The sequence below is a fragment of the Rubripirellula reticaptiva genome (genome assembly GCF_007860175.1).
Lineage (GTDB): Bacteria > Planctomycetota > Planctomycetia > Pirellulales > Pirellulaceae > Rubripirellula > Rubripirellula reticaptiva.
In genome coordinates this window covers 980,418-1,038,088 of record NZ_SJPX01000002.1, presented here as the reverse complement: position 1 = coordinate 1,038,088, position 57,671 = coordinate 980,418, and the positions used below count along the sequence as shown (strand labels likewise).

45 protein-coding genes and 1 riboswitch (2 of these 46 cut by a window edge) are annotated in these 57,671 nt (G+C 55.3%); of the genes, 26 read left to right on the top strand and 19 right to left on the bottom strand.

All coding sequences use genetic code 11. The annotated features are described in order from the left end of the window. The 4 genes from Poly59_RS10075 to Poly59_RS10060 all read right to left on the bottom strand — a co-directional run. Positions 1 to 280, bottom strand: partial view of a hypothetical protein gene (locus Poly59_RS10075; RefSeq protein WP_146533927.1) — the 5' portion only. Its footprint begins 224 nt before the window's first position; the window shows 280 of its 504 coding nt (coding positions 1-280); the start codon lies at positions 278 to 280; the stop codon falls past the left edge of the window. Further along, a complete protein-coding gene (locus tag Poly59_RS10070; protein ID WP_146533926.1) occupies positions 280 to 729 on the bottom strand; it encodes a hypothetical protein in 450 nt (149 codons plus the stop codon). Before Poly59_RS10070 ends, Poly59_RS10075 begins: the two co-directional genes overlap by 1 nt. A gap of 10 nt (positions 730 to 739) precedes the next feature. After that, a complete protein-coding gene (locus Poly59_RS10065; RefSeq protein ID WP_146533925.1) occupies positions 740 to 1,222 on the bottom strand; it encodes a hypothetical protein in 483 nt (160 codons plus the stop codon). A gap of 114 nt (positions 1,223 to 1,336) precedes the next feature. Next, positions 1,337 to 1,663, bottom strand: coding sequence for a prepilin-type N-terminal cleavage/methylation domain-containing protein (locus Poly59_RS10060; protein WP_146533924.1), 327 nt, complete (start codon positions 1,661 to 1,663; stop codon positions 1,337 to 1,339). A 115-nt stretch (positions 1,664 to 1,778) separates the two neighbouring features. On the opposite strand from Poly59_RS10060, the gene Poly59_RS10055 reads away from it, so the two are divergent. Both Poly59_RS10055 and Poly59_RS10050 read left to right on the top strand, forming a co-directional pair. After that, positions 1,779 to 3,215 carry an aldehyde dehydrogenase family protein gene (locus Poly59_RS10055; RefSeq protein ID WP_146533923.1) on the top strand — a complete coding sequence of 479 codons (1,437 nt, stop codon included), beginning with the start codon at positions 1,779 to 1,781 and terminating at the stop codon, positions 3,213 to 3,215. Continuing rightward, a complete protein-coding gene (locus tag Poly59_RS10050) occupies positions 3,212 to 4,558 on the top strand; it encodes an N-succinylarginine dihydrolase (protein WP_146533922.1) in 1,347 nt (448 codons plus the stop codon). Before Poly59_RS10055 ends, Poly59_RS10050 begins: the two co-directional genes overlap by 4 nt. On the opposite strand, the gene Poly59_RS10045 is transcribed toward Poly59_RS10050, so the two are convergent. After that, positions 4,531 to 5,388, bottom strand: coding sequence for a carbon-nitrogen hydrolase family protein (locus Poly59_RS10045; protein ID WP_146533921.1), 858 nt, complete (start codon positions 5,386 to 5,388; stop codon positions 4,531 to 4,533). The two genes, Poly59_RS10050 and Poly59_RS10045, sit on opposite strands and share 28 nt — an antisense overlap. 48 nt (positions 5,389 to 5,436) lie before the next feature. On the opposite strand from Poly59_RS10045, the gene sthA reads away from it, so the two are divergent. Beyond that, complete coding sequence (gene sthA, locus Poly59_RS10040; RefSeq protein ID WP_146533920.1) at positions 5,437 to 6,828, top strand: Si-specific NAD(P)(+) transhydrogenase; 1,392 nt, start codon at positions 5,437 to 5,439, stop codon at positions 6,826 to 6,828. A gap of 63 nt (positions 6,829 to 6,891) precedes the next feature. Here the strand turns inward: sthA and Poly59_RS10035 are convergent, their stop codons facing one another. After that, entirely contained in the window at positions 6,892 to 7,938 is a 1,047-nt protein-coding gene (locus Poly59_RS10035) for a beta-ketoacyl-ACP synthase III (protein WP_246151528.1), read from the bottom strand. A gap of 152 nt (positions 7,939 to 8,090) precedes the next feature. Between Poly59_RS10035 and Poly59_RS10030 the strand changes: the two genes are divergently transcribed. From Poly59_RS10030 to preA, 3 genes are all read left to right on the top strand, one after another. Further along, on the top strand, positions 8,091 to 9,149 hold the full coding sequence (locus tag Poly59_RS10030; RefSeq protein ID WP_222436075.1) for a S26 family signal peptidase: 1,059 nt from the start codon (positions 8,091 to 8,093) through the stop codon (positions 9,147 to 9,149). Positions 9,150 to 9,307: 158 nt separating this feature from the next. Further along, on the top strand, positions 9,308 to 10,156 hold the full coding sequence (locus tag Poly59_RS10025; RefSeq protein WP_222436074.1) for a nitrilase-related carbon-nitrogen hydrolase: 849 nt from the start codon (positions 9,308 to 9,310) through the stop codon (positions 10,154 to 10,156). A gap of 107 nt (positions 10,157 to 10,263) precedes the next feature. Beyond that, positions 10,264 to 11,385 (top strand): NAD-dependent dihydropyrimidine dehydrogenase subunit PreA, encoded by a 1,122-nt coding sequence (gene preA, locus Poly59_RS10020; RefSeq protein ID WP_146533918.1) that lies wholly within the window; start codon positions 10,264 to 10,266, stop codon positions 11,383 to 11,385. 81 nt (positions 11,386 to 11,466) lie between these two features. On the opposite strand, the gene Poly59_RS10015 is transcribed toward preA, so the two are convergent. From Poly59_RS10015 to Poly59_RS10005, 3 genes are all read right to left on the bottom strand, one after another. Beyond that, positions 11,467 to 12,918 carry a sulfatase gene (locus tag Poly59_RS10015; RefSeq protein WP_146533917.1) on the bottom strand — a complete coding sequence of 484 codons (1,452 nt, stop codon included), beginning with the start codon at positions 12,916 to 12,918 and terminating at the stop codon, positions 11,467 to 11,469. Between the two features lie 242 nt (positions 12,919 to 13,160). Then, positions 13,161 to 14,108 (bottom strand): hypothetical protein, encoded by a 948-nt coding sequence (locus Poly59_RS10010; RefSeq protein WP_146533916.1) that lies wholly within the window; start codon positions 14,106 to 14,108, stop codon positions 13,161 to 13,163. 31 nt (positions 14,109 to 14,139) lie between these two features. Continuing rightward, on the bottom strand, positions 14,140 to 15,672 hold the full coding sequence (locus Poly59_RS10005) for a sulfatase family protein (RefSeq protein WP_146533915.1): 1,533 nt from the start codon (positions 15,670 to 15,672) through the stop codon (positions 14,140 to 14,142). 329 nt (positions 15,673 to 16,001) lie between these two features. Between Poly59_RS10005 and hydA the strand changes: the two genes are divergently transcribed. The 11 genes from hydA to Poly59_RS09945 all read left to right on the top strand — a co-directional run bounded on the left by hydA (position 16,002) and on the right by Poly59_RS09945 (position 30,509). Next, positions 16,002 to 17,405 carry a dihydropyrimidinase gene (gene hydA, locus Poly59_RS10000; RefSeq protein WP_146533914.1) on the top strand — a complete coding sequence of 468 codons (1,404 nt, stop codon included), beginning with the start codon at positions 16,002 to 16,004 and terminating at the stop codon, positions 17,403 to 17,405. A gap of 87 nt (positions 17,406 to 17,492) precedes the next feature. Beyond that, entirely contained in the window at positions 17,493 to 18,608 is a 1,116-nt protein-coding gene (locus Poly59_RS09995) for a DUF3592 domain-containing protein (RefSeq protein WP_146533913.1), read from the top strand. A 141-nt stretch (positions 18,609 to 18,749) separates the two neighbouring features. After that, positions 18,750 to 19,361 carry a phosphoesterase gene (locus Poly59_RS09990; protein ID WP_146534448.1) on the top strand — a complete coding sequence of 204 codons (612 nt, stop codon included), beginning with the start codon at positions 18,750 to 18,752 and terminating at the stop codon, positions 19,359 to 19,361. Then, positions 19,309 to 20,538 (top strand): cysteine desulfurase family protein, encoded by a 1,230-nt coding sequence (locus Poly59_RS09985; protein ID WP_246151527.1) that lies wholly within the window; start codon positions 19,309 to 19,311, stop codon positions 20,536 to 20,538. The genes Poly59_RS09990 and Poly59_RS09985 overlap by 53 nt, the downstream gene beginning before the upstream one ends. 257 nt (positions 20,539 to 20,795) lie before the next feature. Continuing rightward, a complete protein-coding gene (locus tag Poly59_RS09980; RefSeq protein WP_186776137.1) occupies positions 20,796 to 22,685 on the top strand; it encodes a hypothetical protein in 1,890 nt (629 codons plus the stop codon). A 696-nt stretch (positions 22,686 to 23,381) separates the two neighbouring features. Beyond that, complete coding sequence (locus tag Poly59_RS09975; protein WP_146533911.1) at positions 23,382 to 24,014, top strand: response regulator; 633 nt, start codon at positions 23,382 to 23,384, stop codon at positions 24,012 to 24,014. A 699-nt stretch (positions 24,015 to 24,713) separates the two neighbouring features. Continuing rightward, positions 24,714 to 25,265 carry a reverse transcriptase domain-containing protein gene (locus tag Poly59_RS09970; RefSeq protein ID WP_222436062.1) on the top strand — a complete coding sequence of 184 codons (552 nt, stop codon included), beginning with the start codon at positions 24,714 to 24,716 and terminating at the stop codon, positions 25,263 to 25,265. A gap of 523 nt (positions 25,266 to 25,788) precedes the next feature. Further along, positions 25,789 to 27,384: an autotransporter outer membrane beta-barrel domain-containing protein gene (locus tag Poly59_RS09960; protein WP_146533910.1), complete on the top strand. Its 1,596-nt coding sequence runs from the start codon at positions 25,789 to 25,791 to the stop codon at positions 27,382 to 27,384. A 700-nt stretch (positions 27,385 to 28,084) separates the two neighbouring features. Then, a riboswitch (cyclic di-GMP riboswitch) is annotated at positions 28,085 to 28,167 on the top strand. Positions 28,168 to 28,222: 55 nt separating this feature from the next. Next, positions 28,223 to 28,840 carry a hypothetical protein gene (locus Poly59_RS09955; protein WP_146533909.1) on the top strand — a complete coding sequence of 206 codons (618 nt, stop codon included), beginning with the start codon at positions 28,223 to 28,225 and terminating at the stop codon, positions 28,838 to 28,840. Positions 28,841 to 28,957: 117 nt separating this feature from the next. Beyond that, positions 28,958 to 30,064 carry a TadG family pilus assembly protein gene (locus Poly59_RS09950; RefSeq protein ID WP_261343491.1) on the top strand — a complete coding sequence of 369 codons (1,107 nt, stop codon included), beginning with the start codon at positions 28,958 to 28,960 and terminating at the stop codon, positions 30,062 to 30,064. Positions 30,065 to 30,068: 4 nt separating this feature from the next. Beyond that, positions 30,069 to 30,509 carry a TadE family protein gene (locus Poly59_RS09945; protein WP_146533907.1) on the top strand — a complete coding sequence of 147 codons (441 nt, stop codon included), beginning with the start codon at positions 30,069 to 30,071 and terminating at the stop codon, positions 30,507 to 30,509. A gap of 140 nt (positions 30,510 to 30,649) precedes the next feature. On the opposite strand, the gene Poly59_RS09940 is transcribed toward Poly59_RS09945, so the two are convergent. Further along, positions 30,650 to 32,440: a 30S ribosomal protein S1 gene (locus Poly59_RS09940; RefSeq protein WP_146533906.1), complete on the bottom strand. Its 1,791-nt coding sequence runs from the start codon at positions 32,438 to 32,440 to the stop codon at positions 30,650 to 30,652. Between the two features lie 423 nt (positions 32,441 to 32,863). Here Poly59_RS09940 and rpiB point away from each other — a divergent pair, with 423 nt between their 5' ends. After that, positions 32,864 to 33,340 carry a ribose 5-phosphate isomerase B gene (gene rpiB / locus Poly59_RS09935; protein ID WP_146533905.1) on the top strand — a complete coding sequence of 159 codons (477 nt, stop codon included), beginning with the start codon at positions 32,864 to 32,866 and terminating at the stop codon, positions 33,338 to 33,340. Between the two features lie 35 nt (positions 33,341 to 33,375). Here the strand turns inward: rpiB and aroC are convergent, their stop codons facing one another. Further along, positions 33,376 to 34,614 (bottom strand): chorismate synthase, encoded by a 1,239-nt coding sequence (gene aroC / locus Poly59_RS09930; RefSeq protein ID WP_146533904.1) that lies wholly within the window; start codon positions 34,612 to 34,614, stop codon positions 33,376 to 33,378. Between the two features lie 153 nt (positions 34,615 to 34,767). Continuing rightward, positions 34,768 to 36,600, bottom strand: coding sequence for a sulfatase-like hydrolase/transferase (locus Poly59_RS09925; protein ID WP_146533903.1), 1,833 nt, complete (start codon positions 36,598 to 36,600; stop codon positions 34,768 to 34,770). Between the two features lie 153 nt (positions 36,601 to 36,753). On the opposite strand from Poly59_RS09925, the gene Poly59_RS09920 reads away from it, so the two are divergent. Then, positions 36,754 to 38,220, top strand: coding sequence for a Gfo/Idh/MocA family protein (locus tag Poly59_RS09920; RefSeq protein ID WP_146533902.1), 1,467 nt, complete (start codon positions 36,754 to 36,756; stop codon positions 38,218 to 38,220). 92 nt (positions 38,221 to 38,312) lie between these two features. Here the strand turns inward: Poly59_RS09920 and ruvB are convergent, their stop codons facing one another. Then, on the bottom strand, positions 38,313 to 39,383 hold the full coding sequence (ruvB, locus tag Poly59_RS09915) for a Holliday junction branch migration DNA helicase RuvB (protein ID WP_146533901.1): 1,071 nt from the start codon (positions 39,381 to 39,383) through the stop codon (positions 38,313 to 38,315). A 145-nt stretch (positions 39,384 to 39,528) separates the two neighbouring features. On the opposite strand from ruvB, the gene bioA reads away from it, so the two are divergent. The 5 genes from bioA to Poly59_RS09890 all read left to right on the top strand — a co-directional run bounded on the left by bioA (position 39,529) and on the right by Poly59_RS09890 (position 46,429). Further along, positions 39,529 to 40,869, top strand: a complete 1,341-nt coding sequence (bioA, locus tag Poly59_RS09910; protein WP_146533900.1) for an adenosylmethionine--8-amino-7-oxononanoate transaminase — start codon at positions 39,529 to 39,531, stop codon at positions 40,867 to 40,869. Positions 40,870 to 40,910: 41 nt separating this feature from the next. Continuing rightward, on the top strand, positions 40,911 to 41,501 hold the full coding sequence (locus Poly59_RS09905) for a sigma-70 family RNA polymerase sigma factor (RefSeq protein WP_146533899.1): 591 nt from the start codon (positions 40,911 to 40,913) through the stop codon (positions 41,499 to 41,501). 108 nt (positions 41,502 to 41,609) lie between these two features. After that, on the top strand, positions 41,610 to 43,187 hold the full coding sequence (gene gltX / locus Poly59_RS09900; protein ID WP_146533898.1) for a glutamate--tRNA ligase: 1,578 nt from the start codon (positions 41,610 to 41,612) through the stop codon (positions 43,185 to 43,187). A gap of 47 nt (positions 43,188 to 43,234) precedes the next feature. Then, the gene (locus Poly59_RS09895) at positions 43,235 to 44,599 is read left to right on the top strand and encodes a cytochrome c (protein WP_146533897.1); all 1,365 of its coding nucleotides are present in this window, start codon (positions 43,235 to 43,237) and stop codon (positions 44,597 to 44,599) included. 141 nt (positions 44,600 to 44,740) lie between these two features. Next, positions 44,741 to 46,429 (top strand): glutamine--tRNA ligase/YqeY domain fusion protein, encoded by a 1,689-nt coding sequence (locus Poly59_RS09890; protein WP_146533896.1) that lies wholly within the window; start codon positions 44,741 to 44,743, stop codon positions 46,427 to 46,429. Between the two features lie 127 nt (positions 46,430 to 46,556). Here Poly59_RS09890 and recA read toward each other — a convergent pair whose 3' ends face one another. Then, positions 46,557 to 47,678 (bottom strand): recombinase RecA, encoded by a 1,122-nt coding sequence (gene recA, locus Poly59_RS09885; protein WP_146533895.1) that lies wholly within the window; start codon positions 47,676 to 47,678, stop codon positions 46,557 to 46,559. Between the two features lie 177 nt (positions 47,679 to 47,855). Further along, positions 47,856 to 48,446 carry a hypothetical protein gene (locus tag Poly59_RS09880; protein ID WP_146533894.1) on the bottom strand — a complete coding sequence of 197 codons (591 nt, stop codon included), beginning with the start codon at positions 48,444 to 48,446 and terminating at the stop codon, positions 47,856 to 47,858. 211 nt (positions 48,447 to 48,657) lie between these two features. Here Poly59_RS09880 and Poly59_RS09875 point away from each other — a divergent pair, with 211 nt between their 5' ends. Further along, on the top strand, positions 48,658 to 49,080 hold the full coding sequence (locus tag Poly59_RS09875; RefSeq protein ID WP_246151525.1) for a hypothetical protein: 423 nt from the start codon (positions 48,658 to 48,660) through the stop codon (positions 49,078 to 49,080). A gap of 19 nt (positions 49,081 to 49,099) precedes the next feature. Here Poly59_RS09875 and Poly59_RS09870 read toward each other — a convergent pair whose 3' ends face one another. Both Poly59_RS09870 and Poly59_RS09865 read right to left on the bottom strand, forming a co-directional pair. Then, on the bottom strand, positions 49,100 to 49,915 hold the full coding sequence (locus Poly59_RS09870) for a sugar phosphate isomerase/epimerase family protein (RefSeq protein ID WP_146533893.1): 816 nt from the start codon (positions 49,913 to 49,915) through the stop codon (positions 49,100 to 49,102). 95 nt (positions 49,916 to 50,010) lie between these two features. After that, complete coding sequence (locus Poly59_RS09865) at positions 50,011 to 54,060, bottom strand: hypothetical protein (RefSeq protein ID WP_146533892.1); 4,050 nt, start codon at positions 54,058 to 54,060, stop codon at positions 50,011 to 50,013. Positions 54,061 to 54,157: 97 nt separating this feature from the next. On the opposite strand from Poly59_RS09865, the gene Poly59_RS29325 reads away from it, so the two are divergent. After that, entirely contained in the window at positions 54,158 to 54,463 is a 306-nt protein-coding gene (locus tag Poly59_RS29325) for a hypothetical protein (protein WP_186776135.1), read from the top strand. Positions 54,464 to 54,512: 49 nt separating this feature from the next. Here the strand turns inward: Poly59_RS29325 and ettA are convergent, their stop codons facing one another. Both ettA and guaA read right to left on the bottom strand, forming a co-directional pair. After that, positions 54,513 to 56,198 (bottom strand): energy-dependent translational throttle protein EttA, encoded by a 1,686-nt coding sequence (gene ettA, locus Poly59_RS09855; RefSeq protein ID WP_146533890.1) that lies wholly within the window; start codon positions 56,196 to 56,198, stop codon positions 54,513 to 54,515. A gap of 120 nt (positions 56,199 to 56,318) precedes the next feature. Further along, on the bottom strand, positions 56,319 to 57,671 hold the 3' portion of the coding sequence (guaA, locus tag Poly59_RS09850) for a glutamine-hydrolyzing GMP synthase (protein ID WP_146533889.1). 243 nt of this gene lie beyond the right edge of the window; 1,353 of the gene's 1,596 nt are visible here — the last part of the coding sequence; its start codon lies beyond the right edge, outside the window; it ends in the stop codon at positions 56,319 to 56,321.

Here is a 57,671-nt window from a genome sequence, read left to right as displayed (position 1 = left end):
TTTGACCGCTAGCCATCAACAGCGTTAGATTTCGCGAGCCGACGTTAACCACAGCTCCATTGCCAATGGTGTCTTTGACCCAACGGATCCCAGATCGCAACTTTGCTTCGTTGCTCATTTCCGCCGAACTTGCGATGGCTCGTCCGGACGCTCGGATCACGCTGGCGATCGGAACGATCATGACTGCAACGATCGCAGTACACGCGATCACTTCGATCAAGCTGATTCCATGGCGTTGATTTGAACGGGGTTTGAAACGAAGTGGTTTGGGATTGCTCATTACGGCGCCGCCACTTGAGTTTGCAGAGTTTCAGTGACTTCGTTGGTGTCTAGGTTGCCGTCCGAATCGGTATCCCGCCAAACTGTCACGGTCAGCGTCAATAGTTTTGACGACGGCAAAGTTTTATCGGGGCCAACTTGGTAGCGAGCAAGGTAGATCTTTCCGCCTGGTGTTTGGACCTTCGTCACGCTGTCCATCGGACGGTTGAAGGCGTCATCGAAAGCGCTCGGTTCGGACATTTTGACCGTTAGGGTCTCGATTAACTGTTCGGCTTCGAACAGCATTGCATCCCGATCTTCAACCCGTTGGTTGATGGTTTGCGATTGACCGATCCAGCGAACCGATGGAATCAACAGCAATGACAGCAGCATCGATCCAATCGCAACGTCGATCAACGAAGCGCCACGGCGATGTCTGGGAAGCGTTTTTTTAAATTGCAAATGATTCATGTTGAAGCTTTCAGGGCAGTTTGCGAGTCACATTGCCGTCGACAGGGGTCACCAAGACGAGTCCGGCAGTAACACCGTCGCTGATTTTCCATTCCAAACCTCGGTCCGCGGATCCAGTCGCTTTGAACCAAATCTCAGTCGGCGAGCCATCAATCTTGAGGTGTTCGCCGAGATCAACTTGCCATTTCTTTCCCGCTGAAAATGGGCCAGCTTCTTCGACGATCGTCAGCACTTCGTGCCCGCCAACATTGTCGTGCCGAATAAGCACGTTTGTTTGATGGCTGATCGCAGTGTTGCGAGACATCGTGATGGTTTCGTACACATGGTTGGTCAAATCGGTTGCGCCGCGTCGACTTAGCCACTGGCCATTCAACATAAAGGACCCCGCGACCGTTGCCGACGCCAGCAACATGACCACCAAGATTGTCTCGATCAACGAGACTCCCTGGCGACGATGCGGCGAAATCGGTTCATCGCAAATTCGGGAATTCATTTTGAAAAACCATCAATGTGATTAAATGCCAAAGGTCCGTCGAGGAATGCGAGCGGCAGGCCGTCGCAAGCCCTCGAGCGGACCATCGGAGTCAAAGTATTTGAGCGACGAAGATTACTTCTTCGTGAAAACACCGGTCGTGCGAACGTAGGTGTACTTGTTACGCATCTGCGACACACGAGTGCGTTCAGCGGCCGTTGTGTATGGGAGATAACCTGCCGAACCAAGCGTGCTAACGCTGGCTGGGAAACTACCATTTTCTAGGAAGTAGGTTTGCGCCATTGCGTTGAGGGTGGCGACTTCTTGGTCTTGCAGCTTGTCTTCGCTCTTGGCTCGCATCGGAGCAACCGTTGCGACAGTGGCAGCGGCAACAACCGCTAGAATGACAACAGCAGCAATGACTTCGAGCAGCGAGAAACCGCTTTTCTTATTACGTTTCATGTTTGGTAGACTCCGAGAGCGAATTTGTGTCAGCAGTTCGGTGCTCGTGCGAGCAACCCATCTACTAAGAATCTAGGTCAGGTTTTCACCTTGTGTCGGAACGGCGAGTAAAAAAATGTCCACAATTTTTTCAAGTTGTGCCGCGATCAATGGCGAACCCTTGTTCACAGCCGAATTGCCAGATTCCTCGACAATTGCCGAGGTTTTCGGGCGTGCTCGGCAGGCTGCTTTTCGATTTCGCCGAGTTTCGATCGATCAGAGAATCGCGTGGGTAAGGCGATACGCCGAATATCTGACTGATCACCGTGACGAAATTCGCGACCTGATTTCCTTGGAAGTTGGGAAGTTGCCTTGGGATGCCGACGCAGAAGTCAGTGCGTCAATTTCCAAAATTGAACTGTCGATTGCGGCTTTCCAGCAGCGACGCAGCGATCACGTGATCCAGCCGCAACCAGGTTCCATCCAGCGTCACATTCGCTATCGCCCCATCGGCATCGCGCTGGTGCTTGGCCCATTCAATTTTCCGCTGCACTTGCCCGGCGGTCAAATCGTGCCGCTTTTGATCGCTGGCAACGCAGTCGTGTTGAAGCCCAGCGAGCAGGCGACCGCGGTTGGCGATTGGATGTTGCGAGCTTGGAACGCGACTGGACTGCCGGACGATACGTTGCAGATGATCGTCGGCGGTACCGAAACAGCGATCACTGCGATCGACTCTCCCGATGTTGATGGCGTTTTCTTGACGGGCAGTCGCCAAGCGGGACTGGCGATCCACCGCCAACTTGCCGGTCGCCCCGAGGTCATGCTGGCCTTAGAGATGGGGGGCAATAATCCCGTCGTGGTGGCAGCGGACGCGGATCCATTGACAACCGCGAACTTGGTCTCGTTTTCGGCATTCGTATCGGCGGGACAGAGATGCACCTGTGCGCGACGGGCAATTTTTGTCGATAGTCCAACCTGTGAATCACAAATCACGGCGCTAGTCGATTCTGTAAAACAGTTGAGAGTCGGTTTGCCAGTCGATGCATCGGCGCAGGTAGGGCCTGTCATTTCTGAAGCAGCAGCAACCACACTGCATCAGACCTATCAGCGTCTTGTCAGTCTCGGGTGCAACCCTTTGGTCCCATGGCAGGTGGATGACCGTTTCCCGTCGCTGGTTCATCCAGCCATCTTGGATGCGAGTGGATTGACGGATCAGGCCAAACGAGTGATTGCAGATCTGGAATGGTTTGGCCCCATGTTGGTTATCGATCGCGTCGGCGATTTTGATGCCGCGGTCCAATTGGCTTCGGAAACACCCTACGGTTTGGCGGCTTCTCTGATTGGCGGTACCGAAATGATGTTTGAGCAATTTGTGAACGAAGTTCGTGCTGGCGTCGTGAACTGGAACGGGCCGACAACCGGAGCCGCAGGTGTGCTGCCGTTTGGCGGCATCGGGGCCAGTGGAAATCATCGTCCCGCCGGATATCACGCGATTGATTTTTGCAGCGATCCGATCGCTTCGTTACAGCGAAGTGAACCGGTGAGTGATGACCCTTGGAGCATCGTCAAATGAAGCAAGTTGAAGTGAATCGCGATGAATGGATCGAGATCCAAGTTGATCGCATCGTCGGGCCGACTCATCATTTTGGTGGGGCCGGTGTCGGGAATGTTGCATCGCAAAGTCACGCCGGAGAGACATCCAATCCTGCGGCTGCGGCAATCCAAGGGCTGGAAAAGATGCGGTTGGTGGGCGCCCTTGGTGTGCCGCAGTGGATCCTTCCGCCTCAGATACGCCCCGATTTTAATTTTCTGCGCGGCGTTGGGTTCGCCGGTGATAAAGCAGAAAGATTGAAACGGGCGCGCCACGAGTCGGCAGAGTTGTTTTCGGCAGCGTTGAGTTCATCGGCGATGTGGACTGCAAATGCGGCGACAGTCACGGTCGCAAAGAACTCGTTGTCGGGAAATTTTGAAACCGCAATGACAGTGGCGAACTTGAGTTCAAGTTTGCACCGCGCGATCGAACCGAACGAGACAAGTCGAGATCTTCGGGCTGTCTTTGGTGACACGGTCCGCTTGCATTCGCCGCTCGTCGCTGGTGTGGCGATGCGAGATGAAGGTGCTGCCAACCACATGAGGTTGATGGGGGGTGGAATTCAGAATTCGTTTGACGTGTTCGTTTACGGCGATCAACCGCCGACGTCGCGTAAGTTCTATGCACGTCAAACACTTGCGTCGTTCGAGGTGATCGCCCGGCGTCATGGTTTGGCGGCAGAGGCGGTTTGTTTCCTGAAACAGCATCCTGATGCGATCGATGCAGGTGCCTTTCACAACGATGTTGTCACGATGAGCCATCACGACTTGATGATCCATCATGAACTTGCGTTCGCAGATAGCGAGGCGGCGATGGCGGAACTTGAAGCCGGATTTCGCCGTCGGACTGGTCAATCATTGACTCGAATCGAAGTTTCCGCGGCCGAGCTTTCTATCGGCGACGCGATTGCGACGTACCTGTTCAACAGCCAGATTGTGTCGTTGCCCGATCACCGCATTCCACCCGCGATCATTTGTCCGATCCAAGTCGAACGTCATCCGTCGGCGCGAAAGTTGGTGGTCGGCTGGCAACAGGACGGGCTGTTTTCGCAAGTCGTCTTCGTCGATCTGGGACAAAGCATGTCGGGCGGCGGCGGGCCTGCATGTTTGCGACTTCGGGTTCCCATTCCGTCTGGCCAGTTAGAAGCAGTGAATCCGAGAAGTCGCTGGACGGACAAGCTTGATCGTGCGATCGAGCGGATCATTCGCGACGGCTATCCCACTTCGGTCACGCTTGATGATCTGGCATCGATCGAGTTCGTCCAGCATGCAGGTCGCGTTCGCGACCAAATTGCAATTCAATTGGGCCGCGAAATCTTGTCATAGAATTCGGGGCGGCGATCGTTCATGCGGTGAATGACATGCTTGCCGGCGGTGCGTTCGATCCGTTTGTTGCGAGCTTGAGCGGGATCGATGTCGGCCAGCAGCATGGTTTCTTCATCGTCGTGGCTTGAGACCAAGACCACGCCATCGGGCCCACAGATCGAGCTGCGACCACAAAACTCGAATCCACGCTCGGTGCCCACTCGATTGGCTGCGACAAAGAAAAGGTGGTTTTCCATGCTTCGCGCCGGAGGCACAATTTCCGCCGTTCGCATCGCTGCCACGGGCCAGTTGGTGCCAAGCGCGATCACGTCGGCGCCTTCCATGCCAAGAATTCGCATGGGTTCGGGAAACGAGCAGTCGTAGCAGATTGCCAAGCCGATATTCACGTCACCGGCGCCGAGCACTCGATAGGGAATATCGCCGCGGTCCACGAATTGGTCCACGCCGAGCTGTGGCAAGTGAATTTTACGATAGACACCGATCACGCCGCCGGGGACTTCGTTACCGGCACGATCTGGCCCGCCGCAGCCGATCAGTGCCGATGCGTTGAACAGTCGGTCGCCGTGCACTTCAAGGAATCCGATTGTCACGTTCAACTGGTTAGCGGCGGCCGCTGCGGCGATCGTCGAGAATACGGGATCGTCGACCGATACAGCTTGTTCGAGTGCTTCGTCGCGGCTTTCGTAGCTGTATCCACATAGCATGCACTCGGGGAAAACCACTAGATCTGCCTGAGCACGACCTGCCAGTTCGATCCATTTGAGGACACGTTCGAGGTTGGCTTGCAGATTAGCAAATACGACATCGGTCTGGACGCAGGCGATCTTCATCGTAAAAACAGACTTTTAGTTTAAGGCACGAGAGGTCAGCGAAACATTATGAACGATTCCAACTTTGACTACGACCTGTTTGTTATCGGCACCGGCCCCGGGGGTGAAGGGGCCGCGATGCAATGCGCCAAAAACGGCATGCGAGTCGGTGTGGCTGAAAGGTATCGCCAAATCGGCGGTGGGTGCACCCACTGGGGCACCATTCCCAGTAAGGCACTGAGATACGCGATTACATCGACAATGACGGCGCTGAAGAATCCGGCGCTGCGTGAAATGGGCATCACGACGACGCCGACTCTGGAACAGTTGAGACGTGGTACCGAGTCAATTATTGGTCAACAAGTCACGATGCGGCAATCGTTTTACGATCGCAATAACGTTCCAGTTTACCATGGGCAAGCTCGCTTCGTCGACGATCACTCGGTTTCGATCGACGGTGACGAGCCCATTCGGGCAAAGCACTTTGTGATCGCAACAGGATCACGACCGTTTCGACCAGCCAACGTCGATTTCAAACATCCACGGATCTTTGAAAGCGACACGGTTCTCGGCATGAAAGAGAAGCCGACATCGATGTGCGTCTACGGCGCCGGAGTGATCGGCGTTGAGTATGCATCGATGTTTCGAAACCTGGGTATCAAGGTCAATCTGATCAATACTCGCGGTAAATTGTTGGAGTTCCTCGATGACGAAATCATTGATGCGATCTCTTATCATTTGCGAGATCAGGGTGTTGTGATTCGTCACAATGAAACGTTGGAATCGATCGAAGGCGGTCCCGACGGAGTCGTCTTGGAACTAAAAAGCGGCAAGCGAGTGAAGTCCGACGTGCTGCTGTGGGCGAACGGGCGCAGCGGAAATACAGACGATCTGGGACTCGAAAATCTTGAAGTCGTCGCCAACAACCGCGGACAGATCCAAGTCGATGAGCATTTTCAGTCCGTCGTTCCGCATATCTATGCGGTTGGCGACGTGATCGGTGTTCCATCACTGGCAAGCGCCGCCTACACCCAGGGGCGAGCCGCCGGCATGCACATCTTGGGTCAAGCCGATGGTAACCTGCGACTGCACGATATCCCCACCGGAATCTACACCAGTCCTGAAATCAGTAGCGTTGGCAAGACGGAACGCGAGTTGACGGAATCCTGCATTCCGTACGAAGTCGGCCAAGCTCAGTTCAAGAGCCTTGCGCGTGCTCAGATCACTGGGCAAACGACCGGCATGCTGAAGCTGCTTTTCCATCGTGACACGCTGGAAATTCTCGGCGTGCATTGCTTTGGTGCCAACGCGTCCGAGATCGTGCACATCGGCCAAGCGATCATGAGTCAGCCGGGCGGCCAGAATACCGTGACGTACTTTGTTGAAACGACGTTCAACTATCCAACGATGGCCGAGGCGTATCGAGTGGCCGCGCTGAACGGACTGAACCGTTTGTTTTAAAGGGCACCCGTTTGGTTATCGGTATCGTTTCAAGCTTCGAAACGAAACCGACCAGCCGATTGCCTACCAACGCATCAGCGCCGTGCCCCAGGCCAGGCCGGCGCCGAAACCACAAAGCAGCACCAGGTCGCCGCGTTTCATCTTTCCACCGCGGACGGCTTCGTCGATCGCCAGTGGAATGCTGGCGCCCGACGTGTTGCCGTATCGGTCCAGGTTGACGAAGACTTTTTCAGGCGAGACGTTTAGATCTGAAACTGCCGAGTCGATGATCCGTTGGTTGGCTTGATGCAGGATCACCATCGACAGTTGTTCGGACTTGATACCGGCGTCGGCCAGAACGTTCTTGGCGCTTTCGTCGAATACTCGAACCGCCCATTTGAAGACGTTGCGGCCGTCCATCGTCAAGTATTGCAGTCCATCGTCATAGATTTTTGGTGTAAGCGGTGTGCGTGTTCCACCGGCGGGAATGCATAGCATGTCGCCGCCGCAACCTTCGCTGCCAACTTGATAGGACAGAATGCCCTCGGTGTTTTTTTCATCGGCGATCAGTAGCACCGCGCCGGCAGCGTCGCCAAATAGTGGGTAAGTCTTTTTGTCATCGGGGTTAACGGTGCGGCTCATCAAATCCGCGCCGACGACAAGCACGCACTTGTTGTTTCCGGCCGCGATGAATTGTGCTGCGGTAATCATCGCGTACATGAATCCCGCGCAGGCTGCATTGACATCCATCGCCGGCGCCGTCGCACCGAGTCGACGCTGCAGGTGACATGCGGTTGATGGTGTCTGATGGTCAGGCGTGATTGTGGCGACGATGATCAAGTCAATGTCGTCGGCTTTGACGTCGGCTTCGTCCATGCAACGGATCGCGGCTTCGTAGCACAGATCGCTGGTTGCCTGGTCGTCGGCTGCACGGCGGCGCTGGTGAATTCCGGTTCGCCGCACAATCCATTCACTGTCGCATCCCAGCGCCGCCAAGTCCTCGTTCGTGACAATCTGGTCAGGGACGTACGATCCTGTGGCAGCGACGCGAACCCCCGCAACTCGGCCCATTCGTCCTCGGGTGGCGATTGGCGAAGTGCGTTCAGAAACGGATGAGGTCGATTCGGTCATAGGTCAACGGGTCACAGGTCAATGAGTCACAGGTCAACGAACGCTACAATGGATCGGCGAGCCGGCATCGGGTGCCGACAGCGATGGGGAAGTATAGCGGGAAGCTTTTTTTGTTGTTAGATCAGGGCCAATCGCGTCGAATCGTCAAGTTGGTGTTAGTCGTCCTCCTGGTGGCGGTTTTGCTAGTCACGGCTGCGATTTTACGATCAAAGTCGGCAGGATCACGCCGTTTTGCAATTGAGGGCGCGTCGATGGCCCCCACGCTGCTGGGCGAAACCTGGCAAGTATCCTGTCCGGATTGCGGGCTCGTCTGGCCCGTGGACACGTCTCAAGCAGATTATGGGAAGTGCTGGCACTGCGGAAATCCGGTACGAGCAAGCAGCCGAAATCCTCAAGATCAAGTCGAAGTCCAACCGGCACTTGCGTACCAGCGACATGACTTGGTCGCATTCATCCGAGACGGTCGTCGTAACATCAAACGGATCGTCGCCATTCCAGGCGAGACAGTCAGCCTGGACGGACTCAAGATCCTGGTCGGCGAACAACCGATTCTCAGCGAGGCAGAGCTGCCCGTCGATCTGGATGACCACCGCCAAAAGTCACACTGGCTGCCCAGCGCCCGCACCCCCGATCGTCATTGGCAGTTCGACGCCAGCGATCCGGATTGGTGCGTCTATTATCACCAAAGCGTCCACGACCACGGTCGTCCGAGTCCGGTATGGGATGATTATAGCGTCAATTTAGGGCTTGCTCGGCCGCTCGAGCCAGTCAGCCAACTGATCGTTCGCGGCGAGGTCATCGAAGCTTCTAAGGAAGCGATTTTACGAGTCGTTTCGCACCGTCAAACCTACGTAGATGTCCGTCTGGTTTCCGGTTCACCATTCGAAGCGAGGCCCGATAGCATCAATGCTAAAACGTATGCTGGTTTGTTACCGGTCGTTGCACCGGAGTCGCCCGTTGCGATCCGGTTGGTGTCGGGTTCGGCAGCGGTGGCAAGTTTGTCAATCGATCGCCCGATTCTCTATCGAATCCGCCGCCGCGACGACCGCAGCATCTATCCGCTGACACTTGATGAACATGAGTACTTTGTCCTTGGCGACAACGTGCCCATCTCGATCGACAGTCGCGACTTTGGACCGATCCGTAGGTCGCAAATCCTGGGACGGGTTGTGTCGGATCGGGCCGATCATGCGGTGACCAAAACGCGTTGACTTGATACGCTGAACTCGATGCCTTAGCCAGCTCGCCTCGGCACGAGTTACAGGCGGAATGGCTTCGTGTTAAGCTTCGCTATTCTGCGTGAACCAACCCGAAACCCTTGTTTTGTCAGTCTGAGGACGTTTAGATGTCGCGAATGGTGCGAGGCGCTTTGATTCAAACCAAACTTTGCGAACCGGCCACGTCCGAGCCGGCAAAGATCAAGCAAGCGATGATCGACAAGCATATTGAGTTGATCGCCGATGCCGCCGGGCAAGGGGCTCAGGTCTGCTGTTTGCAAGAACTGTTCTATGGCCCGTACTTTTGCGCCGAACAGGACATGAAATGGTACAGCATGGTTGAACGGGTGCCCGACGGGCCGACGATCCAGTTGATGATGCAGCAGGCCAAAAAGCACAAAATGGTAATGGTCGTTCCGGTCTACGAAGAAGACATGACGGGCGTCTATTACAACACTGCCGCCGTCATTGATGCCGATGGTTCCTACCTCGGCAAGTTTCGCAAAATGCATCTGCCGCACTGCGAACCCGGGTTTTGGGAAAAGTTCTATTTTCGTCCCGGCAATCTCGGCTATCCGGTGTTTGATACCGCGGTCGGCAAGGTCGGGGTTTATCTGTGCTACGACCGGCACTTTCCCGAGGGCGCTCGCTGTCTCGGATTGGGTGGAGCGGAAATCGTGTTCAATCCCAGCGCAACGGTGGCGGGATTGAGCGAGTATCTGTGGAAACTTGAACAACCGGCTCACGCGGTCGCCAATCAGTATTTTGTCGGAGCGATCAATCGGCCCGGTCTTGAAGCACCGTGGAATATTGGCGAATTCTACGGTCAGAGCTATTTCTGTGACCCCCGCGGCCAGTTCATCGCCCAGAGCGAAAAACGCACTGAAACGGACATTGTGATCGCCGACATGGATTTGGATCTGATCCGCGATGTTCGCAATACCTGGCAGTTTTTCCGCGACCGTCGCCCTGAAACGTACGACGCGATTACGGATCTGTAGAGCTGGTCGGCCCATGGGGGGCTTTGCCACAGGCGGTGTAGACTAGAGGCCGCAGTTGGTACAACCGACTGCGGCCGAAATGAACAAATTGCAGAGAATCGAACCCCATGCCAACCCTGGAAACGACCGTCAATGGCGTCACCTTCCCCAACCCCTTCGTGATCGCGTCGGGGCCGCCGGGGACCAATGCGCGAGTGATATGCCGCTCATTTGCCGATGGTTGGGGGGGAGCGTCCGCAAAAACACTTAGCCTCGATGCTTCTAAAATCATCAACGTCGCTCCCCGCTATGGGCGGCTCAAAGGAAGCGACGGGCAACCCTATGGCTGGGAAAACATCGAACTGATTTCGACGATGCCGTTTGACCAGTGGCTTGACGAATTCAAAAAAATCAAGGACCAACATCCCGACCGGGTCTTGATTGCCTCGGTCATGGAAGAGTTCAACAAAGATCGCTGGTTCGAAATGATCGAGCGCTGCGAAGCAGCCGGCGTCGACATGTTCGAGTGCAACTTTTCCTGTCCGCATGGATTGCCCGAGCGCAAAATGGGTTCGGCCATGGGCGTCAATCCAGACATCCTGCACGAAGTCTGTACGTGGGTGCGGTCTGCAACCAAGTTGCCAGTGTGGGCAAAGATGACGCCCAATGTGACCAGCATCGAAGATGTCTCGCGTGCCTGTTTGTCGGCGGGCATCGATGGGATCTCGGCGATCAACACGATTCGAAGCGTCATCGGAGTCGATTTGGATACGCTGCGTCCGATGCCAACGGTGGAAGGTTACAGCACGCCCGGCGGATATTCGTGCAAGGCGATCAAGCCGATTTCGCTGCGGATGAACATGGAAATCGCCACGCTGATTCGAGATGAATTTCCCGGCCGTTCGTTGTCCGGCATCGGTGGAATCGAAACCGGTGAGGACGCGGCCGAGTTCATTCTTTTGGGTGCCGATACAGTTCAGGTTTGCACCGGCGTGATGTTGCACGGATACAAGTTGGTCCAAAAAATGTCCGATCAGTTACTGGCGTTCATGCAGCGTCATGGCTTTGAAACGATCGATGATTTCAAAGGCAAGTCATTGCCTTACATCACCACTCATACCGACCTTGTCGAACGTCAAGCCAAGGCGAAGGCCCGCAAAGCGGCGGCAAGGGAAAAGGCCGGACTGCTACGCGATGAACATTGGGACGGTGATGAGTTCGTCAAGCAGTCTGACGAATTGGTCGGTTAGGAAAGGGTTACCTTTTTTGGGCAGCGCAGGGCCAAGACACCATGGCCCCGCTTAGTCATTTGCAATTGACTCGCCGCTCGCTTAAAAAGGAAACTGCTTTGCGAGCTTCGCCGAATGAGTATCAACCACGTCCGGGTAGGAAGCGGCAACGTTCCTGGATTCAAGGGGATCGTTGGTGTGGTCGTACAATTCCCGCCCGATGACCTTGCCGTCATCGATGGCTCGCCATTCTGTGTAACGCCACGCGGATGTGCGTATCGAATAGCCCCAGGCTTTCCAGTTTGTTTCCGGGCCGTAGAAAGGTTGTTGATGCTGGGTGAATGCCGCGTCCTTCACTGACGCCATGGGCGTAGCAATCACCGGAGCTAAACTTTCGCCTTCGAGCTGCTTGTTGAGATCACCATCGCTTCCGGCCAGTGATGCCAATGTCGGGTAAAGGTCGACCAGTTCGGCGAGCGAATTGGTTGCTTTGCCGTGTCCGGATGGATGGACGGGATCAGCCACAATCAGTGGTACTCTGGCGTCCAGTTCAAAGTTGCTAGTTTTGCCCCACAGCGATTGTTCGCCGATGTGAAATCCGTGATCCGACGTGAAGACGACGATCGTGTCATTCTGATGACCGCCTTCATCCAGTGCGTCCAAGATCTCGCCGATCTGGGCGTCCATGAAACAAATCGATGCGTAGTATCCGTGACGATAGTGTCGGATTTCTTCCGTGGTGAAAGCCCGGTTGCTTGGAGTCCCGCCGTAACCGCGAATCTCTCTCGAATCGTGCATCGCAATGGCCGGGACATCGACGGGGGCGATCGCGGGTTCGGGCAATGGAATCTGCTTGGGATCGAACTGGTCCCAATACTTCTTGGGTGCCACAAACGGCAGATGGGGACGCCAGAATCCAACCGCAAGAAAGAATGGCTGGCCATCGGCCGGGTAGTCGCGCAGCATCGCGGCAGCCAAGTTGGCGATCTGACCGTCACGATAAGCCGTGTCAGGTACGTCGAGTGATTCGGTGACGGGTGCTTTAGTAATCTTGACCTTCCGCAGTGCCGCCGGCGTATTGGTGTACACCGTGTCGGCAGCATGCGTCCCCTTATGCAGGACCTCGTCGATGGACCACGACCGACGGTCCTGAGTTTCGCTCATATTGTGAAAAATCTTGCCGATGTCTTGGCAGAAATAGCCATGGTTTTTGAAATGCTGCGGCAGCGTGATCAGAGTCTCGCCGCCAGCCGCCGTGTCACGAAATCCCTTTCGCAGGTCGTCGACCCCAACCGTGTCTGGCCGTAAACCCGTCAGAAACGACGATCGCGACGGATTGCAAACCGCCTGCTGACAATAAGCGTTTTTGAAAACCAAGCCTCGTTCAGCAAGCCGGTCCAAGTTCGGAGTGATCGCGGCCTGGTCGCCGTAAGGACCAATCGCACAATTCAAATCGTCGGCCACGATCAGCAGAACATTAGGACGCTCACCTGCGGTCGCGAGCCCCGAAACAAACAGGCCAGTCACGGCTAGCAACGTTTTTATCAGGATCATTTTTCTTGGTCCAGTCAAAGAGAGCGGTCCTTTTTGTGATCGGTCTTGGGTAAGGAACGCGTTTAGGGCCACGTGGCTGGATTGTCGATTCAAAATTGAGACAACTCGCAATGGGCTCGACCCAACTCTTGTCACCGCGCGGTTTGCCCGGTTGGGCGAAAACCGAATTGCAGGCAACGCCATCTGATTCAGCTCTCGCGCAGGTTGCCGCGATTCAGAACGTCAGGGCGACTTGGTTGATTTTACTTTTTGCCGGGCGTGGGTTCTTCCACTGCCTTGCGAAAGCTGATGTTGTCATACAACACACCTGATGGCTCCCCGTTTTGGGCTTCCGAACGAAATCCAAACTGCAAAAGCTCTCCCTCAAATTCCTTGCGAATGGGGATCCTGATCGTGTGACTTGCCCAATCTGATTTGCTTGCGGAGGTTGTTTCAAATTCAAAAGCGGCCATGGTTCCATAAGAATTGTCGCTTGATTTTAATACCTTCACGAACGCAAACGTCTTCGACTTCCCGCCCGGTGAGAGCGTTCCGCCTTTCGCGGCGTTAGCCTTGTAATCAAACTTGAAATCCCACGTCTTCCCGCTATCTCCGACTGCGACAGGGTTATCTCGAAACACAATTGCATCGAGCCAAAATTTATTACTCCCGTGGGCTTTTACTTCGTTGTAGTCATTGTAGATGTTGAGGTGTCGGGCGCCCTGTGGCCCAGTACCTTGTCCATCTTGGGATGCGTTGTCTGCTATACCCGAAAATCCTGGTCCCCCGTTGGGGGCGGGAAAGGTTCCGTAACTGAACAGCGGCGCCTTGTCATTTTGAGTTCGATCAGCGGGTTCGCCTAGCCAATTGGCAGCGAATCCGGTCCAACCATCGGCAGCGATGTCGTTTGGATTTCCGGTGTCATCATCGGAATCGGCTGTCGTCATCCGTTCAAAGTTCTGGGTATAGGTCGTGAGCTCGGCCGAAACTGGACTGCAAATCGTGACTCCGGCAATCAATACGCTCACGATGAAAGGTAGGAAGTTCATCAGGGGATTCCAGCTGGCAAAGTGAAAAGAAGGGATGGTTTTGGTGATCATAACCGGAATTATTCCCCGTCGCGGTTTCGAACCCATTGGGTCGCCACTCTCATCCGACATCCAATTTAAAACGGGCTTCAAGAAGACTGAGCTCAGCGCATCGATCGGCATTGATCCTGCCCTTTGGTTCACGCCCTTTGGTTCAATTACGGTTGTGGTGCCTAAGCCCTGGATTGTTGATTGTGTCGGCGTGATTTCGATATCCTGGATAGGGTTGTCGGAGTTGGGCGGCGTTTGCTTTTCCGAGGCCCAGGGATTCACCGGTGTCGCGATCGAACAAGTCGGGTGTGACCGTTTCTGGGGCGTCGTCGCCTGTTTTTTCTTGCCACGTTTCAAGTGTCTTGAGAAGACGCGATTCGATCGCGGCGTACGCTGGATCGCCGGCGAGGTTGTGAACTTGGTGCGGATCGCCTGTCGTGTCGTAGAGTTCGGTTTCTGGTCGCGGTGCGGCCAACACGTCCGCCTGGATTGGCGTCAATGACTCTGTCGATGCGGCGGCCGATCGCAACGCTTGGTGCGTCGGACTGCGAACTGAATCGGCCGGTCCTTGCATTGCGAGTTGGGGACGGAAATTTCGGATCAACAACCAGCGACCGTCGCGCACACTGCGGGCAAGAGCTTCGTAGTCATGCCAGTTGTGCTCCGAAAACGCATGCGTGCGAATGGAGGCCGTTAGGTCATCGAACAGCGGCAGCATCGATACGCCTTGGAAGCTGTTTGGCTTTGCTGCACCGGCTAATTCCAGGATTGTGGGCGCGATGTCGATCACACTGACAAGCGAATCGCAGGTGGCACCGGGATGTTTGATCGTTGGTCCCGTGGCGACCAGGTATGTTTGCATCCCATCGTCGTGCAGTCGTGTCTTGGCGCGAGGAAACGGACGTCCGTTATCTGCCAGAACAAAAATGTACGTGTTGTCAAAAGTACCGTCGGCTTTCAAACGGTCGACGACTCGTCCGACAAAGTGATCAAATCGAGTGACTTCGTTCAGGTACGACGCAAAGTCCTGGCGAGTCTGTGGCGTATCGACGAACGCTGGCGGCAAATGGAGCGTGCTCGGATCGTGCATTGGGCCGTACAAAGCTTCGTCCCATTGTCGGTCGCCATCCCAATCACGATGCGCGTCCAGTGCAGCAAACCAAAAACAGAATGGTTGGTCCTGGGGACGCTGTTCGATTGCATTGATCCAGTTCGCATGACCGCCCGAGTTGCCGGGTTCGTTCGGTGGAAAGACTTTGTCGAACGGTTCGGTCGGCTTGGTCTCGCCGGCTGGCGTGTCGTCCCAGGTCATGTGATGCTTGCCCGCCAGACACGTGAAGTATCCGTTGTCACGCAAGGTTCCGGTGAACGAAGGCAAGTGCCCTGAGATCGCTTGATGCAACTCGGCGGCTTGTCCGTTGTTGTGCGGGTAGCGTCCGGTGATGATGCTGCTTCGGCTGGGGCTGCAACTACTGGCGGTTAAAAAGGCATTGGTGAAACGCACACCTTGCTTGGCAAGAGCATCGATTTTGGGGGTGCGAGCATCGAGGCTGCCATAACACCCCAGGTCGTTGTAGCTGACATCGTCGGCGATCAAAATCACAAAGTTCGGTTGCGCGGCCGTGGCGAGCGTCAAGTTGAACGTCAGTGATCCAGCCAGTAAGTAGACGCAGCAGATCAAGTGAGAAGGTGTCATGAAAGACTCTAGAGCGATTGGAAATGAGTTCGTTGGGGGCCAGCGGTGCGAGCGATTCACACCACGGACGTCAGAATTGTCTGTTTTCAGCGATTTCAGGCTGCCGTTGAATTCTAACGAACGCGACAGCCCATTTCACGATGAATACTAAGGCCATATTTGCAAACAACTCGGCGACGAGGCCCGACCGTGTTTTTCCACTTCATGTTAAGCTGTGCGTACCAACGCGACGGATCGCGGCGACATCGCAAGGATTCCGTGATTGTTCCGTGATTGATCTGTGCCGCCCCCCAAACCGCTTCGTTTACTTCGACAACGCAGGATAATCCTTGAATCTTCTGATCAAGAATGGTCGCATCATCACTGCCGACCAAGACTATGTGGCTGATATTCTGGTTGATGGTGAAACGATTGTTCGAATCGAACCATCGATTGCAGCGGAGAATGATGTTGAAGTGATCGACGCTGCGGGGAAGTATGTGTTCCCAGGTTTCATCGATCCGCACGTCCATGTCTACCTGCCGTTCATGGGAACCTGTGCAAAAGACACGTACGATTCGGCGAGCCGTGCCGCGTTGGTCGGTGGCACGACAACGTTGATCGAAATGTGCTGTCCAGCTCGCGACGATGAACCCATCGATGCTTATCAGTTATGGAAGAGCAAAGCCGTCGGAGTTTCGGCCTGTGATTTTTCGTTTCACATGGGTGTGACGCGATTCGATTCGACGGTCAAAGATCAGCTTCGCCAGATCGCCGAAGATGGCATTCAGTCGTTCAAGGTGTTTCTGGCGTATAAAGGAGCCTTCAGCGTCACGGATTCTGAACTGTTTCAAGTCTGCCGATTGGCAAAAGAATTGGGTGTTATCGTAACGGCCCACTGTGAAAACGCAGAGTTGGTTGCTTCGTTGCAATCCGAGTTGGTGGCCAGCGGAAACCTTGGTCCGGAATACCACGAACCCTCACGCCCGGTCGAAGTCGAAGCCGAGGGCGTGCATCATTTTTGCACGTTCTTGGAAATGACCGGAGCGAGCGGATATATCGTTCACACGTCGTGCCAGCCGGCCGTTGAGGCGGCTCAGAAGTTTCAGGCTCGTGGGGTGGATGTTGCGATTGAGACGGTGATTCCGCATTTGGTTCTGGATAAAACTTACGCTGAGCGACCGGATTTCGAAGGGGCAAAGTACGTCATGAGTCCGCCGCTTCGTGACGTTTCCCATCAAGCGTTTTTGTGGAATGCGATCGAGTCGGATGTGATTGCCACGGTCGCGACCGATCACGCGCCGTTTGACTTTGTCATTCAAAAAGAAATGGGCAAACCGCCGGAATCGGACTTCACAAAGATCCCCAACGGTATCCCGTCGGTCGAACACCGGGCAACGCTGCTTTACACGCATGGAGTCTTGACGGGACGGATCACGTTGCAGCAATTCGTGCGACTGGTATCCACCAACGCAGCCAAGCTTTTCGGTATGTATCCGACCAAAGGAACTTTGCAGGTTGGCAGCGACGCCGATCTGGTCATCTGGGATCCCGAGTACCGTGGCACGATCAGTGCGGAAACTCACTTGATGAATACGGATTACGACGGATTCGAAGGCTTTGAAATCGCTGGTCGGCCGGCGGTTGTTTTGTGTCGTGGACAAGTCAGTGCCCGGGACGGACAGTTCACCGGAACGTTAGGGCATGGCCGATTCGTGGCTCGTAAATCCAGGAATCAAGCGTCTGAGTCGTAACGAGTCGGTCGGTACAATGTGTGCGTCCAGTCGGAATATCTTCGAAAGCCGGCGATCAAGTACGAGTTGATAGAGAGTCGAAAGCCAATGCAGCGCACTGTCGGATTGTGTTTCTTTGGCATCTTTGCGATCGCCGGATTGTTTTTGGGGGGAATCACCTTGCGAGGGCTCGCTGAGTGGTTCGGCGGTCTGCACTGGCAATCGGTTCCGGCGACTGCCGAGATGTTGGAGGTGGACGAGCATCGAGATTCTGACGGGGCGTCCTATCGGCTCAAGTGCCGGTATCGGTACCAGTTTGGTGCCCGAGACTTTATTAGCGAACGAGTCAGCTTTTTCGAAATGGGATCCAGTAGCGATAAGTATCCGCGTCAACTGTATCGCGAATTGTCGCAAGCCAACCAAGCCGGTTCAATGACGTGCCTGGTCAACCCTAGCAATCCGTCGGAAGCCGTTTTGGATGGTCGGATTCAATCGGGAAGCCTTGGGTTCGCGCTGTTGTTTTTGGTGACGCATGGCAGTGTCGGTATTGCTGGGCTCGGTTATTTATCGGCCGCCGCACCGCCCAAAGTCGTTCGAGGGCGATGGCGATTGGTGTCCAAGCATGCTGGAACGCGGCGCGCGTGGCTGTGGATATTGATCCTGCATCTGGTTTCGTTTGCCACCGCCGTGACGATTGCCATGGTCGGCATCGGTGCGGGTCAGTGGGGGGCGATCGTGTCGATGGTCTTGGCGGCGATTTCCGCAGTCTTCATTTTCTTCGGCTGGCGATACGCCTTTGTGACCCAGCGGAGAGTGGGAACGCTGTGGTTGCCAAGCGATATCGACGACACGATGGGATTGAAGGTTGCGGGTGGATTGGCGTCGGGAGTACCGTCTGATGCCGTTGATTTGGAAGTTCGCTGGGCCATTCCACCAAGTGACAAGATGCAAACGGGAGCCGAGAACAAGGATTTGCCGAGCGAAACGGTGAGCTTGAAATTAGGTTCCTGCCGAGTGGAAGGAGAGCTGATTGAGTTTGCTGTTCCTGAATTGCCGAAACCTGCTCGGCTGTCGACGCAAGCATCGGCAACGCAAGCACAGGTGACTCAGCAAGCGACGCCGTCAGGGATACTGCTTGAGGTGATCGGCACGATTGGTGGTCGTGGTTACCGGGATTCGTTTGACGTCGATGGCGACGCATTCGATCGGATTCACGCGACTTGATTGGCGGAAGGTGAGGAGATGATCGGGATAGCGGCCGGCTGACGAACGAGTGGCGACGGCTACTTGAGCTTCGTGGCTGATACGATCAACTATCGGCTTACGATTCATCGCACCATCGCACTTGCAACCGGAGCCAACGACTTGTCGGGCAAAGAAGAACACATCCTGGTCATTCCTGCTTCCGTCATCGACTCCATCGGCACGATCGCCGGGTTTGAGCCCGATTTGGATCGGTTTTTGAAGCCGATTTTGGCCAGTGACCAGTTGACGTTTCATCCTCGTAGCACCATGGAAACGGACCCTTCGTTCAAGCAACTGATCCCCTACGTGTTGCTGCAATGGACAGACGCCGACGGAGTCGTTCACTTGTTTACCTACACGCGTGGCGGTGGATCAGGCGAGAAACGCTTGCATGCGAAGCGCAGCGTCGGCATCGGCGGCCACATCAGCGAAGAAGACGCAGCCGGTGGTGCGGATCCCTACACAACGGGAATGCACCGAGAATTGGCGGAGGAAATCCAACTAGAATCAGGCTACGATGAAACTCAGGAAGGCCTGATCTATGATCCATCGAACGACGTCGGCAAAGTTCATGTTGGGGTCGTTCATCGGTTTGTTTTGAAAACGCCCGATGTGAAAAGCAACGAAGCTGATCTAGCCGACGGCGGATTTGTTTCCGTCGAAACGTTGAAGTCCGAGCGTGACGGGCTGGAAACGTGGAGTCAGTTGGCGATCGACGCTCTTTACCGTTAGTCCACCGCTGATGATTTATCTGGACAATCATTCGACAACGATCTGCGATCCTCTGGTCGTCGAGGCAATGCTGCCATGGCTGACCCAAGACTATGGAAATCCGCACAGCGGTCATCGTGCGGGTGTTGCTGCCGCGGATGCGATCGATCGTTCGACGAAATCGGTCGCTAAGCTCATTGGTGCCTCGCCGGAAACGATGGTATTCACCAGCGGTGCGACCGAGGCAAATAACTTGGCGATCCGTGGCGTGTGTCTGCACCCGCGTCAAAAACGGCGGCACATCGTGACCGTGGCGACCGAGCATCCAGCCGTCTTGGATGTATGCGAAGATTTGAAACGCGACGGATTCCGCGTCACGGTGGTCCCTGTGATCCCGGCGGGGTCGCCGAAGGCGGGCGTGGTGGATCTGGATCGATTGGCCGATGCAATTGACGATGACACCGTGATCGTTTCAGTGATGGCAGCCAACAACGAAGTCGGCGCGATCGCGCCGCTTTATGAAATCGCCGAATTGGCTCACCGGCATGGTGCTCTCTTTCACTGTGATGCAACGCAGGTGATCGGGCGGATACCGATCAACATTGCCGCGGCCGACATCGACTTGGTTAGCGGGTCGGCGCACAAGTTTTACGGTCCCAAAGGGATCGGATTGTTGGTCGTTGGCGGCGGCAATCGGCGAGTTCGGCTGCGTCCCGAAATTGTGGGTGGTGGGCAACAGCGGGGACTGCGTAGCGGCACGATGGCTCCGGCGATGGTAGTCGGATTGACGCGTGCTCTCGAGATTTGCAGTCAATCTATGGAATCCGATCGAGCCAGCGTGCTTGCTATGCGGGATCGTTTTTGGAATCGCCTTCGCGGCGGAATCGAGGGTGTTGAACTGAATGGACCGAGTCTCGATGGTAGCGAACGGTTGGTGGGAAACCTGAATTTGCGGCTTGCCTCGGTTGAGGGCGAAACCTGGATGGCGGCGGCCCCGGATGTTGCGTTCAGTACTGGATCGGCGTGCAGCAACGTCGATCCAATGCCCAGTCATGTGTTGATAGCAATGGGGCTGAGCGAATCTGAGGCTCGTCGCAGTGCGCGGTTCGGGATCGGTCGTTTCAATACAATGGTCCAGATCGATCGGGCGGCGGATGCTTTGATTGGTGCGATCGATCGGTTGAAAAAACTGATTTAGTGTTGGCCGCGAATGTCACTTGCTTGCCGGCCAGCATTGAATGCCGTGTTCCGGTTTAGGGGCGACGTGGTGACCGCCTAGGCGGCCCAGACTCTGCAGCTTTGCGCCGCCGCGTTCCACTGTGCCAATTGCCCACAGAATCTCTCTTTACCCGATCGCGGGTCGACGGTTAGGATTGTCGTGAAACCTGAGGGAGAGGCTGCGCGGATGGCACATTAAACTCCCCCAGTTCCAAAACGTCACTGAAGGATACAGCGATGGGCGGAGTCCCGGTGCTAATGATGATCGCCGCCATGGGCATGGGGATCACGTACGGATGGCAACCCGATGAGAATGCGGATGGTGTTCAGTACATTGTCCAAGTTCCATCGTCGGAGGTAGATCAATTACAGCGGATCGGCGAGATCAGCAGCGTGGTCGATCCGGCCGTGCGCGGTCGCGTGACGAAGATCGTCATCCGAGTTGGTGACGGCCTGTTGCCTCACAAAATGCCCTCTGCAACCGTCGAAAGTGACTTTGTCGCAAATTCCGATGCGACGTCGATTGCGATCCCCGAAATGGCTTCGGTTTCGCCGTCGATGAAAGTGCCGATGAAAAATACGGCCGGGAAAACCACGGCGATGAAACCTGATCCGCAGGGGGGTACCCAAGGCGGTGGTTTCTCGTTCCCAACGACGCCAAGTTTAACTGATGCCGCGAATACCGCTCGAACCAATATCGATCGAGCGGGGCGAGAGATCGCTGACCGCACCAGCCAAGCGCTCGGTCAGGCCTTTGGATCGGGCGGCACCGGCGCAGGGCCATCCACTGCCGACGCCCGCAGTTCAGCCCTCGTGCCTCCGCCATCGACTCGGCCACAAGCCGCCAGTACGGCCGCCAGAAGCAATGCGGGGGGAAATGCCGGATTTGCTGCGCCGCCGTTGTTGGGACAAAACGACAGGTCCGGAAATTCTGCATCGCCGTGGGGAACGACGGCCGCAGGTGCGACAGAACGCGATAATAATTGGGGAGATCCCGATCGCGTTGCGGCCGCGCGGGACGCTTCCAATGCGAACACACTTTCAACAAACGGATTGCGCTCGACCGATACCTTTGGTCGTCCGCCCGCCGGCCTGGCGCCGCCAAATAGCGTGGGCGGATCGTCAAATTCCTACGGTCAGCCCAATTCGTCGGCGACGAACAGCCGAACCCCCGCCGTGTCTCAGTACGACCAGATCATGGCGGATCGACGTGCCCAACAAGCTCGTCAACAACAGGAAGAACTTTTGCTGCAAGAGCAGCAGCAACGACTTGCAAAACAACGGCTCGAAGAACAACGGCGTGAGCAGCAGTTGCTTGCCCAGCGTCAAGAATCGCCGACTCAATTGCAGCCACCGGTAACCAGTCGCGATACTCGCAACGATTACTCGTCTCGGTCAAGTCTTTCTGGCAATGGTTTGACGTATCGCGAAGCCACTCAAACCACGCCTGACAGCCGTTTAACAGCGGCCCAATTGGCCGCGGGAGCGTGGGCAGTCGATGAACAGAATCGAATCTACGACACACGCAGACAGCTAATGCCTAACGAGTATTTACTCGAAAACGCAGGTTCCGATGCTTCTCAGTATCGATCGCAACCAGTTTCGCCATTTGGCGAGTCGGCTAGTAATCCATCAACGTTCCCAACGCCGGAGTTCCAGTCGCCTAGCTTTGCCAGTGCATCGGATCGAAATCTAAGTGGCCAGTTTGGCGGGCAAAGCCAAACGAATTGGGCCAATGGACCGATCGGTGGGGCACGCTATGGCGAAGACGATCGCGAATCAATCGCCGCAGGGCGGCCGACCTTTAATTCGTCGAGTCAGTACCCGCGAGAGAGCCTGGTCAATTCGAGGCCGCCGGCAACCGAGTCGCGAGGATCACAGACGTCCGAAGCTCGCGGAACCGCGGGGTCATCGGTGAATTTTGATTTGCAATCGGGACAGACGAATCAATCGTCGGGATTTAGTGACCCACCGCAAGTTGCCGCTCAGCCACTGTTCAACGGATTGCTGCTGATCTCTTTCGTTGCCAACGTTTATCTGATTTTCTGGCTTAAGAATTTGCGTCTGCAGTTTCGAGACATGGTGGCAAGCAAAAGGCAGGCTACTTCTAGTAGCATCGCCGCCTAACCATCATCCGTCCAGAGTCCGGAGGCTCGGCCGGCAGTGGGCCCTGCATCGATTGAATTGCCGACGTGGATTGGAAGTCAGAGCGGCATCTATCGATGCGCATCACATCGCACACCACGGTGTTTTGGTACGCAACTCGCAGCACGCTTTCTGGACGAATGAGTAATTCTGCGGAGGGGTTTTTCCGTTGCTGTATCAACGAATTTCCGTTTCAAACGCGCATCCGGACAAAAAGTCCTCATAAATATTGCGAGTTTCCGCGAAATTGCCACCATTTGGGGGCGTATCGGGATTTGAAAGGATACAATTGACGAGGAGAGGGGTTAGGTGAAGTACACCGGGTTGAGTTGTTGTGTTGCAATGCGCGGTAGTTCGGCCATTTTGGTGGGTTTCGCAGTCGGCAAGACTGTGAAAGTTTTAGTAATTGGTGCCTCGTGGTGGAGCCTTTGACGCTTGCCACTACGGTAGATTGCTTTAACCTCTAACCCATGTGGACTTGGTTTTCCCAATAGCATTGCCTTTTGATCCAGTCAGCGAGAGTCGCCATTGAGTCGGCAGCTGGGTGGGTTCATTGGTTTGGGGTCATTTTGCCGTTCAATCGAATAGCGGCATAGTGCTGATGCGAGATGATTCGCGGGGCTTTTGTCCTAGGCAACCAGCTGTGCGCTGAGGCTTTTCTTTACCACTGGAAATGAAATGAGCAAGAAGATTTTGATTGTTGATGATCACGCGATCATCCGAATGGGCCTTAAGCTGATGCTGGAAGGGACTGACTTGGAGATCGTCGCTGAAGCGACGAACGCGGCCGAGGCTTTGGCTGCGGTTGAAAAGTCGGTTCCCGACGTTGTATTGATGGACATTCGAATGGAAGGTGGCGATGGGCTTAACGCTCTGGGACGCCTGAAACTTGATCATCCTGATCTGCCAATTGTTCTGTTTTCGGCCTACGACAACCCGACTTACATTGCTCGAGCGGTTGCGTTGGGGGCATCGGGCTACATTCTTAAATCGGCGACTCGCGAACGTTTGATTGAGTCACTCAACACCGCCGTCGCAGGCGAATCGGCCTGGACTCGCGAAGAGCTTCGCCGGGTCACGGGGGCTCTTGCGACGCCACGACTTAGCCAGGACATCGAAGTTCCGCTAACCCAGCGTGAAAGCGAAGTTCTGCGTCAAATGGCTCTGGGGCTGACGAACAAAGAGATCGCAAAGATGCTCGGTATCAGCTACGAAACGGTCAAGGAGCATGTGCAGCACATCCTTCGCAAGATCGGTGTCAGCGATCGCACACAAGCCGCGGTATGGGCTGTTCGCAAGAACTTGGTCTAGACTCGAAACGCGAGACGCCTGTCGCGGCGCTGCCAGTGTCGAGTGTGTAGCGAGCGGCAACTATTGTCTTTCGGCGGCCGACGGCCGTCACGGAAAGCTTTGCAAAACATCAATGAAGACCCGTCATTCTTGGCGGGTCTTTTTTTGTGTTTGCCAGGCATGTTTCTCAACTCGGGGGTGCGAGTCCCCTGTCCAACTTGATGGAGGTGAAGGACTAGCGAAGCGCAAGGGCATCCGTCGCGAGGCGGGGTCTGAAGGAAGCGTGTAGCAAAACCACGACTCGACGAACAGGAATCGGATAAGAGGCATGGCAGATGGGACGAGTCCGCACGACAGTGACGAAGTCCTCCATCCATCAAAGGTCTGCTCTGTAAATCCGGCGGGTGCGTGGTGAAAGTCGAGAAACTTAACCTGGGAGGTCTGACGTGTGTCTGGTTGGAATAGCCCCGAGTCGATTGTTACGGGGGCTACGGGCCGGACTGACGACTTCGCAAGAAGCCGTGATCGCGCGTCAGAAGTCAGCAGAGGGCGTAGTAGACGGATGCAGACCGGCGAGGGTCTTAAGGCACTCCAAAGCGAAAGCTGGAGCGTGGAACGCTTGCGTTCCCACAGATAAACCGAACCGTAGTCCCGTCGAAGGCCCGAACGGTCCCCAGTGATGAACCGGGTAAACGGAGCGGCAAGTAAGTCCGAGAACTCATGAACGGCAAACGGCAGAAAACAACAACGCAGCAACAACAATTGCTGCTGACCTTCGCGGCGGAGGGTAGGGATGAAGTTCCCGATGGCCCCGTTGAAGGGACCGTGCCGATCGCGGCGGACTTGAGTACTGAAAGCCCGACAAGTAATGACAAGTTGATGGAACGCATCTGCGATCCGCTTAACTTTGAATGTGCGATGGCGAGAGTCATTGCCAATGGTGGCGCTCCCGGTGTGGACGGCATGACGGTGAAGGAACTCGAAAAGTATTTCGAGCGACACGCCGGCCGGATCACCAACGAGCTTCTTTCGGGAACGTACCGGCCCCAACCAGTGAAACGAGTGGAGATTCCCAAACCCGACGGTGGAGTGCGCAAGCTTGGCATTCCAACGGCGGTGGACCGCGTGGTCCAGCAGGCGATTCTCCTGGTGCTTTCACCGCAGTGGGACGAAACGTTTTCGGACAACCGTTTCGGCTTCCGTCCGAATCGCAGTGCTCACGACGCTGGGCGTCGGCAAGGATCTTGCTGCGCAGACCGCTGGCAGCCGTAAAGGCAACTGGCACAACAGCCGATCTCCAGCCCTGAACTTCGCCTTGCCCGGCAGGGTGTTGGTGGAACTGGGCGTCCCGCTGCTTCTGGAACAACCTGCCAAGAACGTTTAACCAGCCGAACCGCCGTGGTACGGACCCGTATGCCCGGTGGTGTGGGAGCCCGCGAGGGCTCCCCCTATCCCGATTCGTCGGCAACGTCCTGGGCACTCGTCGGGACGCCGTCACGGCTTAGTGCTTATGCGCGCTGACTTATTCTGTTTCGTGAAGAACCTAAAAGGTTCGTTCTCGTTTGATGATTGCCCGCAGCGACATATCTGGCTGGTTCGGCGTGACCGATTCGGACCTGTTCGTGCGTGCATCCGATTCGATAGTCGGAATCGGCAAATCTTGTTGGATCGGTACATGCGGATTGACCCGTTCGTGAAGCAGTCCGAGTCAGACTGATTCATTCTGTTCCCAGATCGGTTCGGTCCGAAGGATAGCAGTCATACGGTTATCCAATCGCCCATAGAGTTCTTCAGAATGAAACTACGCACGGAAGCAAAATCAAAATTGAAACGGCCGCAAGGAAGAAATGGAAGAATAAGACGGTGGGCTGGCCAGGCTTTACGAATGTTGCCGCTGCTGATGGCGACTTCGGCTGCGAGCGCCCAGGGGACTATCACGTTCGATCAGAGCGAAGACTTCGCGAGTAGTTTCACCAAGCAAGTGGGAACGGTTAACGCAGAGTTCTTTAACCCAGGCCCTTTCGGCCATTTCCACGATCGCGCATCCGGGCTGGAGTTTAGCGACTTCGAACCAAATACGTTCACACTAAGGTTCGACCAATCGGTTCGCTGGACCCAATACGATATCAACAACAGCAATGATGCTGGGAACTATTTCACGTTCACGGGCGCAGGGGTTTCAGCCACGGCTCAGTCCGCCGAGACTGGAACCGATAAACGTCCATCAACGCCGTTCACTTTCTTGGCCAATGAAGACTATTTCTTTGCGGCTACATTTCCGAGCTCCGGTTCCTTTTACTTGCAGAATCTTGTCTTCGAGTTGCTAAGAGATCGCACGACAGGGCAGATCAATGGCACATCGGCGCAGGTTGGTTTTCAGAACAGCAGCGCGTCGTTTCGTTCGCTGAGCCAACAATTGCAAAGCATTGCGGCGACCCAAAGGTTCAGCGGTGGTTACCAGCCGCTCGCCTTGACAATGCCGACTCGCGACGATGCGATCGCATTGGTGGGCTATCAAGAAACTTATGTGGCATCCGGTTCATCGGTCGCTGGTGGCAGTGCCTGTGACGCGCAGTGTCAATCACGAATCAACCCATGGGGCGGTTGGATCAGCGGCTACGGTGTCGGCGGTGATGTGCGATCGCAAGGAGGCATTTCCGGATTGGACTACAGCAGTGGTGGCACCCAGTTGGGCATCTATCGCAACGTCGATCGCTATACGCTGCTGGGTATGTTTGGCGGATACAGCAACCAGAACGTGGACTCCGACGATGGCGACACTGCCGATATCGAAAGTGGTCAAGTTGGTGCGTTCTTGCGTCGTGGCGATTGCCGAGGCGACTACTACATTCTGGCGGGAACAGCGGCTTACGATCACTACCGGACCGCCCGTGACTCGGGGGCTCGCGGTGAATTCGATGGAGGCCAACTGGGTACCTATTTGGAACGTGGCCGTGAAATTCAGTGGGGCCGCACCGTGCTGCGTCCCAATGTCGGACTGCAATACATCTGGCTGCACCAAGACGGGCATTCCGAAACAGGTCTCGGCGCGGCGAACTTGGACGGTGTTAACGAACACTCGTTGCGTGCCCTAGTTGGCAGTTCATTCCAGGGCCCATCTCGATCGATGATCGGTGGCAACGTTTCGCCGTACGCTTCGGCCCACTGGATGCATGAATTCCTCGATACGACCACGAACGTAAACGGCCAAGTCGGTGGCGCCGGATTCACGACCAGCGGTCTAAGCTTGGGACGCGACTGGGCCGTGATTGGCACGGGCTTGAACTACAGCCGTGGTGGATGGACAAGTCTGTTTGCTGGTTACAACCTGCAAACCAACGATCGGCAAACGTTCCATGCTGGTAACGGCGGTTTGCAATTCGCTTGGTAAAGAAGTGGTCAGCGACGAGATCGTCTGGGCAACCTGAAAGGGCGTCATCCGAAATTCGACGCAGAAATTAGGTCTTATGAAAAGACTTAAGGCAGTCACAAAAAGGGCCGCGTGATGCGACGTATCACGTGGCCTTTCTTGTCTGCGAAGAGGTTGGAGATACCGTGTCAGGTAATCGGATGCCTGATATTTCATTTCGAAAGTCGATGTCATATTCGATCATGATGATCAAGCATGCTTCGCCATTGCCGCCTCTTTAAGGCTGCATGAATGGGGCTGGCGTATCGAGCACAATTCCAGTCGCTGCGTCTGGAGGTAGCGGAAAACCGATTGCTGAAAAGAGCACTTGCGCTCTCCTGCTATATGCTCAGTTTTGTCCAGCGGATTGATAGCCGAAATCGGCGTATCGCAGGGATTGGATCAACTTGATGAGAGTGTTGGGTAACTCGAGCTATGGTTTCTGATCGATCGCTTATCGTTTAAACGTATTTTGACTGGACCGCCCTGGCAGGGGGCGTTGTTTGTGCCAAGGTTGAAATGCCACGGCCAGATGGGCGTTACAACCGGCATGCTGCGTCGAATTTGGGGGCAAATAATTTTCAAGATTTGGCGAATCTGGCCACTTCACTCAGACAACCAAGCTACTGTTCCCAATGACTAATCACCTTTTCTTCTCCTGATCCCGATATCACTTTATCACTCACGATAAAGGCAAACCGAACGTGAGTTCGGGACGCAAAGTTATGGGTCCATCGCCTTGCGGTGGATTGCCAGACCGCCGATGGGTTGCGAAGAGAAAGAGTGGCCTTTTGTTGTCAACTCTTTGGAAAATGAACCGATGTTACGCTCAGTATTCATCGGGGGGATGTTTGCAGCCTTTGCTGCTTGGACCAGTTCGGCCTGCACAGCCGACGAGTCCGTGATTTACAAAATCGAAGAAGATTGGGAAATGGTGATCAATGAACCAGATCCTGCCAACTGCTCGCCGCAGGTGACGTTTTTTACATCGCCGAGTGCGGATGCAGAAGATATCTATTTTCAGTTGCAGATGAACTACTCGGCAGACGCCCAGTTTTCAAGTGGCGGGTTCCATGTCGCTGCTTTTCAGGGTGGTCATATGCATGACGAGGCACGAAGTGGAACAGAAAAGGTGCTTGCCTCTAGCGGCGACATCATCCGTTGGACCAGCGTAATGGCAGTGGTCGATGAAAAACTTCTGTTTGCTGTCAAAGATGGGTATTCGGATGAATGGGGCGCATTCGGCGGTCCCGATTATCTGGTGCGAATTCCGACAAGTTCGATCCAAAATCTTGCGACCTATCATCCTCGCAAGAGTCTTGAAACCGTCGACGTCGGGTTCGGTGCAAATCGCATCGATTCACTGACGCTTCGCAGAGTGCGAGTCTTTTACGTCGATGGGCGGACGGTCAATGTATCGATCGACAGCCAACCGTAATCGACTGCCTTTGACGCCTCAACTAATTCAAGATCTCTCGCTGGAGTAACCGTGATGTATTTGGTCACACAAAGGTCGCAACTGAACGTCGTAAAGGAAATTCGCCGCCGTCGAAAAATGGTGGCGCAAAGACGCGGATCTGCCGCTGTTTTCGGATTGGTTTTAACCATGAGTCTGGTCGCACTGATGGCGGTGACACTCGACTTTGGGCAAATCCATGTGGGCGAAACTGAATTGCGTCGATCTGCAGACGCTGCCGCGATGGCGGCGTGCTGGGAAATGTACGATGAGCAGTCAGCTGGTTCTTCCCAGATGGTTGTTAACGACGCTGCGTTCGAAACCGCGAATCACTATGCATCCGCAAACACGATAGGTCAGCAGGCTGCGGTTTTTGCAAACCAAGATGTTGAGTTAGGCAACTACGACAACAGTGGTCAGTGGAGCACATCGGACCCGACTTTGTTCAATGCCGTTCGGGTCACGTTGCGTCGTCAGTCCGAAAGCAACGGCGAACTTCCATTGTTTTTCGGATCTTTGACCGGCAGAGAATCGCAGTCCATGCACGTCACCGCGACAGCCGCGATGCTGCAGTCAATCTCGGGATTCTACGAACCTTCCGATAGCACTTCGACGATAAACATTCTTCCGTTGGCGCTCGATCTGCCGAGCTGGCTTGATGCGATCGCGGGCGAAACGACCGATGAATTTGCTTACATCAACGGCACAGTCCAAAGCGGTTCGGACGGCATCTTTGAGACCAATTTATACCCCAAGGGAACAGGGGCGCCTGGAAATCGCGGTACGGTCGATATCGGTGGCGCGAACAATAGCACGGCCGATTTATCTCGTCAGATTCTGCACGGAATCTCTCTCGACGATTTCATCGAGCTCGGCAAACCTCTTGAGTTTGATGACAAAGGAGAACTCGAGCTCAATGGCGATACTGGAATTAGCGCTGGCATCAAAGACGAACTTGCGGCTTTGATAGGGAAAAAACGAGTGATTCCGATCTACACAGCCGTTGCTGGAAATGGAAACAATGCGATGTTTACCATCGTAAGATTTGAGGGGGTACGGATCCTAGACGTCAAGTTGACCGGTAAAAAAACGGAGAAGCGAGTAATTATCCAGCCTGCAAAAGTTGTGGCTCGTAGAGCAAGAATCGATTTTGCCGGAACTAGCACGAGTACCCATCTCGTTACTCCTGTCATGTTGGTCGAGTAACCCTATGAATCGCAAAAAATTGTTCCGACGAAGACGATTCCATAGAAAACAAATTTCTCGAATGGGGGCATCGGCGGTCGAATTCGCTATGATCGCGCCTTTGATGCTCATGTTCACGTTCGGCTTAGTCGAAGTTGGCAGACTGATGTTAGTCAAACAGACGGCAACTCATGCATCGCGTGAAGGGGCTCGCGTGGCAGTACGCCCGGCATCTGCAACCGATGACGTGGTCGAGCGTGTCTACGAGGAGTTGGCGTTACTTGCAATCGAAAATGCGGTCGTGGAAACAATCCCGGCATCGATCGAAGATGCTGAACCGGGAACCCAAGTCACTGTCCGCGTTCGCGTGAACGCGGCATCGGTAGCGTGGGTGGGAGACTTCTTCAATTTTTCGGATTTAGAAATCATCGCTGAGTCTTCGATGCGTCGCGAAAGTACGGATTAGTTCGTGCTTGGCGGAAACAATTGAAGTTCATGGGAACCTTTGATTTTCCTGCCTGCAATACACCACGATCGTCCAGCAAAAAAAGGCCCGTCATTGCTGACGGGCCTTTCTCTTTAAACGCTAGCTGTTCGCGACTGCGACTAGTCGTTGCTTGGTGGGAACAGCGGGCCTTCGCCGCTGCCGAGTCCACCCTTCAAGTCGCCAGCTTCCATTGGGGTTGGCAGTCCGGCCGCTTCGGCTTCCGCCGCGGCTTTCTCTTGCTCTTCGCCCCATTCGACTCGTTTGAGCGATAGGCCGATCTTGCGTTCGTCGGTGTCGACTCGCAAGACTTTGACTTCGATCGGATCGCCAACTTTGACGACTTCTTCGGGGTCTTCGACCTTGTGTTCAGCAAGTTCGCTGATGTGCAGCAAGCCTTCCAGGCCATCTTCCAAACCGATGAAGACACCAAAGTTGGTGATCTTCGTGACGGTTCCCTTGACCAATTGGCCAGGTTGGTAGTTGTCCGGAATGTCGCCATCCCACGGGTCGTTGTCGAGTTGCTTTAGACCCAGTGCAATTCGGCGACGTTGTTCGTCGACGCTCAGCACGCGGCAAGCGATCTCTTGGCCCTTTTCCAGCATTTCGCTGGGGTGACCAATCTTGCGTGTCCACGACATGTCCGAAACGTGCAGCAAGCCGTCGATGCCTTCTTCCAATTCGATGAAAGCACCGTAATTGGTGAGGTTTCGCACCTTGCCGGTGACGTCTTGGCCTTCGGGATAACGCGAGATGACTTCGTCCCAAGGGTTCTTTTGGGTTTGCTTCATGCCCAGCGACAACTGTTGGCCTTCGGGATCGACGCCCAGAATTCGGACTTCGATCGCATCGCCGATGTTGACCAATTCGCTTGGATGATTGACCCGTTTGGTCCACGACATTTCCGAAATGTGGACCAAGCCTTCGATGCCTGGTTCCAGCTTGACGAACGCACCGTAGGACATGACGTTGACGACTTCGCCCTTGAAGTCGGCTCCGACAGGGTACTTCGCTTCGATGTTTTCCCATGGGTTGCGGTCCTTTTGCTTCAGACCCAAAGCAATTTTTTGCTTTTCGCGGTCGATGTGCAGGACTTTGACTTCGATTTCTTGATCGATCGAAACCATTTCGGTCGGGTGACCGATTCGTTCCCAAGCCATGTCGGTGATGTGCAGCAATCCGTCGATGCCGCCAAGGTCGACGAACGCACCGAAGTCGGCGATGTTCTTGACGATACCCTTGCGGATTTGGCCGACTTCCAGCTCTTTCATCAAATACGCGCGATCTTCTTCGCGTTGACGTTCGATTAGCGAACGACGGCTGATGACGATGTTTCGTCGAGTGTCGTCGATCTTCAGCACTTCGGCTTGGATCACGCGGCCGATGAAGTCGCCGATGTCGCCGGGGCGTCGAATGTCGACTTGCGAACCAGGCAAGAAGACGTTGACGCCGATATCGACCAGCAATCCGCCCTTGATCTTGCGGATGACCGTGCCGGTGACGACTTGGCCTTCGCTGATCTCGCCGATGATCTTTTCCCACTCGATGATCTTCTCAGCTTTGTTCTTGCTGAGCGAGATCATGCCGTAAGGATCGTCGGCGGCACCGAGTTCGTCCTCCATCTCTTCGATCAGGACTTTGACGATATCGCCGACCTTAGGCGTTTCTTCGTCAGGGCCCCATTCGCTAACGTTGACGGTACCTTCACTCTTGAATCCGACGTCGATCAGGACCCATTCGTCATTGATTTCGACGATCTTACCGTCGACGATTTCGCCTTGTGCGTAATCTTGCTGGTCTTGCTGGAGATACTCAAGCAGCCAATCCTCAGCTTCTGCTTCGGGGGCGAGAACCTCCAGTTCGGCTGCGATATCTTCGTCGTCGAGGTTTCGGATAAGGTTACGGTTGACCATATTTCTGTGTGCGTTCCGGTGGTTTGAGCGGGTTCGGTTCAGACGGACGACCAAGGTCGCCGAAGCGGCTCAGGGTGGTTAGAGAGCGGAATAAAACGGGTCGTCGCCTGGCAGCAGCGCCAGCGCCTAGTCGGGTAAGGTATCAAAGCGGAAAAAACGTCACAACAGCTAACGACGCAGTTTCACGGCAAAGTTGGTCTGCTTTCCCCAGTTCGACTTCTTGGATCGCCGTTTCGAGCTCGCGTTAGGGGAGATTTGGGGCCAAGGGCGAGCGTTTGGGGTGAGGCGGCTGCACGTACTGACAGCGTTATTGACGTGTTTTCATCGGGGGGGCGGTCCGAAGTCTTATCCCGTAGACCGGGCGGCAAGGTTGTGAAAAGATGCTGAGCTGTTACTCCCGCTCTCTTGGACTGAAAAACTTCGATGGCCCCAACAATTCCACTTCGCATTGCCCTTGGCGGCGACCACGCTGGATTTCCGCTCAAAGAAGTCGTGGCTGCTCGGCTGGGACGCCAAGTCACTCAGGTGATCGACTGCGGGACGGACAGCCTGGCAAGCTGCGACTACCCCGATTTCGCAATCGCCGTAGCTCGCGAAATCATCCAGGGCCGAGCAGACCGAGGAATCGTAATCTGCGGATCGGGCGTCGGGGTCAGCGTTGCCGCGAACAAAATCCCCGGAATTCGGGCAGCGATTTGCCACGATACCTACTCGGCTCATCAAGGCGTCGAGCACGACGACATGAACGTGCTGTGCATCGGCGGCCGAATCATCGGATCCGAGTTAGCCTTTGCGATCATCGATAGCTTTCTGGCCGCGAAGTACGAACCGCAAGAGCGGCACCAACGGCGGCTCGACCAAGTGCTTGAAATCGAACGACAGGGGTTGGGGATTTTGTAGGTGGCGAAGCTCGTGAACGCTAAACCACGCAACCACTAAAACAGTTTCGACAGATCGCTGGTTAGCTTGCCAGCTTGATGGCTGAGTGCGGCGTTGAGCAACTCAATCGCGACTCGCGATTCCAAGGTCACACCTGCTCGCACGCCGACGCACGGATCATGGCGGCCTTTTTCAAGCTCGAAATCGATCTCGTCCAAGTTTTTTCGCACCGATTGCTGCGCGATGTTGATCGTCGACGTGGGCTTGAATCCCACTCGCATGACAAGCGGCATGCCGGTCGTTACCCCGCCCAGTAATCCGCCGTGCGTGTTGCTGGTGTAGCCGCTCGACCGGATCGGATCGTTGTTCTGGCTACCTAGTCGCTCGACCACGTCAAAGCCCGCGCCGACTTCGCAGGACTGGACGGCGTTGAGCCCACCGAGCGCGCCCATCAGACGGACTTTCAAACTTTGGTAAAGCGGATCACCCAACAGAGGCGGCACGTTGACTGCGACGACTTCGACGGCCGCGCCGAGTGAATCGCCCCGTTTTCGAGTCTCTTTGATCAGCTCGCCCGCTTCGCTGGCAAAGTCCGCGTCGATCGACGGAATCTCGGCGGCATCAAGCTCGGTAAGCGTCGTGTCGATCAACTCGCGACTGATCCGCGGCGTCGGCGACTGGTTGAATCGATCGGCAAGACTGATCTTTGCCTTCAGCGGACCGACTTGCGAGATCGACGAAACAAGGACCGTGCCGAATTTCTCTTGCAGCAAAATGCGTGCAATTGAACCGCCGATCACATCTGTGATCGTGGCTCGATAACTTGATCGCCCGCCACCGCGAACATCGACATAGCCAGCTGATTTGTGGAACTTGACCAGGTCCGTGTGTCCCGGTCGTACTTCGCCCGTTGGGCCGGTGAATTGGGTGTAGTCGCCTGATTTTTTGCTGGTTGACAGCACGATTGCCGCGATCGGTTCACCGGTCGTAAATCCCTCTTCGAACCCCTCGGTGTTGAACGTGCCGCCATCAACGGTTGCCGACAATGTCGAGCCGCCAAGCAGTTTATCGTGATCGTCCTGGTAGAGGCCTGCTAGGAAAAGCACCTTGTCTTTTTCGTTTCTTGGAGTGCCATGCTTGTTGCCGCCCGGGCGACGGCGGTCCAGAAACGCTTGCACGTCCGACCGGCGGATGTATTGCCCGGGTGGGCACCCCATCACGATCGTCGTCACCGCTGGCCCGTGTGATTCGCCCGCGCCAGCGACGCTGTAGAACGGCCCGCCAAGAATTTCCATCGATGTCAGTTCCTAGGATCGAAAAATCGTCTCACCAGTCTCAGGCGAGCGGCTGCGTGATCTTGAACTGCGTTGCAGTTCTGGTCCGCCAACTTCAGGTTCGCCAATGCGAGCTCTTCCTGCAATTGGCGAACCTACCTTAACTATCAAACCTTACTTGAGGTCATCCAGCAATCGGCCGACGTACTCGCCGCCTCGCGATGGCGACGATTTGGCCTTTCGTGGCAGTTCAACCAATTGCGACTTTTCGGTCTTGTCCAAGTTGGCGTTCATGTCCAGCGAGTTGAGCGCCGCAATCGGTGCGTAGGTGCCGTACTGATTTGCATTGGCAAGTTTAGTTAGCCGAGCTACCGCAGCGTCGCGGTCGCTTTGCGAGTTGAGCAGTCCGTCACAGGCGGCGATCGCGACACTCGGCGAATCGTCGCTCATCGCACCGGTCAAAGCCGAATTTCGATCAGCACTCGAATCGCGAATTGCCAATCCGCGAACCGCCCACCAACGCACGACTGGATCGGCATCTGCAACCAAGCCGATCAATTCTTCGTTTGACCAACCGTTTTTCGCGTCCGTGGCCGCCATCGCCAGTTCCGAAATCTTCGCAAAGTCGACGTGCTCTTGCGACCAGGTTCGCGGAGCCATGTCGCCGGCCAATCGATGCATTTCGGCTTCGGGGACTAGCCCGATGTCACCGGTTTCGATCATGTGCTGTTTGATTGCCGATCGCATTTGCTCGACACGAGCGGCATTCTCGGGAAGTGCTGCGATGTTGATGGTTTCGTCGGGGTCACTTTCGAGGTCGAACAGTTCTTCGACGGGCTTAGGCATCCAGAACTTTGCTTGCGTCTCGTTCAATTCGCCAGCGTCAAACATGCGTTTCCAAACTTGCGTCGTTGGCGTTTCGAACATGTAAGAAACGTGTTTTAGGTAAGGCCGTTCGGGATAGAAGTGACGCATGTAAACGTATCGGCCATCAGTGCATGAACGGACCATGTCGATTCGTTCGTCCATTCGTCCGCGAAATCCAAACAAGTACTTCTTGGGCTCTCCCGCCTGCAGTCCCGCGAATGCGACGCCCTGCATGTTGGCTGGGATTTCGCCGCCCGCCAAGCTGATCGCTGTTGGTGCCAAGTCGACAAACGCGACCAGCCGCTCGGACCATCCGCCCGCCGCATAGTCGGCCGGGGCGAGGTCTTTGAATTTCTCGGGAACGTGAAGCACCATCGGGACCCGTAGGCCCGAATCGAAGGGCCAACGCTTGCTGCGAGGCATGCCGGATCCGTGGTCGCCGTAATAGAAAACGATCGTCGAATCGGCCAGGCCATCTTTTTCAAGCTGCGTCAGCACGCGGCCGACGTCGCCGTCCATCTCGGTGACCTTGTCGTAATACTGAGCCCAGTCGCGACGTACTTCGGGAGTGTCCGGATGGTATGACGGTAGCGGTGCCTTGGCGGGATCGTGAACCGGCGTGTGCGGTCGAACGCGGATCTTGCTTTCATGGCTGACCGTGAAGTTGAAGACTGAGAAGAACGGCGTTTCTTTGTCGGGTCGGTTTCGCCAGTGAGCTTTTTTGCTGGAATCATTCCAGCCCACGTCGTCGTTAGGGATGTTGAAGTTGTAGTCCGTTTTGTTGTTGTTGGTGCAGTAGTACCCCGCTTCGCGAAGGACTTCCGGATACAGCTTCATGCCCACGGGAATTTTGACGCCGCTACGCATGTGTTGGCCGCCCAGTGACGTCGCGTACATGCCGCTGATGATGGTGGTACGCGCCGGTGCACACACTGGTGCGTTGGACCAACAGGTTCGGTAGCGAAGCGATTTCTCCGCAAACGCATCGATATTGGGCGTGTCGGCGTAGGTGTCGCCATAGCAACCGATCTCGGGCCCATTATCTTCGCTGGTAATCCACAGGATGTTGGGACGCTCGGCGGCTTGAGCTTGCGTGATTGCGATGACAAAGATCGCGAGTGTTGGAAAAAGAAATTTCATGGCGGGGCCGTTCGGGGGAGTTCAGGAAGACCGATTTCACGACGGTTCGAGTCACAGACGATTCCCAATGTACTCCATCACACGGCTGAATTTGTAATCGGTTTCGATTACAATCTCTGTCCCTCCCCCTACTGATCTCAGGAACCTCGCACCATGCCCGAAACTAAACCTTCACGTCGTCAGTTCATTCAAACCGGAGCCGCTGTCGCTGCGGTGGGTTCTGTCGTCACTGAGGCCGCGCCGACCAGCGCCGCCGATGCCAACAGCAAGTTTCGCATCGGTTTCATTGGCCCAGGTGGTCGCGGTTTCGGAGCCCACGTCAAGACGCTGGCAAAGCTGCAGGACGAGGGACGGCCTATCAATCTGGTTGCCGTTTGCGATGTCTATAACGAGCACCGTGATCGCGCCGCCAAACACATTGAGAAAATCATCGGGACGGCTCCGGCAAAGTACGAAGACTACCTCGACATGATCGCCAAGGAAGACTTGGATGCGGTGGTCATCGGTACGCCGGATCACTGGCACGCCAAGCAAACGATCGATTCGCTCAACGCCGGTTTGCATGTCTACTGCGAAAAGCCGATGACCAAGACGGCTGACGAAGCGCTCGAAGTTTTGAGCGTTTGGAAAAAGTCGGGACAGGTGATGCAGGTCGGCGTTCAATCGACCAGCTTGCCGGTTTGGAACGAAGTCAATTCACTGCTGACCAGCGGGAAGCTCGGCAAAGTCTTGATGTATCAAACCGAATTCTTTCGCAATTCGGCTCAAGGCCAATGGCGATACTACAAGCTTGAACCCGGCATGACGCCGAAGAACATCAACTGGAAAAAATGGCTGGGCGTGGAAGAAGGTTTGGCCGAGTACCAAGAATTTGACCGCGAAGTCTACAGACAATGGCGCCGATTTTGGCCGTTCGGTTCGGGCATGTTCACGGATCTGTTCGTGCACCGAACGACGTCGATGCTAAAGGCAACAGGGCTTCGTTTCCCGGGCCGAGTCGTCGGTGCAGGCGGCATCTATGTGGAATACGACGGACGCGATGTGCCCGACGTTGCCACTGTCGTGGCGGACTTCCACGAAGGCGTGCAAGGGATCGTGACGGCCACGATGGCATGCGAAGAAACGCCGATCAAGCAAGCGATCCGCGGACACTTTGGGTCATTCGTGTTTGGTAATGGCGAACAGTTTGATGGGTTCGATTACGTTCCTGAACGATCGCAGGTGACTCGTGACAGCAAGCTGACCAACGAACGAATCACGACCGAAAAAGTGGCGGACACAACGTACGCACACTTTTCAAATTGGATCGATGCGATGGAAGCAAACGATCCTGCACTGTGCAACAACGATCCGCTGCTCGGTGCGGCGGCGATCGCAACGGTCATCTTGGGAGCCAAGAGCTATCGAGAAGGCAAGGCGTTCATGATCGACCCAGTCGAACTGCGGATCCACGAAGCCGACGAGTCATGGGCCAAGGGATGGGAAGAACGTTCCAAGAAGCGTATGCCAGCGAAACATATCCCCGGATGGACCGCTGGCGACACAGGCAGCACGCTGGAAGAACCCGACTACATGAAGTTGGGCGGTCCTTGGATCGACGGCAAAGATCCAGCGTCATAGGTCAGCATGACTTGGCATGACTGGCCTAGCTTCCAGAGTCGGTCACAATTTTCGCGTGACTCCGCCAACCTTTGGCGGAGTCACGTTGCAGCTTACAGAGGGCGTTTCGGAGGGGTTTGCTTCATGTGAGCGTAGCCCTTGGCCGTCATCATCCGCCCTCGGCGAGTTCGAACGATCAACTCGCTGCGCAACAGAAACGGTTCAACTTCGTCTTCAAGCGTGTCGCCGCTGACGTTCATCGTGTGCGCGATCGCTTCCAAGCCCGCCGGACCACCGACAAAGACTCGCATAAGCGTGTCCAAGTAACCGCGGTCTTGCTTGTCCAAACCCAACACGTCGATGCCGATCATGTCGAGCGCTGCCGTCGCGATCGGGCCGGTCACTTTGCCGTCGGCCTTGCTTTGCGAGTAATCGCGGACCCACAGTAATCGGTTGTTCGCCAATCGCGGTGTCCGGCGACTTCGCCCGGCAATGACTGCGGCCGAATCGTCGTCGATCGGCATGTTTAGCTTGATCGAATTGCGTCGCACGATCTCGCACAGTTCAGTGTCGGTGTACCAGCCAAGATGTTCGCGGATTTGAAAGCGGTCGCGCAGCGGTGCGCTCAACATGCCCGCGCGAGTCGTCGCACCGATCAAAGTGAACGGTCGCAGTTCATAGTTCAGCGTTCGAGCACTGACGCCTTCGCCCAAGACAATGTCGATGCGAAAATCTTCCATCGCCGTGTACAGGTATTCCTCGACCGCTTTTGGTACTCGATGAATTTCGTCGATGAACAGCACGCTGCCTTCGGATAGATTCGTCAGGTACGGCAGCAAGTCCTTTGGTGCTTTTAGTCCAGCCCCGTTGGCCATTTGCACCACTGTTCCCATTTCGGCGGGGATGACAGTTGCAAAAGTCGTCTTTCCTAATCCGGGTGGACCATCGAACAGAATGTGGCCGAGTGGCTCGCCTCGTTTCTGAGCCGCTTCGATCGCGATCTTCAGCCGTTCCATGACATCCCGCTGGCCAACCATTTCGTCCATGCGTTTGGGACGCAGCGAAGTGTCGGGCATGTTGTCCCCCGAACCCGCCCCGGGCTGGCCGCTGTTTGGTGGCGATCCCGAGCCATCGTCGGCAAGTTTTTCGGGATCAGATTGTTGGTAAACTGCTTCGCGTGCCATCGAGTGCTCACTCCGTTCGTTTTCTCGTGGGGCCGCGACTCCGCTCGCGGACATCCGAACAGCTTAGCCGTTCGGCGCCTGCGAGCGGGGTCGCAGGGTCACCTTGTTTTACCGTCTTCCCCAGTCTACGCGAACCTCAAACGCGATGAAAATTACAGCGCCGCCGATAACAGATGCCCATTGGCGTGGTTTTACGCCGATGGCCGACTTTGACCCGATCATCGCCCGCGAGGGCGAAGGGTGCTGGTTGACGACGACCGACGGTCGACGGATCTTCGATGGCGTATCGAGTCTGTGGTGCAACGTCCACGGCCACCGTCACCCGAAAATCGATGCTGCGGTTCGCGACCAGCTCGACCGAGTCGCTCACGTGACGACGCTGGGAATGTCGTGCGAAACGACCGAGGAACTGGCGATTCGACTGGCCGAAATCACGCCGGGCGATCTCGGGCATACGTTTTTTAGCAGCGATGGGTCATCGGCGGTCGAGGCGGCGCTGAAAATGGCGTTCCAGTACTGGCAGCAGTGCCCGTCGCCGCAGCCCCAAAAGACTCAGTTTCTTGCCCTCGGGTCGGCCTACCACGGCGACACGACTGGCGCGGTCTCACTTGGCGGTATCAAGTATTTTCACCAATTGTTTGCCCCAATTTTGTTTTCGCCCGTTCGCGGGCCGGTGCCCTGCACGTACCGGGTGCCCGACAAGGTGGATCCGCTGACGCACTATGCCGGCCAGATTGAAACGCTGCTCAGCCATCACCATGACCAGCTTGCCGCCGTCGTGATCGAACCGTTGGTCCAGGGGGCCGCTGGCATGATCACGCATCCGGCCGGATTGTTAGCGGCGGTTCGTGAAATGTGCGATCGCTACAATGTGTTGATGATCACCGACGAGGTGGCAGTTGGTTTTGGACGCACCGGGCGTCTGTTTGCAAGCGAGCACGAGTCGGTAACGCCCGACATCATGTGCATGGGCAAAGGGCTGACCGGCGGATACTTGCCAATGGCCGCGACGATTGCGAGACCCCATGTCTTTGATGCGTTCTTGGCACCGGCAACGGATTCAAAACAGTTCTTTCACGGTCACACGTTTGGCGGCAATCCGTTGGCCGCCGCCGCGGCGCTGGCTTCGATCGACCTGTTCAACGAAACCAATCTCGTCGAGTCCGTCGAAGCCAAAGGTGACTATCTGCGTCAACGAATCGGCACGCTGTCCGGTCATTCCAATGTCGGCGATATCCGCGGTCGCGGTTTGATGGTCGGCATCGAAATCGTTGCCGATCGAGAAACGAAAGCATCGCCCGATCCGAGTCACCAAGTCGGCCGCAAAGTCTGTCAAGCGGCAATGGAACGGGGCGTCTGGATACGGCCGCTCTCGGATGTCATCGTCGCGATGCCGCCGTTGGTTGCGACCAACGAAGAACTCGACATCTTGGCCGATGCGATCATCGAATCCATCGATCAGACCCTTGAAGATACGTTTAGCTAAAACCCGAATCAGATCGTTTGACGACGACGGAGCCTGAGACCATGAGCGAACCTGAGTCCCCGAGCGAAAGCGAATCCGAGTTGATCGACGTCAGCGATCCGGCGATCATCGCCAAGTATGAGCCTTACTTACGGATGCTCGCGCGCACGAACGCGCGCAAAGCGTATCAAGCAAAAGTCGGTGCGTCGGATATGGTCCAGCAGGTGATGATGCAGGCTGTCCAGGGACTCGGCGGCTTTCGCGGCGGCACCGAAGCCGAGTTTCGTGGCTGGCTACGTCAGATTCTTGCCCATCATCTGTGCCACCTCGATCGCGACATGCACCGCGACAAACGTGATGTGCGGCGGGAACAGTCGATGGAACAGAAACTGGCTCAAAGCTCGCTGCGGCTCGAAGGACTGCTCGCTGGCGATTCGCCCACGCCCAGCCAAAACGTGATGATCGGCGAGCACATTTTGAAACTCTCCGACGCCGTCGAGCGGTTGCCGGTGGCCCAAGCTGAAGCGATCCGGCTGCATTATCTCGAGGGCATGAAATTGTCCGAAGTCGCCGAGCTGATGGATAAGACCACCGGAGCGATCGCTGGGTTGATGCACCGAGGCATGAAGACGCTCAGAGAACAACTGGGTTAGCTTAGGCTAGTCGCTTGTTTTACGTGACAGGTTTCGGGAGTCCGGTTTCAGCGTTAAAACCATTGCTTCTTTCTGTTCTCTGGCACCTAAAACTTGACCCCTACCGTGATGATCCGTACCCGCTTTGCCCCTTCGCCAACTGGTTACCTGCACATTGGTGGCGTTCGATCGGCCCTGTTCAATTGGTTGCTCGCTCGCCAATCGGGTGGAAAGTTCATCTTGCGGATCGATGATACCGACGCGGGGCGTAACGTTACCGACGCGCTACAGCCAATCTTGGACGGTTTCAAATGGCTGGGTATGGACTGGGACGAAGGGCCCGAAGTCGGTGGGCCGCACGAACCCTATTATCAATCGCAGCGCAGCGACTTGCATAAAGCCGCAGCCGCGAAGCTGCTTGCCTCTGGCCACGCCTATCGCGATTATTCGCGGCCCGAAGAACTGCAGGCATTGCGAGAAGAAGCCGAGAAGAACCGCGCGAACTTTATTTACGACCGCCGCTGGATGGCCGAAGACGATGCCGCGGCAAAAGCGTTCGAAGCCGAAGGCCGAACCGCGACGGTGCGTTTGAAGATGCCTCGCGAAGGCCAGTGCGTCATCAATGACTTAGTCCGCGGTGAAGTCGTGGTGGAATGGGCAAGCGAACAAGATCACGTAATCCAGCGAGCTGATGGCAGTTGCCTGTACCACTTGGCAACCGTGGTGGACGATCACGATCTGCAAATCTCGCACGTTGTCCGCGCCGAAGAACACTTGCCCAACACGCCGCGACAGATTTTTATTCTGGAATCGCTCGGCTATCCGCGCCCTCAATACGCACACCTGCCGTACGTTGCCGAGCCCGGTGGATCTGCAAAACTGAGCAAGCGAAAACTCGCGAAGTACGAAAAGAACAAAGACTTTGCTCAATTGCTTGGCCAAGGCCGTGCGATCGCCGAGCGTTGCAACATCCCCACCGAAGCCGAGACCTTCAATCCCGTCATCATCGATTTCTATCGCGAAATCGGTTTTGATCCTGAAGCAATTTTGAATTACCTGCTGTTGCTTGGCTGGTCGCTCGACGGCGAGACCGAAAAGTTTACGGTCGAGGAAATGATCAAGCACTTCACGCTCGATCGCGTCAACAAAGCACCCGCTTCATTTGACCCTCGCAAATTAACGTCATTCCAAGGTGACTACTTTGCCGCTTTGCCGACTGAAACACGTTTGGCTCGCGTTCGACCGTTCGCCGAAGCAGCCGGCTTGTTAAAAGACGATGGTGCCGACGAAAAGCTACGGCTGATTGTCGAAGGAGCCGGCGACCGATTGAAAATGGCCGGTGATATTTTGAACTTTGACTACTGTTTCTTGGACTCGTTCGATTTCGACGACAAAGCGTTCAACAAGCGAATCTGTAAACCTGAAAAGGCTCGCGACTTGCTCGCTGGATTCCGCGATGCGATCCGCGGCGGCGCGACTTGGTCGACCGCCGAAGAAGCGGACAAGATCGTCCACGATTTTTGCGAGTCTGCAGGCGTCGAATTGGCTGACATCATTCATGCATTGCGAGTCGCCGCGACAGGAACTCCCGCAGGATTCGGGATGTTTGAAACGCTGGCAATTGTCGGTTATGACAAGATTGCCGCGCGGATTGATCGGGCGCTCGAAGCCGCCGCGACAATCTGTGCTGGTGCATCGAGCACTTGATCCGCCTAGAATTAAGCGGTTGTTTCTCGCCTAAATAAGTCAAAGCTATGAACGTATTTTGCAAGCGTTGGTCATCGCTGGCCGCCATTGTTGTTTCCGTCTGCGGAGTTTTCGGTTGCAGCAAGAGCACGGAAGTGCCACTCGCGTTTGAACCCAACCTGGTTCACACGATGAAGTATCAAATCCAAAAAGACGTTTCGATGGATCAGGCGTCGCATGATGCGTTTTGGTTGGCGACGACCATGTTCGGAACTCCGATGGACCCCAAGCTTCCTAGTTTGGTGGCCGAAGACGAAGACTTAGCATCGTTGGTGTCGATCGAAAACCTGACTCGGGCATCTGGACCGGCCACCGCCGAAGGTCGCGGGCTGTTCCAAAAGCACTGTGTGGTTTGCCACGGCGTTTCAGGTGACGGGCGTGGGCCGACCGGCGCGATCCAAATGCCGTACCCGCGTGACTATCGCATGGGCGTGTTCAAGTTCAAGTCAACTCCGCGTGGTGTAAAGCCGACCAAGAACGATCTTGCAAAGCTGATTCGTAATGGCATCGGCGGCACGGCAATGGTGAAGATTCCTGAACTGACCGACGACGATATCGACGCACTGGTGGACTACGTCATTTACCTATCATGGCGAGGCGAGTTGGAACGTCAGGCGATTGATGGAGCGATGTTTGATGGAATCATTGAAGACGGCGGCCGGATCATCAACACCGAATTCGCCGACAAGATTCGCAGTGACGAGTCACTGAAGAAGTCGATGGAGGAAGCTGCTGATGTGGACGAAGAGTCGTTGTCCGAAGATGTCAAAGCTCAGTTGGCGTTGTACGAACAGTACGAGGATGACTGGGGCTACGCCGAAGAATACGTCGCTGACATTGCTGACGCATGGTTGGAAGCGGATGATGAGGTGTTGGAAGTTCCTGAGCCACCGCCGGGTTTGCCGCTGGCCGAAAACTATCAGGACGTTGTTAACTTTTCGCACGGTGATCAAGCCGCGGCGTTCAAGGCATCGGTCGAACGCGGCCAACAGTTGTTCGTCGGTAAATTGGCCGCGTGTAACAAATGCCACGGTGACAATGGTCTCGGAAATGGCCAAACGACCGACTACGACGATTGGACCAAAGACTGGACGACGCGAGTCGGGCTTAAACCCGAGGATCGCGCAGCTTTGATTCCGATGATGGCTCGTGGAGCCTTCGAGCCTCGTAATGCGTTGCCTCGGAACTTTGCTGAAGGCACTTTCCGTGGCGGAGCGTCGTCCGAGGAGCTGTTTCGCCGAATCACCCAAGGCATCGACGGGACTCCCATGCCGGCCGTCACGTTCGTCGACGGCGAATTTGAACAAGAAGACGTTTGGAATCTAATCAATTTCATCCGAACGCTACAAACGCCCGAATCGGCGGCGATGTAATTGGCTTTGCCTGCTTTCAGACGCGCTGCCGAAGCCCCGACCGCGGATTGAAGCGTGTCGGCCTTCTTCGGCTGGGCGTTAAACGGTTGATTCGCTAATCTTGGGGAGTTCCTCAATGACCGAATCACCGAAGCGAACCTGATGACCGATACTCCCGAAGTCCGCGAATCCAAGAACTTTATCGAACAAGCCGTCGAGGCCGACTTGGCGTCGGGACGGTTCGAAGGAGTCTTTACGCGTTTCCCGCCCGAGCCCAATGGCTATCTGCATATCGGGCACGCAAAAAGTATTTGCCTGAACTTTGGTCTGGCAAAGACCTACGGCGGCACCTGCAATCTGCGTTTCGACGACACGAATCCCGTCAAAGAGGATGTCGAGTATGTCGAGTCGATCATGGAAGATATTCGCTGGCTCGGCTTCGAATGGGATAGCCTGCACTACGCCAGCGACTATTTCGACCAGCTCTACACATGGGCCGAAAAGCTGATCACCGAAGGCCATGCCTATATCTGCGATCTGTCGGCAGAGGAAACTCGCGAGTACCGCGGTTCGCTAACCGCGCCGGGACGAAATAGTCCCCACCGTGACCGATCTGTCGAAGAAAATCTGAAACTTTTTCGTGGCATGAGAGACGGCGAATACCCCGATGGCGCTCGGACGCTGCGTGCAAAGATCGATATGGCGTCGCCGAATATCAACATGCGTGATCCGGTGATGTATCGCATCCTGCGCGCAACGCACCATCGCACCGCCGACAAATGGTGCATCTATCCCACCTATGACTGGACGCACGGTCAAAGCGATTCGATCGAAGGTATCTCGTTTTCAATCTGTACGCTTGAGTTCGAAAATCATCGCCCACTTTACAACTGGTACTGCGAAAAGCTTGGGATTCACAATCCGCGACAAATCGAGTTCGCAAAATTGAAGCTCAGCACGCTGATGATGGGCAAGCGTCACATGCTGCGCATGGTCAAGGAAGGATTTGTCAGTGGCTGGGATGACCCACGCATGCCGACGATTCGCGGTTATCGTCGTCGTGGTTATACGCCGGAATCGCTCCGTAGTTTTTGTGCGGACATTGGGATCGCAAAGTTCCCCGGAACGATCGATGTCGTCCGTTTAGAGAACGCGGTTCGCGATCATTTGAATGAAGCCGCATCGCGACGGATGGCGGTGCTGGATCCGTTGAAGTTGACGATCACGAACTGGCCTGATGGTCATGTTGAGATGACCGAAGCGACAAACAATCCACAAGATCCGTCATCGGGTAGTCGGCAATTGGCGTTCTCGGGTTCAATGTGGATCGAGCAAGAAGATTTTCGCGAAGAAGCGCCGCGTAAGTTCTTTCGGTTGAAAAAAGGCGGCGCGGTTCGGTTGCGGGCTGGGTACATCGTAGATTGTCATGACGTTGTAAAAGACGCTGACGGAAAGGTGGTCGAAGTGCTGTGTACGTACGATCCTGAATCAAAGTCAGGCGAAGACACATCGGGTCGTAAAGTCAAAGGCACGATTCACTGGGTTGACGCCACTCACAGCAAAGAAGTCGAAGTCCGTTTATATGACCGTTTGTTTACGGTCGAAGACCCCAGCGTATGCGAAGAGGGGCAAACGTTCGTCGATCACTTGAATCCGGATTCGCTGACGGTGATCAAAGCACACGTCGAACCGGAATTAGCCGAGGCACCGATTGGTGAACGAGTTCAGTTCGAGCGACTCGGGTACTTCATCGTTGACCAAGACAGCACGCCCAATACTCGTGTCTTCAACCGCATCGTCACGCTGCGAGATACATGGGGCAAGATGGAAGCAAAGGGAAAGACAGAGTAGCCAGAGCGTCGGGCGGGCTGTTCTCTTCCTGGTGAAAAGTTGAGAACGCGAGACGTGATAAAAAGTGAGGGCGGGCGTTTCTCCAAACGCCCGCCCTCGCCGTCCTTGATTTTTTCGAAGCTGAAACTTAGCTATTGCTTAGTTCGGCTTCGCTTAATTCTTCGCTGTCATCAGCGGCGCCACTTTCTGGTTCAAGTGGTCCAGCGTACCCGCCAGCTTCCAATACTTTCTGTTTGATCTCTTCTGCGATTTCCGTATTTTCGATCAGGAAGTTACGCGCCTTTTCCTTACCTTGGCCCAAGTAAGTTTCGCCGTACTTGAACCACGAACCACTACGGTCGACTACCTTATGGGTTGCGCCCAAGTCGAGCAAGTCACCTTCGTAACTGATTCCGTTGGTGTGCATCATATCGAACTCGGCGATGCGGAATGGCGGTGCGACTTTGTTCTTAACAATTTTCGCTTTCACGCGTTGGCCAACTTGTTCTTCACCGTCTTTGAGTGCACCAATGCGTCGAACATCGATTCGGCAGGAGCAGTAAAATTTCAGCGCGCGACCACCCGGAGTCGTTTCGGGACTGCCGAACATGACACCGATTTTTTCGCGAATTTGGTTGATGAAGATCACGGTGCACTTGCTCTTCGAGATCGCACCGGTCAGCTTCCGCATTGATTGGCTCATCAAGCGAGCTTGCAGACCAACGTGGCTGTCGCCAATTTCGCCTTCAAGTTCTTTTCGTGGTACCAATGCCGCGACTGAGTCGATGATGATGACGTCGACCGCGTTGCTCTTGACCAGCATTTCGCAGATTTGCATCGCTTCTTCGCCGCAACTCGGTTGGCTGACCAACAGCGTGTCCAAATCGACGCCAAGCTTTTTCGCCCAACTAGGATCGAACGCGTGTTCAGCGTCGATGATCGCAGCGATACCGCCTGTCTTTTGAGCTTCTGCACCGATGTGAAGAGCCAGCGTTGTTTTACCGCTCGATTCGGGGCCGAACACTTCGATCATCCGGCCACGTGGGACCCCTTGGCCGCCTAGTGCCATGTCGAGCGACAGGCTGCCGGTGCGGATGCCTTCGATATCCAGGTGATGCGAAGCGCCAAGCGGCATGATCGCACCGTCGCCGAAGGCCTTGTCGATTTGATCGAGCGTTGTCTTCAGCCCTGGCTCACGTGCCAGAATTTCTTTGAGAGCTGGATCGATCTTGGGTTTTCCCGATGCTGCGGTTTTCTTTTTGGCTGCCATTTTCCTAGTCCCTTATCCCGAAAAGTTGGAAATTTGCCACCGATGGAGTTGGACAAGCGGCCAAGCGATCAGTGAACGTGTATATAGTACCGGTTGTTCAGACGCTGGGCAACTCAAAGTGATGACGTTTCCTTTGCTGAACACTATTAGTATCTGATATCGCCGTGACACGTTTGGTCACGGAGCTGTGTTTCGCCAAGGAATTTCATTGTCAGGGGGCAACGGCAACTGTCCGTGATTGGTGATTCGATCGAGCTCTTTGTACCGAATTTCGACCAGCTCACTGATCTCGTCGAACATCTTCCTGACTGTGTCTTCGACGATTTTGTCAACGTCGGCTTCTCGGATTCGAATGCCCGGTTGGATTGGTCGCTGAATCACGGAGGTGTCTTTTAGTCGGCTGCGAAACAGTTTTTCAATGCGTGGATCGGTTGAAATCTCAACGTGGTCAAATTCATGCCGAACCAATTGATTGTCCCAGAAACCGTCTGCATCCGGGCGGTTTTCAAACCAAATGACGTGGCTGGTCTGCCAACGTACGTCCTTAAACCGGACTCGGATGACGATTTGGCTGCCGCGGACGCGCCAATCGGACTGGCTGCGAAAATGGTAGATCAGCCGGTATCGCGTTTCGCCGGTGATTCGCGGTCCATCGGCTGATTCGCGTGATGGTGGTCGGGTGCCGGATTCAAAGGTGACGTTGCCCAGTTTGATCCACGCCGCGATTTTTTCGGGGGGCTGCGGCAGCGACGAGACCTTGATCGGCATGATCTCGGTGGATTGCGCATCAGATTTTTGGGCGTCCGTGAAAAGAACCGCCGCTAATAGCACGAGAAGGCCTCGATAGCCTGCCAGCGGTCTAGATCGGTCTTTACACCTCGCGGACGCCAGTGATAACGGTAGAACGTCTAAAGCGTTTTCGCGACGACTTCGGGCAGAAAACTGTTTCGTTCGATGCACTCGGCTAAGAGAGAAGACGATGGGATTGTGGATGTCCATGGCGTCACTTTTGTTGATCGGAATCACACCCGGTTCGGATGCGGATTCGTCGGCATCGGTGCAGCAAACAGTTGACTTGATTGAACTGAACCACTTTGTCGATGACGAGGGACGCGAAGTCTTTCGCCAACTCGTTTTCTATGATTGGTCGAAAACTCATCGGCGGTTTCACGTCCGAGCCTGGCGATTGGTCAAACATGACAACCAATTGCCGACACGACATTGGAGCCCCGACCGTCATCAGTGTAGGTGGTATGACGGCGGTTTGCTAAGGCAAGTGTCGGCTCCGCACATGCGAGAAACGTGGACCCAGCAAGATCCCGAGCGTGTCAATCGAAAGTTGCTGCCCGAGGACGAGCGTGTGCCTCTGTTTGAGCCACGGATCACTGCAAAGCCAGAATGATCGAACGAAAAAACGGTCTCTACGACTTGACCGATCCCATCATGCGATCGAAAAAGTTTTTGGTGTGGTCCAAGATGTCGTTATAAGGAATTGACTCGACATCTTCGCCGATCAGTTCGACTTCCATCGGTCCATCGTAACCGTGTTTAGCGAGCGTTTCGAAGATCGTTTGCAGCGGCACCGAACCTTCGCCAAGCAAGCAACGATTCATTTCACCTATCGGCGAATGCTTGCCGTCGCCAAACTGAACCAAGTGTAGGTGTGGAATCACGTCGGGAAGCCACCCCATCACTTCTTCGTCCATTCCGACATGATAGGTGTCTAGCACTAAGCCTAAGTTCGGGCTTGCAACGCGTTCAATGATGTCGAGTGTGGATTGCAGATCGTTGACAAACGACCATTCGTCTCCGCATCCAGGGTGAATCGGTTCGATCGACAAACGAACGCCAAAGTCTTCGGCGACTGCTGCAATTTCGTGAAGCGCATCGCAAAATGTTCGCTTGACATGAGTTCGGATATGGTTGTTTCGTCCACCAGCAAGCACGACCAGCGAGTCAGCTCGCAAATTCGCAGCATCGTGCACCGCAGCGATGGCATCGAGAACGGCGTCGTCAAATGCGCGTCCGTCGCTGCCGGTGAAACCGCCGACCCAAGAAAGCGATGTGACTGATAGAGCCGCGTCTGCGAGCAATTCGATGGTTCGGTCGAGTCCAAAGTCGTCGAGCTTTGGTCGCCATATTCCGATTCCTGTGAATCCTCTTGCTGCATAGGCGGCAGCATCCTCTTCGAAGCTCCAACGCAAGGTTGATAGCTGATTGATGGCAAGCGTGTTCATCCGTGGGCTTGGTCTCAGCGAAGAGGTGAGTGTCGATCGTTAGGCTGCGGCAGTATCCGCAGCCGAGCCGAAAATGTAAAGACTGATCACGCCGATCACTTCATGTGCGGCAGTCGTCGGCCCTGGTTTTTTGCAGCATTCAATTGCTCGTTCAGTTGGTCGATCGTAACGGGAACAATCGCGATCGTCACCAGGGACTGAGGATCAATTTCGCTGCACGCATTTCGTTTTGCTAGCTGTTCGACTTCTTCTTCGAGCGAGTTCAGCCAAGCAGGAACATCTAGCCCGACGCCGGTTGGATGGCGCGTCAGTAATTCGGTTTCTTGTTCAAGCAATTCAAATGCACCGTTGGATTCGCCAAGCTCGGCTTCGTGCATCGCCGGACCCACCAGTGCTCGCATTCGATCGATCGTCATCGGTTGAACGAATCGTTCCGAGATGCGGTCAGCCACCGTCGGCATTCGCATTGCGTAGGTTTGTTGCAGTTGACGCATCTTGCTGATGTAGATGTCCGCTTCGCTGCCGATCCGATCGTTCAGGCTCTCTCGCCACAGCACGGCCGCATCGTCGAGCCCACTGCGAACTAGAACTTCATGCGCCCACATGACGGGCTTTAAATTCCATGCGATTCGTTCATAGCGAACTCGCAGACGCAAAAAGTCCAAGAACATGTAGACCAAGTCACCACGATCGCTTTGTGTCGTCGTGCTGTTGTAGTCCAGGTACTCGGCGTGGTGATCGATCAGCGTTTCGTAAACCAGCGTAATCGGTCGCTCGACGTCTTTGATTTGCACGACGCCGTTTTCGAGGTCTTTGAACAGTTGCGTTTCGCTGAAGTGCGTTTCGCCTTCTTCGAGTGCACGCTGCAGCCATGCACCGACGCCCTGATGCAAAATTGCACGAACGTTGCCGAGTTGTAAAAACGTTTGGGTGAAGATCGGGTCGCCGTACTTTTTGATGAACGCGACTAACGATTCCCATTTTCGAGCATCGGCAACCGATTCAAGCGGCGACAATCGGAGCGTTTGGCTGTGTGCAAGCCAGCTCGCCAGCATCGTTTCGGTCAATCGTTCCAACAGCGGGATCAGTGTTTCTGCAATCTCGCGTTCGCTTTGTTTCGATTTTTGCTCGGCGCCGTCCACACTATGCCGAGTCGATTCGACTAGCGATGCAACCAGCGAACGGAATCCCGTTTGGAACAGTCCGTCAAATTCAGTGACTGCGCCGACGCCGATTGGATTTTGCTGTTCCATTTCTCGGGCCGTTTCGATCAAGCGGCACGTTTCCGTGATCAGCCCACGGCGAGGCAGCCAGTGCATCAAGTGACGCAGCACACGTTGACGCAAGCGGGCGACGTAGATTTTAACGGGATCGCCACCGCGCGACAGAGGAATGTAAAGCAAGTTCTTGTCGCGAATCGCTTCGACAAAATTTGGGAACAACGCTTGTGCTTTTGCTTGGTCGCTGGCGATCAATGCCGCGTACATGTGGACAGCCTGTGCGTCGTCGGCTGCCATCGCTTCATCGGGGTTGTCGCAGGTTAGGTCCGCACCATCAGCGATTGCAGATATTGCGCCGCTGATCAGTCGCCGCGCATCCGACATCTCAACGGCCGTTCCGATGATGCGTTCCATCAACGAATCTCGCAGCACTCGTCGCCGGTCGTAGGAACGCATCGAGTCCTTGTCACTGCCAGCCGGTGCGATGCTGAACCCGCGAACGGCGTCTAGCATTTCGAGCAAGCCGACGCGATTTTCGCGTGCTCGTTTTGCCCAGCCCTGCAGCGATTCCCAACGCCGTTTCAGGTCGTCTGAATTGTGATCGGTGACGGCAACGTCGGCCGCGACGGACCACATGCGAGCTAATGATTGTAGGAAATCGAGATGCTCGACCAATCGTTTCGTTTCGGCCTCCAGCTCATCGCCACTGCTTTCGTCGCCAAATTCATGGATCGCGCCGTCGATACCATCATCGGTGGTGTCACGATACGTCATGCCCTCGTAAGCGGCGTCGAACAAGCCGTCTTCCTCAGCGTCGTCGCCTTCCATGGCGGTCAGTTCGACATCCCAGTCGCGACGACGTGGTTTGGTTTTCCCCAGACTGAAACGCGGCGCCGACCAATACTCTTCCGCATTGGCTTCTAAGTAATCAAAGAACTTTCGGACCAGCGGCCAAACGCCAGCCGTGTCGCCGGAATCGATTTGGTCAATCGACGGCTCACCGTAAGCGCGTTTTGTGATGGTCGAGCTGCGCAGTTTCAATAGCCATCGTTCGGACAAGCGAGGCAGTGAGCTTGCGCCGGATCGCAATCCGACTTGATCGACATTGCTTAGCCAGTGGACCAACAAGGCCATTGCCGGCACAAAGTCTTCGCGTTCAAGCAGGGCTTGAATGACAAGCGAATACGCTCGAGGCGAATCGAATAGGTCGGCATGCGGCGCCCAGAACTTGACGTCGCCCGCAGCGGCGCCGCCCTTGTGCCACAAGCGAAGTGCTTGGGCGACTAGTTTTGCCGAGTCGTACGATTCAAGCGGGTCGGTTGCGTCAATCGAATCGACCGTGTGTGCGGCATAGCTTCGCCACCACTCTGCGATCTCACGATAGCAGCGTTCCATCTGGTCAAATACGACTTCGTTGTTCTGGGCCGCTGCTTCGCTCCAAACTCTCGCGATGTAGCCGAACAATTGCTCGGTCAGATAAATCAGGTTGTCAACGCGAGAGTCATGTACGCCGCTCTCGGGGCCTGGGTACAAGCTGAAATTCGCGCCGAAACCCAGGATGTCCCAAGGATCAATCAGCGCACCGCAATCGATGCCTCGCTTGATCATGTCAAAAGTGATCTCGGGGATCTTTACCGCTTCGGTCAATTCGCCCGCTCGCAGTTGTCTTAGTCCCAGCGTCATCAAACAATCGATTCGGCACATCATCCGAGCCGATGCCGCAGCGACTGTATCGGTTTGGCGTTTGGCGGCGTCGGGGTAACCCATTCGCGCGTACAGGCGAGCCAGGCCGACGTGCTGCAGTTGTGCCGCACGTCGCTCGGCAAGTGCTGCGTTTAAGTGTTGGCGAACCGCACCAAAGGGTTGGCGGCGAAGCTGTTGTTCTTCGGCCAATCGTTTGCCGTGCTTGCCTTTGATTTGCGATAGCCGGCCGGCGTAGTAGTCGTCGCGATAGGCCGCGATCGGCTTCATCAGCGAACCAAGCGTGATATCGCTGGTGTACGCGCCGGGGCCCCATCCGCTGATTCCGGACGCCATCAAGATCGTACCGGCCAGGACCGTCGCCGCTTCGGCCATCAACTCGTCGCGGTTTGCATCAGGTTCGTCCGCTAATCGGTGCAGCAGTGCGTCAAGGGTCACTTGTCGAACGATAAAGCGATCGTAGTACCCATCGCCGTCGATCGATCGTTCGTCCCATCCACCAAAGTGATAGTTGGGACGTCGATTGACGGGGTGATCAAAATCGTAGGCGCGTGGATCCAGTGAAAGTTCAAGCATTCGGTTGGGATCAAACGATGCAGCACGCAGCACCGACGGATCGGTTGAATTCAAGGCCTCGATCGCTAGCTGAATGATCTCGCGATAAGGCCCCGCCGAAACGCCGGCACCCGCCATGTAAAGCGGTACCGGGCAAATGAACTCGTGCCGATAAGGGTGGCACTGTCTGTTTTCCAGCATTGCGATCGGACGGTATCCGACAAAGTCATCCAGTCGATCGATTGCCGAAGCCACGATGGACTTGTCATCGCCGTCGATGCCGACTGACAGAATTGCGTCGGCAGCGCGCGACATGAAGAACCCATTGAAAATCAGCTCGGGCTCTTGATGGAACAGCAGATCACGATGAAAGTCCAGGTATTCCGGCAACAGGTCGCTCCACAGCAACTTGATCACTCGAGTCGCTTGATGCGCATCGCGAAACGCCGATTGTTCTTTCGCAAGTCGAGTGACAGTATTCGAAAGCCAGTCCTGCACGACCAGCCAAGCAGGTAACCCTGATAGCGGATCACCTTGCGTCGCGGCATCGTAGACCAGGTTCCATGCCTTTCGAGTCGACGCATCCGAGGTACCTGAAGCAAAGTTCAGGTACCCAGCCAGCCGGCGCAGTGCATCGCAAAGGATTTCAGGTGGCTCGGTGGTCGGCATCTTGCAGTGGGACCTGCGGGACGGAGAGACTTGGCTGTGAAGCAAACGTCGCGGAAGCGGCGATTACTTTTTCGCTTTCTTCTTTATTGATTTCTTCTTGGTCGCCACGTTCTTCACCTTGGCTTTTGCCTTCGGTGCCGTCTTGGCGGTGGCTACCTTCTTCGTGGCCGTTGCTTTCTTTGCCGGCTTCTTCTTGGTGGCCGTTGCGGTCTTCTTCACCGACGTCACCTTGACCGACTTCTTTTGGCTTTTAGCCGCTTTCTTTTTTGTCGCTGTCGCTTTGGAAGCCGACTTCTTTGCCGACTTGCCACCGAACGCGGCATCCCATCCGTCGGAATATGCGCCGTTAGTTCCTACTCGAAGAATCGTCATTGATTTCTATTGGGTGCTGAGGAAAAATTAGATGAAAGGGTATGCTGATTCTCGTCCGATCCGCGGACGATAGTTAAACGTTAGCTAGCGTGAATGCTCTTGTAACGTGACTTAACGATCGCTTCTTCGTCTTCAGGGTCGAGTCCCATTCGCTCGCGAAGGTTTCGTTCGTAAGTGTCGAAGTTGCCTTCGCACCAGGTTAGTTTTCCGTCGCCTTCGAACGCCAGGATATGCGTCGCCAAGCGATCCAGGAACCAGCGGTCGTGCGACGTCACGACGACGCAGCCCGCAAAGTTGGCAATCGCTTCTTCGAGCGATCGCAGCGTGTCGACGTCCAAGTCATTGGTCGGTTCGTCAAGCAATAGGACGTTGCAACCGCTTCGCAGCAGCTTGGCCAGGTGAACGCGGTTGCGTTCACCACCGGACAGGATGCCGACTTTCTTTTCTTGGTCTGGGCCTTTGAAGTTAAACTTCGAAACATACGAACGCGCGTTGACGTTGCGGCCGCCCAGAACGATTGTTTCTGTTCCGCCGCTGATTTCTTGGAATACTGTTTTTTCAGGATCCAGCGAATCGCGGCTTTGATCGACATAGCCAAGGTCGACAGTGTCGCCAACTTTGAACGAACCGGCATCTGGTTCCTCTTGGCCGGTCAGCATTTTGAATAGCGTCGTTTTGCCGGCACCGTTCGGGCCGATCACGCCGACGATTCCGCCCGGCGGCAAACGGAAGTTCAGCTTTTCCATCAACACGCGGTCGCCATAGCCCTTCTTGATGTCCTTGGCCTCGATGACCAAATCGCCCAAGTGACGGCCCGACGGAATCTGGATTTCCAGTTCTGCGTTCAGTTCGTCGAACTTTTGTGCTGACATTTCTTCGTAGGCTTTGATCCGCGCCTTGCTCTTAGTTTGCCGAGCCTTGGGGCTCATGCGAATCCATTCCAATTCGCGCGACAGCATGCGGTCACGAGCTTTGGCTTGCCGTTTTTCGATTTGAGTTCGCTTCTCGCGAGCTTCCAGCCAAGCGGTGTAATTGCCTTCGAACGGGATGCCCTTGCCGCGGTCAATTTCCAGGATCCACTGAGCAACGTTGTCCAAGAAGTAACGGTCGTGCGTGACCGCGACGACGGTGCCGGGGTACTTAGCCAAATGTTGTTCCAGCCACGAAACGCTTTCGGCGTCCAAGTGGTTGGTCGGTTCGTCGAGCAGCAACAAATCGGGCTGGCGAATCAACAATTGGCAAAGTGCAATGCGGCGTTTTTCGCCACCAGACAGATTCTTGACACTGGCATCGCCCGGCGGCAAGTTCATGACCGCCATCGACATTTCGACGTGACGATCAAGTTCCCAAAGGTTGGCTGCGTCGATCGTGTCTTGTAGCGTTGCCATCTCGTCGCAGAGCTTCGTCATCTGTTTGTCATCAGTGACGTCGCCCAGCATAACGCTGATTTCATTATAGCGATCTAGGATCGCTTGACGCTCGGCGACAGCGATCTGGACGTTCTCGAAAACCGTTTTGGTTTCATCGAGTGGCGGTTCTTGTTCCAAGTAGCCAACGGTCGCACCGGCAGCCAATCGAGCCGAACCTTCGAACTCGGTATCCTTGCCCGCCATGATTTTCATCAAGGTCGATTTTCCCGCGCCGTTGGGCCCGAGCACGCCAATCTTCGCACCTGGATAAAACGCCAGCCACACGTCATCCAGCACTACTCTTGTGCCATGCTTTTTGACGAGGTTTTCGACTTGATAGATGTATTGTTTTGACATGAACGCAAAATTGAAAAGTGTGAGGTACTGGGCGTTTAGGAAAGGGACGAGGCGGCTTGATCCGGTGTTTTTTTAGGAGGTTTGCATTCGCCTCGCACTAAAAAAACGAACTCAGATCAATCATTCCCATTCGATCGTTGCGGGGGGTTTGCTGCTGATGTCATAGCAAACTCGGTTCACTCCTTTGACTTCATTGATGATTCGCGAACTCATGCGAGCCAACAAGTCGTAAGGCAGGCGACTCCAATCCGCCGTCATAAAATCGTTTGTGTCAACGCTGCGAATGGCAACCGCGTTCTCGTAGGTCCGGGCATCGCCCATCACGCCGACACTTTGGACGGGCAACAGTACGACAAATGACTGGCTGGTTTCGCGATACAAGCCCGCGTTCTCGATCTCTTCGATCACGATTGCGTCGGCTTCTCGCAGCACCACCAACTTGTCTCGCGTTACTTCGCCCAAACAGCGAACAGCCAATCCCGGTCCCGGGAAAGGATGACGCCAGACCAGCGATTCCGGTAGTCCTAATTCCAGTCCGAGCCGGCGAACTTCGTCTTTGAACAGATCACGCAGCGGCTCGATCAGTTCGAAACCAAGCTCGGCTGGAAGTCCGCCGACGTTGTGGTGCAGCTTGATGGTGGCGGCTGGTCCGTCCGGGTCGGCGCCGCTTTCGATCACGTCGGGGTAAAGCGTGCCTTGGGCCAGAAAGTGAGCGTCTTTGATGTTGATCGCTTCTGCCTTGAAGCAGTCGATGAAGTCGCTGCCGATCCGGCGACGCTTTTCCTGAGGCTCCGTCACGCCGGCCAGCGACGCCAAAAAACGGTCCTCGGCTTCGACGACTCGCAGGTCCGCCTTGAAGTGGTTGGTGAATTCGTCGATCACCAGTTTCTGTTCGTTTTTGCGAAGCAGTCCATTGTCGACCAAGATGCACGACAACTGTGGTCCGATCGCTTTGTACAACAGTGCCGCCACGACGGACGAATCGACTCCGCCCGATAGGCCGCAGATGACTCGGCGATCGCCGACTTGCTTGCGGACACTTTCGATCACTGCGTCGGCAAAGTCGCCAAGCTTCCAAGTCGGTTCGCATTTGCAAACACCGACCACAAAGTTTTCAAGCAACATGCCGCCGAGCGGCGTATGTGTGACTTCGGGGTGGAATTGAATGCCGAACACAGGCAACGTGCGGTGGCGGATCGCGGCGTAGGGACAGGTCGGCGTTGATGCCAACGTGTCGAACGTGTCGCTGATCGAACTGACTTGATCGCCGTGGCTCATCCAAACATTGAGCTCGTCGGGCAGGTTGGCGAACAGTTCGTCGGGACGGCCGTCCGTACGAGCGACTTTACATTTCGCCGGGCCGTATTCACGTGATGGTGTGTTGTCGACTTTTCCGCCGAGCGCCTCGCAAGTCAACTGCATGCCGTAGCAAATGCCGAGTACGGGAATACCGAGCTTGAACAGATCTGGATC

What these genes read in the sequence shown, in the direction of transcription:
- Poly59_RS10010 (WP_146533916.1), bottom strand. Translation starts at nt 14,108, where the DNA reads ATGCCGATCGATGCGCTGAGCTCAGTCTTCTTGAAGCCCGTTTTAAAT.
- bioA (WP_146533900.1), top strand. Translation starts at nt 39,529, where the DNA reads ATGAAAATTACAGCGCCGCCGATAACAGATGCCCATTGGCGTGGTTTT.
- Poly59_RS10070 (WP_146533926.1), bottom strand. Translation starts at nt 729, where the DNA reads ATGAATCATTTGCAATTTAAAAAAACGCTTCCCAGACATCGCCGTGGC.
- Poly59_RS10060 (WP_146533924.1), bottom strand. Translation starts at nt 1,663, where the DNA reads ATGAAACGTAATAAGAAAAGCGGTTTCTCGCTGCTCGAAGTCATTGCT.
- Poly59_RS10045 (WP_146533921.1), bottom strand. Translation starts at nt 5,388, where the DNA reads ATGAAGATCGCCTGCGTCCAGACCGATGTCGTATTTGCTAATCTGCAA.
- aroC (WP_146533904.1), bottom strand. Translation starts at nt 34,614, where the DNA reads ATGGAAATTCTTGGCGGGCCGTTCTACAGCGTCGCTGGCGCGGGCGAA.
- gltX (WP_146533898.1), top strand. Translation starts at nt 41,610, where the DNA reads ATGATCCGTACCCGCTTTGCCCCTTCGCCAACTGGTTACCTGCACATT.
- Poly59_RS09945 (WP_146533907.1), top strand. Translation starts at nt 30,069, where the DNA reads ATGAATCGCAAAAAATTGTTCCGACGAAGACGATTCCATAGAAAACAA.
- Poly59_RS10065 (WP_146533925.1), bottom strand. Translation starts at nt 1,222, where the DNA reads ATGAATTCCCGAATTTGCGATGAACCGATTTCGCCGCATCGTCGCCAG.
- Poly59_RS10055 (WP_146533923.1), top strand. Translation starts at nt 1,779, where the DNA reads ATGTCCACAATTTTTTCAAGTTGTGCCGCGATCAATGGCGAACCCTTG.
- Poly59_RS09865 (WP_146533892.1), bottom strand. Translation starts at nt 54,060, where the DNA reads ATGCCGACCACCGAGCCACCTGAAATCCTTTGCGATGCACTGCGCCGG.
- Poly59_RS09995 (WP_146533913.1), top strand. Translation starts at nt 17,493, where the DNA reads ATGCAGCGCACTGTCGGATTGTGTTTCTTTGGCATCTTTGCGATCGCC.
- Poly59_RS09925 (WP_146533903.1), bottom strand. Translation starts at nt 36,600, where the DNA reads ATGAAATTTCTTTTTCCAACACTCGCGATCTTTGTCATCGCAATCACG.
- rpiB (WP_146533905.1), top strand. Translation starts at nt 32,864, where the DNA reads ATGGCCCCAACAATTCCACTTCGCATTGCCCTTGGCGGCGACCACGCT.
- ettA (WP_146533890.1), bottom strand. Translation starts at nt 56,198, where the DNA reads ATGTCAAAACAATACATCTATCAAGTCGAAAACCTCGTCAAAAAGCAT.
- Poly59_RS09880 (WP_146533894.1), bottom strand. Translation starts at nt 48,446, where the DNA reads ATGCCGATCAAGGTCTCGTCGCTGCCGCAGCCCCCCGAAAAAATCGCG.
- Poly59_RS09875 (WP_246151525.1), top strand. Translation starts at nt 48,658, where the DNA reads ATGGGATTGTGGATGTCCATGGCGTCACTTTTGTTGATCGGAATCACA.
- recA (WP_146533895.1), bottom strand. Translation starts at nt 47,678, where the DNA reads ATGGCAGCCAAAAAGAAAACCGCAGCATCGGGAAAACCCAAGATCGAT.
- Poly59_RS09980 (WP_186776137.1), top strand. Translation starts at nt 20,796, where the DNA reads ATGGGCGGAGTCCCGGTGCTAATGATGATCGCCGCCATGGGCATGGGG.
- Poly59_RS09955 (WP_146533909.1), top strand. Translation starts at nt 28,223, where the DNA reads ATGTTACGCTCAGTATTCATCGGGGGGATGTTTGCAGCCTTTGCTGCT.
- Poly59_RS09975 (WP_146533911.1), top strand. Translation starts at nt 23,382, where the DNA reads ATGAGCAAGAAGATTTTGATTGTTGATGATCACGCGATCATCCGAATG.
- Poly59_RS10050 (WP_146533922.1), top strand. Translation starts at nt 3,212, where the DNA reads ATGAAGCAAGTTGAAGTGAATCGCGATGAATGGATCGAGATCCAAGTT.
- preA (WP_146533918.1), top strand. Translation starts at nt 10,264, where the DNA reads ATGCCAACCCTGGAAACGACCGTCAATGGCGTCACCTTCCCCAACCCC.
- Poly59_RS09905 (WP_146533899.1), top strand. Translation starts at nt 40,911, where the DNA reads ATGAGCGAACCTGAGTCCCCGAGCGAAAGCGAATCCGAGTTGATCGAC.
- Poly59_RS09940 (WP_146533906.1), bottom strand. Translation starts at nt 32,440, where the DNA reads ATGGTCAACCGTAACCTTATCCGAAACCTCGACGACGAAGATATCGCA.
- Poly59_RS09870 (WP_146533893.1), bottom strand. Translation starts at nt 49,915, where the DNA reads ATGAACACGCTTGCCATCAATCAGCTATCAACCTTGCGTTGGAGCTTC.
- Poly59_RS09950 (WP_261343491.1), top strand. Translation starts at nt 28,958, where the DNA reads ATGGTGGCGCAAAGACGCGGATCTGCCGCTGTTTTCGGATTGGTTTTA.
- Poly59_RS09920 (WP_146533902.1), top strand. Translation starts at nt 36,754, where the DNA reads ATGCCCGAAACTAAACCTTCACGTCGTCAGTTCATTCAAACCGGAGCC.
- Poly59_RS09960 (WP_146533910.1), top strand. Translation starts at nt 25,789, where the DNA reads ATGAAACTACGCACGGAAGCAAAATCAAAATTGAAACGGCCGCAAGGA.
- Poly59_RS10005 (WP_146533915.1), bottom strand. Translation starts at nt 15,672, where the DNA reads ATGACACCTTCTCACTTGATCTGCTGCGTCTACTTACTGGCTGGATCA.
- Poly59_RS09895 (WP_146533897.1), top strand. Translation starts at nt 43,235, where the DNA reads ATGAACGTATTTTGCAAGCGTTGGTCATCGCTGGCCGCCATTGTTGTT.
- Poly59_RS09890 (WP_146533896.1), top strand. Translation starts at nt 44,741, where the DNA reads ATGACCGATACTCCCGAAGTCCGCGAATCCAAGAACTTTATCGAACAA.
- Poly59_RS10015 (WP_146533917.1), bottom strand. Translation starts at nt 12,918, where the DNA reads ATGATCCTGATAAAAACGTTGCTAGCCGTGACTGGCCTGTTTGTTTCG.
- sthA (WP_146533920.1), top strand. Translation starts at nt 5,437, where the DNA reads ATGAACGATTCCAACTTTGACTACGACCTGTTTGTTATCGGCACCGGC.
- Poly59_RS10035 (WP_246151528.1), bottom strand. Translation starts at nt 7,938, where the DNA reads ATGACCGAATCGACCTCATCCGTTTCTGAACGCACTTCGCCAATCGCC.
- ruvB (WP_146533901.1), bottom strand. Translation starts at nt 39,383, where the DNA reads ATGGCACGCGAAGCAGTTTACCAACAATCTGATCCCGAAAAACTTGCC.
- Poly59_RS09970 (WP_222436062.1), top strand. Translation starts at nt 24,714, where the DNA reads ATGAACGGCAAACGGCAGAAAACAACAACGCAGCAACAACAATTGCTG.